Raw genomic sequence first — 53,594 nt, 5'->3', positions numbered from 1 at the left:
GCCACTGGGAGTGGCGCCGTGGCCAGCACGTGTGGGTGGCCGGCCACCAGGTGCGTGCGCGCCGCGGCCACCATTGGGAAGCCGACCGCTGGGTCGAGCGCAATGGCCGTTGGGAACTGCAGCGCGGCCGCTGGGCCCGCGGTGACCGCGACGGTGACGGCGTGCGCAACCGCGACGACGCGCGCCCGAACAATCCGAACAAGAGCTGACCTGGCGACCTGACCGCCCCGGCCTCGCCCCGGCCTTGCTTAGGTGAGGCCGAGTTCGTGGAACACGCGGACGGCGGCGTATGCGTCGTTGGCCGCGTAGACGAGTTGCGCTTCGGTCAGCCGTGGGTTGGCCCAGTTCGACGTCGTCGCCTTGCGCGATTTGATGAAGCGGCGGTTGAACAGCACGGCCACCGCGGCCTTGACGCCCATGTCCTTGCGCCAGCCGCGCTCGCGGAACACCGTGTTGAGCTCCAGCACGTCGGCGGGCTCCACACCCAGCTTGGAGACGATCCGCCTGCGGTCGTCGCCCAGGCCGAAGCCGGCCTTGATGACGCCCGCCTGCGCCAGCAGCCCGGCCACCACGGCGCGGCATTCGACGTCGTGGAGCTGAAAGACCCAGGCCTTTTCCAATGTGGCCAGCTGCACCACGTGCGGGCCTTCGGAAGCCTCGTTCTTCAGGAAGGTCGGCTTCGACTCGGTGTCGAAACCGAGCACGCGTGCCCCAGCCATTTCGGCCCGTGCCTCGTGTGCGTCCCCGGCGCTGGCCACCAGGCGAATCCGGTCGAGGCCCAGGCGGTCGAAGGGCTCGAGCAGCGCGATCTGGTCTTTGTCGGGGACGGTGTGCTGCGTGGTCATGGGTGGCGCGAGGATAACCGCGTTCCCCGGGGGGTCGCGTGCTGGACAATAATCCCCGGTTGTTCCTGCACCTGCCACGATGACTTATTCCATCACCCTGTACGAAGCCGATGTCTCGCCGGAAGAGCGCCGCCAGGCCGAGGCGCGCTTTCGCGGTGCGCTGGAAGAAGCATTGGGCGACGAGCAGTTGGTGGCGCCGGTCTATGCCGCGTACTTGCGCATCGTCGGCACTTATGGCGAAGCGCCCGCGCCCGACACGCTGACCGACGCCGAGCAGGCCATCTTCGATCAGTGGCGGGCGGCCGAGACTGCGGGCGTGGCGGCAGCGTTCGGCCCTAACCGCTACATGGGAGACGCGATGTACGAAATCCGGATCGAGGGGTGATGGTGGCTTTTCCGATCGACTCCGCTTCCGTCACGCACGGCATCCAGCTTGCCGTCGCGCCGGTGTTCCTGCTCACCGCCGTGTCCGGCATGATCGGCGCGGTGGCCGGGCGGCTCGCACGCATCATCGACCGGGCGCGCACGGTGGAAGACCGGGCCCGCACAAGCACCGACGAGGAGTTTCTGGCGCGTGCCCAGGTCGAGCTGGGCGAGCTGCGGATGCGCGGCCGGCTGGCCAATGGCTGCATCGCTTTGCTCACGACATGCGCTTTCCTGATCGGCGTCACGATCATCGTGCTGTTCCTGGGTGAGACGACAGCGTCCCAGATCAGCCGCTTCGCGATCGGGAGCTTTCTGCTCGGTGTGGCGTGCTTCCTGCTGGCGCTGCTGTGCTTCCTGGCCGAGACCGTGGTGGCGACGAGGCTGCTGAACTTCCACATGCTGAGGTAGGCGCGTCTGCGTCGTGACGGAATCGATGCGGCACCAGGGCTGTCACTCCGGGCTCGGCGTCATCGCACTTGCGATGCGATCTCGTAGGACCGGCGCCGATGGGTCGGGTCGAACATGTTGCACGCGATCATCAATTCGTCGGCCCCCGTGCGCGCGATGAAGGCGCGCAGGCTCTCACGCACGGTTTCGGCGGAACCGATGGCGGCGCACGACAACACGCTATCAAGTAACGCCCGCTCCGCGGGGCCGACCTTCTCGCGGTAGCCCGCCACCGGAGGCGGCAGCTTCGACGGCCGGCCGCTGCGCAGGTTGACGAACGCCTGCTGCATTGACGTGGCGCGCAATTGCGCTTCCTCGTCGGTGTCGGCGGCGAACACGTTGAAGCCCAGCATCACATACGGTTTGGCCAGTTGCGCGGAAGGCTTGAACGTTTCGCGGTAGATCTCGATTGCCTGCATCAATTGCTGCGGCGCGAAGTGCGACGCGAACGCGTAGGGCAACCCCAGCATCGCCGCAAGCTGCGCGCCGAAGGTGCTGGAACCGAGGATCCATACCGGCACGTTGGTGCCCATGCCCGGCACGGCGCGAATGGCCTGGCGGGGCTGGTCGGACATCAGATCCATGAGCTCGACCACGTCGCGCGGGAATTCATCGGCGTCGGACATCAGGTTGCGGCGCAAGGCGCGCGCGGTGGCTTGGTCCGAGCCGGGCGCGCGGCCCAGGCCCAGGTCGATGCGGCCCGGGTAGAGCGATTCGAGCGTGCCAAACTGCTCGGCGATGACCAGCGGCGAGTGGTTGGGCAGCATGATGCCGCCCGCGCCCACGCGGATGGTCTTCGTGCCGCCGGCCACATGCCCGATCAGCACCGACGTGGCGGCGCTGGCGATGCCCGGCATGCCGTGGTGTTCGGCCAGCCAGTAGCGGTTGTAGCCCCAGCGTTCGGCGTGCTGCGCCAGCGCGAGCGTGTTGCGAAACGACTCGCCAGCGTCGCTGCCTTCGGTGATGGGGGAAAGGTCGAGGACCGAAAAGGGGATCATCGGCCCATTGTGGCGGCGTCCGGAAAACCGCGGCGGGGCGGGGGCTTGTATGCTTTGCCCATGAGCACAGCCGTTCCGCGCCGCATCCTGCCGGTGATCGTGCTGTCGCAATTCGCCGGCACCTCCCTCTGGTTCGCAGTGAACGCCGTGATGCCTGACCTGCAGCAGGCTTGGGGCCTGCCGGCCGCGTCTGTGGGCACGCTGACGTCCGCGGTGCAGCTTGGCTTCGTCGCGGGGACGCTGGTGTTCGCGCTCTTGATGCTGGCCGACCGCTTCGAGCCGCACAAGGTGTTCCTGGTCTGTTCGGTGCTCGGCGCAGCGCTGAACGCCGCCACGTTGCTCGCCGACGGCCGGCTCCCCTTGCTCGTGGCCGCGCGTTTCGGTGTGGGCTTTTTGTTGGCGGGCATCTACCCGGTGGGTATGAAGATCGCGGCCAGCTGGTACCGTGAACGCCTCGGCGCCGTCATGGGCGTGCTCATCGGCGCGCTCGTTCTGGGGACGGCGCTGCCCCATGGATTGCGTGCCCTGGCGGGGGACGCCTCGGGCGGCGCGGTACTGCTGGCGGGCGACTGGCGGCCTTGGCAGGCCGTGGTGGTCGGGGTGTCGATCCTGGCGGCGCTCGGGGGCATCGCGACCGCGTTCTGGGTTCCCGTCAATCCCGAGGCGCCGCGCGGCTCGCGGATCACGCCCAAGGCGCTGGGTGCGATCTGGTCCGACCGAAGGCTGCGCGCATCGGTGTTCGGCTACTTCGGCCACATGTGGGAGCTGTACGCCTTCTACGTGCTGGTGCCGCTGGTGGTGGCCACGCGCGTCGCGGGGGCGGCTGTGAGCGCCGCGGCGTTCTGGACCATCGCCGCCGGGTTCGCAGGCTGCGTCGTGGGCGGCCTGCTGGCGCGGCGTTGGGGGAGCGCGCGGATTGCCCAGGTTCAGCTGGCGGCCAGCGCGGCCTGTTGCCTGGCGGCCCCGTGGATGCTGGCGGCGCCGCTGGGGCTGTTCCTCGCATGGCTGCTTTTTTGGGGCGCCACGGTGGTGGGCGACTCGCCGCAGTTCTCGACCTTGACCGCACGGAATGCGCCGCCCGCGGTGGTCGGCAGCGTGCTCACGTTCACCAATTGCATCGGGTTCGCGATCTCGGTCGTGAGCATCGAATTGTTTGTGCGCGCCTCGCAAGTTTGGCCGCTCGCGCTCGTGCTGCCGTGGCTGGCGCTGGGGCCCGTGCTGGGCCTGTGGATGCTGAGGCCGCTGCTGGTTCGGAGCGGCTCGGGCCCCTGAGCGTTGTCGTCGCGGTGGAGCCCGCGACGCCTATCGCTGCGTCACCAGTTGCGGCTTCTCGCGCCACACCTCGGGCATCACGGCCTTGAGGTTCGCGATCTTCGGCAAGTCGAACGTCGCGATGTAGGGCTGCGTGGGATGCAGCGTTGCGTAGTCCTGGTGGTAGTCCTCGGCCGGATAGAAAGCCGCGTACGGCGTGAGCTGCGTCACGATCTTCGAGGGAAAGGCGCGAGCCGCATCGAGCTGCGCGATGTAGCGCTCGGCGACTTGCTTCTGGCCGGCGTCGGTGTAGAAAACGGCGGATCGGTACTGCGTGCCGTAGTCTGGCCCCTGGCGATTGAGCTGGGTCGGGTTGTGTGCCACCGAGAAGTAGACCTGCAGAAGCTTGCCGTACGAAACGACCTTGGGATCGTAGGTGATCTGGACCGCCTCGGCGTGCCCGGTCGTACCGCTGCCGATCGCGCTGTAGTTCGCGGTCTCCTTCGATCCCCCGGAATAGCCGGACACCGCGTTGAGCACGCCCTGCGTGTGCTGGAACACGGCCTGCACGCCCCAGAAGCAGCCGCCGGCAAACACGGCGGTCTGCGGCGCCGCCGCCACTGCCGGGTCGAACGCCGGCGGCGGCAGCTTGACGGCACTCTCGGCCGCGGCATTTCGCGCCATGTAGAAGCCGATGGCGCACGCGATCAGCACGGCGATCACCAGCACCTTGTCGGAGAGGAACGCCATGGCCTTGGAGGGCAGGGAACGAGGTTGCGTGTCCATGATGGAAACAGTGATTTTGAACCTTGGCATCAGTCGCCGCACGCCACGGGTTCTTACACCCCGGCGCGGCCATAATCAGCGCTTTTGTACAGGAGGGATAGCGATGGACAAAAGAAGTTTCCTGGCGGCAGCCGCACTGGGTGGCATGGCATTGACGCAACCGGCGCGGGCCGCGGGTGGGGCAGGCGCCTCGCCGGTGCTGCTGACGGTGAGCGGCGCCATCGGCAAGGGCAACCGTGGGCCGGTCGATCCGTTGCTGGACCAGATGATGGTCAAGCAGAAGGTCGCTTTCACCAAAGCGCACACTTTCGACTTCGGCCAGCTCGCCGGGATGGCGCGCACCACCGTGAAGCCGACGCTGGAATACGACAACAAGCGCCACACGCTGGCCGGCCCGCTGCTGGCCGACGTCCTGAAGGCAGCGGGCGTCAAGGCCGACGCGCCGGTGCGCCTGGCCATGCGCGCGGTCGACGGCTATTCGCCGGTGATCGCCCTGGCCGAAGCGCGGCGGCTCGGGTTCATCGTGGCGACGCACATGGATGGCAAGCCATTGGCCCTGGGTGGCCTGGGCCCGTTGTGGGCGGTCTATGAACCCGACCGGTTCCCCGAGATCGTGGCCAAGCCGGTCAGCGACCGCTTCGCGCTGTGCCCCTGGGGCGTGTACCACATCGACGTGCAGGCGGCCTGACGGCGAAAGGGCGGCCGCGCGGGTCCGCCTGCTTGCCCGGCCGCGCGGCTGCGACTACCATGGGCCCGCGCCTTGTGCGCAGCCCGTGTCCAGGTTCTCCCGGAGGTTCCCATGCCGCAACTCATCGCATCGGTCGAAGGTGTCGAGATCAAGCACGTGTACCTGCAGAAGGACCGCACGACGCTGGGCCGCAGCGCCGACAACGACATCGTGTTCGACAACATGGTGGTCAGCGGCCACCACTGCGTGTTCGAGCTCCACGGCCTTGCGGACGTGTTCATCGAAGACCTGCACAGCACCAACGGCACGTACATCAACGGCGAGATGGTCAGGCGCCAGCGCCTGCACGACGGCGAAGTCATCGCCATCGGCAACTTCAAGATCCAGTTCCTCGCGGCGTCGGAACGCCCGAGTGCCTTCGGCGCGACCTCCGCGATGAAGCTGGACGCCGGCGGCCAGCCGCGGTTGCCGCACGCGGTGTTCCAGGTGCTGAACGGCTCGTCCGAGGGCCTCGAGATGCCGGTGATGAAAGCGGTGACCACTTTCGGCAAGCCCGGTGTGTCGGTCGTCGCTGTCTCGCACCGGCGCGACGGCTACTATGTGGCGTATCTGGACGGCACGGCCAAGCCATCGCTCAATGGCGATGCCATCGCCGACGTGCCGGTGATGCTCTCCAATCACGACGTGCTGGAACTGGCCGGCACGCGGATGCTCTTCATGCTCAAGGACTGATCGACGTATGGGAATGTTGAACGCATGGGAATGCTGAAAAAACTGTTTCGCAGGGCAGGCCCCGATGCCGAGCCCGCCGACGCGGACCTGGGCGATGCGGTGGTGCACCAGCCGGCCGCCTCGCAAGCCCGGCACCGCGAACTGATCCAGGTGGTGTTGCGCGACTCGATGGGCAAGCACGCCATCCCTTCGGACTGGATGGAGTGCCGGATTCTCTCCGTTGCCACGCCCCAGGGAAGGTCGGGCGTGCACGTGCAACTGATCGTCCGGCAGGGCGAAGAAAGCCTGCTCAAATTCGTGCTTCCGTTCCAGGAGACTTTCTGGCGGCAGCTCGAAAAGGTCGAGGCCAGGCCCCGCGAATGGCTGTTCAGCCTGGCTTGGCAGTTCGACGGCGACCACGGTGCCAACGGCGGCATCGTCGTCCCCGCCGCCGCAGCGGCAGCCGCCGAAGACTGGTGCGAAGACACGCAGCCGCCTGAACACGACACGCAGCCTCCCGACACAACCGACAACACCGACACCACCGTAACCTGGATCGACGATACCGAGGATCAGCTGGCAAGCGACCTGCAGGCGCTCTATGCCATCCGTGACGCGGCCTTGTCGGAACCGGCGCACCCCGCGGACACCCCCGCCGGCCGCCCGGCCGCCAATCCGGGACCCCGCTGAGGCGCGGCGGCACCCGGATGAGTCAGGATTGACTTGTCCACGGCAGCGTCGCCATACTGCTGTTGTCCCATGGACGGAGGCGGAACATGGCTAGTCTCAGCATCTCGAACGCCGTTGCGGGCCTGGACGGAATCGAATTCACGGGCACCGCGGGCGCCCTCCAGCAGAGGTTCGTTCTGTACCGCGACGGCCTCGAAGACCTGGAGTACCAGCTGTTCGAGACCGACGAGGCGCTGATGCAGGCGTTCCTGCGCCACAAGCTGCACATCGCCAAGGTGGCGGCCAAGGCGCTCGACGAAGGCAAGGCCGGACCCCGCATGATCGTGCTGCAGAGCCTGCTGCTGTAGCCGCCGATGCTGGATTCGACAGCCATCAGGATGCAGGCTGCGCCGGGGCGTGGGCTCTACGAATCCTTCTACTTTCGGGGCACCGGCGCGGACGGCAAGCACGCGTTCTGGCTCAAGCACAACATGCTGCGGCACAAGGGCAGCCGCGACGTCCGCCTCGAGGGCGCATTGGTGCTGTTCGACCGCAACGCGAACAAGACCAGCGCCGTCTACTCCTGCGAGGTGATCGACGCGCAGCGGTTCGAGCGCATGTCGCACCAGGCCATCGATTGGGAGCACGTGGCGCTGCAGCTGCACAACGGCTCGTCGGTGCAGATCGGCCGCAACTACCTTTCGGGGCACATCACGGGCGAAGGCGGCTCGGCGCGCTGGGACCTGCAAGTGCAGCGCAGCGGCATGAAGCTCATGCCGTTTCCCCACGAGAGCATGTACCGGCTGCCCTGGCCGTCCAACAAACTGCTCACGTGCGACTGCCACGTCGATTTCCACGGCAGCCTCTGGGCCGGCGAGCTGGCCTTCAGTGGCCGCTTTCACGGCATGAACGGCCACAACTGGGGAACAGGGCACCCGCATTGCTATGCCTATGCCAACTGCGCGCAGTTTCGCGGGCGGGACAGCGCGTACTTCGACGGCTTCAGCGCGCAGGTGCCTCTGGCGGGCGGCCTGGTGGTGACGCCGCGCCTGAGCGTTGGTGCCCTGCATGCGCGCGGCCAGTGGCATATCTTCAACAGCCTGCGCCGCGTCGCAGGCCACCCGGTGCGCCGCCTCGACGACTACGGCTGGCAGGTCGAGCTGTCCAACGACAGCCACCGGCTGGAGGTCGACGTCGATGGCGCGTCACCGCAGGAATTGCCGTGGGTGGCCCTGAACTACGAGCACCCCGACCGGCACCGGTCGCCCATCAAGAGCACCAAGTTCGCCTCGCTCAAGCTGCGCCTGCTGCGGCGCAACGGCGAGGTGGAGGACGAGCTGTTCAGCGACGCGTGCGAACTGGAAACGCTGCTGCCCGCAAACCGGCCGGCGACCGAGGGCTACGTCGGCGTGCCTTGACCCTTGCGGGCAGAGGCTGCTACAGCTTCGGGATGTGCAATGTCTTGCTGATCATCAGGCTGCCCGAGAGCACGAACATCAGGGCCAGTGGATGCAGTTCCCACGGGCCGGCGTTCCACACGCCGCCGTAGATGTTGTCGCCGATGCGGCCATACCAGGCGGCCAGCGCCAGCAGGCCCGTCAGCAGGACGCTGGTGGGGATGGGCGTCCCTTCGAAGTACTTCACCTTGCCGCTCGCGCCGGAGAGCTGTTCGGCTGTCACGTTGTAGCGCGCCAGCCGGCTCACGCCGCAGCACACGAAATACACCAGTGCCGCCGCATCCCAGCCCCCTTGCAAGCCGGCGGCAAAGCCCAGGGCGGCGGGCGCGACGCCAAACGAGATGATGTCGGACAGCGAGTCGAGTTCACGACCCAGGGCAGAGTGCTGGTGCCGCGCGCGGGCGATGCGCCCGTCGAGCACGTCGAAAATGAACGCCGCCGGCGCGAGGGCCGCCGCGGCATAGAAATGGAAGGCAAGGCCGCTTCGCATGTAGAGCATGGCGAAGAACACCGCGCCCACCCCGCAGGCTGCGTTTCCGAGCGTGAAAAAGTCGGCGAGGTGAAAGCCCCGCAACATGGAAAAGTGGCGGGGTGCGGCTTGCTGCTCCATAGGTCGTCCTTTGGCGTCGATGCCCTATTAGGCCCCATGTCTGCAGCCCATCGGTCGGACCGATGCCCCGCGGGGTGTCGGCGCTTTCCGACGGTTGACCCTCGGAGGGCGCCGGGGCGGGCAGGAATATAGTGAAGGCCCCACATTTTTTGCAGTCCGTGTCGAAACAGCGCTTGCGGGCGCGTCATTGTCATAGCGGCGCATGTTGCTCCGCGTCAACCCACCAGGAGTGAAAGATGCAATACATGCTGATGATCTACGGCAGCGAAGCGGCCGAAGGGTCCATGACCGAATCGCAGATGGGCGAAGTGATGGGCGCCTACAAGGCGTACAGCGAGGCGCTGGTGAAAGCCGGTGTGATGGCGGGCGGCGAGCGCCTCAAGCCCACAGCGGCGGCCACCACGGTGCGCGTTGTCAGCGGCAAGACCGAAGTGCTGAACGGCCCCTATGCCGACACCAAGGAGCAGCTGGGCGGCTACTACCTGATCAACGTGCCTGACCTCGACGCCGCGTTGTCGTGGGCGGCGCGCTGCCCGGGCGCCAGCCACGGCACCGTGGAAGTGCGTCCCGTCTGGGCGATGTAGCCGCAATGGGGGACACGGGCGAGCCCGCCCGCCGGGCCGCGCACGACGCAGCCCGGCGCAGCTACGGCAAGCTGGTGGCCTTCCTGGCGGCGCGCACGCGCGACGTGGCCGGCGCGGAAGATGCGTTGGCCGAAGCCTTCGCCACCGCATTGGCGAAATGGCCCGAGCGCGGCGTCCCCGACAATCCCGAGGCGTGGCTGTTGACGGTGGCCCGCCGCAAGATGATCGACGCGCACCGCGAGCGCAGGCTGGACGAAAGTGCTGCCGAGCACCTGGCGCTGCTGGCGGAACTGGCCGAGAAAGACCCGGACGACGCGCAGATCCCGGACGACCGGCTGGCGCTGATGTTTGCGTGCGCGCACCCGGCGATCGACCGGGGCATCCACGCTCCCCTGATGCTCCAGGCCGTCCTGGGGTTCGATGCCGCGGCCATCGGCTCCGCCTTCCTGGCATCGCCGGCCACCATGGGCCAGCGTCTGGTGCGCGCCAAGAGCCGGATCCGGCAGTCCGGCATTCCCTTTCGTGTGCCGGGCGAAGCCGACATGCGCGAACGCCTGGAGACCGTGCTCGATGCGATCTACGCGGCCTATGCCGAAGGATGGGACGACGCGGCAGGCACCGACGCGCGCCGGCGCAATCTTGCGGAAGAAGCGATCTGGCTCGGCGGACTGGTCGCGTCGCTGCTGCCGCAGGAGCCCGAGGCGCTGGGCCTGCTGGCGCTGATGCTGCACGCGCAGGCCCGTCGCGCAGCGCGGCGCGACGCGGCGGGTGCCTATGTGCCGCTGAACGAGCAGGACGTCTCGCTGTGGGACGCGGGCCTGATTCAAAGGGCCGAAGCCCTGCTCGAGCGTGCCGCCGCGATCGGCGCGCCCGGGCGATTCCAGCTGGAGGCGGCGGTGCAATCCGCGCACGTGATCCGCCGCCGCAGCGGGCGCGCCGACTGGGCCGCGATCGAGCAGCTCTATGCGGCGCTGCACGGGTTGACGGCGTCGCCCGTCGTGGCGATCAACCGTGCCATTGCGTTGGCGGAAACACAGGGGCCGCAAGCCGGGCTGGCGATGCTGGACAGCGTGGCCGGCGACGCCCGCCTGGCCGATTACCAGCCGTACTGGGCCGCGCGTGCCGGCTTGCTCGGGCGGTTGGGTAGCGTACGCGAAGCCGACGCCGCATACGAACGCGCGATCGGCCTGGAGCGCGACGCCGCCGTGCGCCAGTTCCTGCAAGGCCGCCGTGAAGCCTTGACGCGCTAGCATCCGCGCATGGCGCGCCGCCCGCACTATCACGTCTACGTCGTAGAACTCGCCGATCAGGTGTGGAACGCCGCGCGCTTTCGCCGCGCGAATCCGGATTACCAACTGGGCAAGCCGTTCGTCTACGTGGGCATGACGGGGCTCGACCCGGACGTGCGTTTCGACAAGCACAAGGCCGGCATCCAGTCCAACACATACGTGCGCAATCACGGCCTGCGGCTGCTGCCGGGGCTGTACGAGAAGTACAACCCGATGCCCTACGAGGCGGCGCGTGAGATGGAAGTGGAGTTGGGGATCGCGCTGCGCGCAGCTGGGTATGGGGTTTGGCAGGGTTAGGTGTCGCCCGGCAACGCGGCCAGCAAGCCGGCCGCCCGTTGGACTTCGATGCGGATCTCTTCCGTCAGCCGGGCCTTGAGTTCCACAAATACAGGGGTGGTCTTCACCGAGTAGTGGCGCGGATGCTCGATGGGCACCGCGAGGTCGCACTTGATGCGGCCGGGGCGTGCGCTCATCACCACCACACGGTTGCCCATGAAGATCGCCTCGTCGATGTCGTGGGTGACGAACATCACCGTCTTGCGCTCGGCTTCCCAGATGCCCTGCAGCAATTCCTGCATCAGCTCGCGCGTCTGGTGGTCCAGCGCGCCAAAGGGTTCGTCCATCAACAGGATGCGCGGCGCGTTGGCCAGTGCCCGGGCCAGCGCGGTGCGCTGCTGCATGCCCCCGGACAGCTGCTTGGGAAAGTGGCCCTCGAAACCCTTGAGCCCTACCTTGGCAATGAACTGCATCGCGATGGCATGCTGTTCGGCCAGCGGCAAGCCCTTTTCGCGCAGGCCGAAGCAGACGTTCTGCAGCACCGTGAGCCAGGGAAAGAGCGTGTAGCTCTGGAAGACCATGCCGCGGTCCGGCCCAGGGCCCACGACCGGGCGGCCGTCGAGCTCGATGCTGCCCGCGGTGGGCGTATCGAGACCGGCCACCATGCGCAGCAGGGTGCTCTTGCCGCAGCCCGACGGGCCCAGGATGGTGATGAAGTCGTTCTCTTCGACTGAGAGGTCGGTGGCTTGAAGCGCCACCGTGCCGCCGTTGGCTCCGGCGAACGTCTTGGACACGCGGGTGATTTCGAGAATGCTCATGGGACGATTACCGGCCAAGTTGCGCCCATGGGAAGAGCTTCCTGTTGAATGCCTTGAAGGCGAAGTCGCTGGCCAGGCCGATCAGTCCGATGACGATGATGCCGAAGATGATCTGGTCGGTGGCCAGCAATGCCTGGCTGTCGGTGATCATGTGGCCGATGCCGCTCGAGGCGCCGATCAGCTCGGCGACGATCACATAGGTCCATGCCCATCCCAGCACCATGCGCAGCGTCTCGGCGATCTCCGGCGCGCTGCTGGGCATCAGCACCCGCGTGACGATGCCGCGGTCGCCGGCGCCCAGTGTGTACGCCGCCTCGACCAGGTCGCGCCGGGTGTTGCCCACGCTCACGGCAATCATCAGCACCAGCTGGAAGAACGAGCCGATGAAGATCACGGCCAGCTTCTGCGCCTCGCCGATACCGGCCCACAAAATCAGCAATGGGATGAACGCGGAGGCGGGCAGGTAACGCGCGAAGCTCACGAACGGTTCGAAGAAGGCCTCGACCGGCTTGTACGCGCCCATCAGCACGCCCAGCGGCACGGCCAGCACGGCCGCGATCGCGAAGCCGCCCAGCACGCGCCATACGGTCATCCCGATGTCCTTGATGAACCCCTGGTTGGCCAGCAGGTCGTAGCCCGAGCGGACCATGGTGATCGGGTCCGCGAGGAACGTCTTGGAGACGAAGCCGCCCAATGTGGCGGCGGCCCAGACCAGGAAGAACAGGACGAAGAAAGAGATGCCCAGCGCGACGCGCGTGCCGGGAGCGACTTGGACGAGTGGGCGCACGTTACTTGAGGAAACGTGTGTCGGCCAGCTTGCCCATGTCGGGCATCGACTTGATGATGCCCGCCTCCATCAGCAGGTCAGCGGCTTCCTTGCTGAACGCCGCATGCTCGCCACTGAAGAACTTCATGTTGGCGGCACGGTCTTGCCAGCGCAGGAAGCCCGCGGATTTCGCGAACGCTTCGCCGCTTTGCTTGACGTCCGCGCCCATGATTTCGTAGCTTTTCGCCGGCTCCTTCTGGATCATCTCCAGGGCGTCGAAGTAGGCGTCGGCCAGGGCCTTGGCTGCGCGGGTGTTCTCGGCGAGGAACTTGGGTGTGCAGCCGAACGTGTCCATCACCATCGGGTAGTCCAGCGTCGTTGCGATGATCTTGCCGGCTTCGGGTTTGGCGCGCACAGCACCGAGATACGGCTCGTACGTCATGGCCGCATCGACGCCGTCGGTGCCCGCGATCATCGCGTTGGCCGCGGCCTGCGGCTCCAGGTTGACGACCTTCACGTCCTTGATCGACATGCCGTTCTTCTTCAGCATCCATGCCAATGCGAAGTAGGGCGACGTGCCCGGTGCGCTGGCGGCGACGGTCTTGCCTTTGAGGTCGCTGATCTTCGTGATGGCAGGCTTGACCACCATGCCGTCTGCGCCGTAGCTTTTGTCCAGCTGGAAGATCTGCGTGGTGGCGACGCCGTTGGCGTTCCAGACCACCCAGGTTTCCACCGTCGTCGCGGCGCATTGCACGTCGCCGGAGGCGATGGCCAGGTGGCGGTCTTTTTGCGGAATCTTCTTGATCGTGACGTCCAGGCCGTGCTTCTTGAAGATGCCCGCTTCCTTGGCCAACGTCAGCGGCGCGAAGCCCGTCCAGCCGGAAATGCCGATGGCGACCTTGGTTTCCTGCGCGTGCGCCGCGAGGCAGGCGAGGGCGGTGAGCGAGAGGGCAAGCAACTTCTTCATGGTGAGACTCCGTGGGTTGAAGGTGAAGGTGGTCAAGGCAGCATTCATGCCAATCTGAGGGCTTGTAGCGCGGGAATCTGTGCTTCGATGGCGTGCCCGATGTCGCCGGCCGCGACAAGGTGGTGCACCGCTTCGATGTCGCGCGCCAGGCTGCGGTCCTGCATCATGGCCGGCGAAACGCTGCGCACCAGGCGCAGCACGCCCTCCAGCCCCGGCGCGCTGGTGAGCGGACGGAGGAACTCGATGCCTTGGGCTGCGGCGAGCAACTCGATCGCGACGATGTGCGCCGTGTTCTTCAGCATCGGCTGCAGCCTGCGGGCGGCGAACGTCGCCATGCTCACATGGTCTTCCTGATTGGCGGAGGTGGGCAGGCTGTCGACGCTGGCCGGGTGGGCGAGCGACTTGTTCTCGGACGCCAGCGCCGCCGCCGTCACGTGAACGATCATGAAGCCCGAGTTCAGCCCGGGATCGGGCGTGAGGAAGGGCGGCAGGCGCGACACCACGGTGTCGACCAGCATCGCGATCCGCCGTTCGGTGATGGCGCCGATCTCCGCAATGGCGAGCGCAAGGCCATCAGCGGCGAGCGCCACCGGCTCGGCGTGAAAGTTGCCACCGGAGACAAGCTCCCCCCCGAAGTGGCCTTTGGCCACCTCCCCCTCAAGGGGGCGTCGCCAGTGGCCCGGCAGAGCCGGTTCCACGGCGCCCCCGCGAACTTCCGCCTGCTCCGGAAAGACCAGCGGGTTGTCGGTGACGGCGTTGGCTTCGCGCACCAGCACCAGCGCCGCGTGCCGCATCTGGTCGAGGCATGCGCCCATCACCTGCGGTTGGCAACGCAGGCAGTACGGGTCTTGCACCCGGTCATCGTCCTCGAGGTGCGACTTGCGGATCTCGCTGCCCACCGCCAGCGCACGATAGGCCGCCGCGCAAGCGATCTGGCCCGGTTGGCCGCGCACTGCATGGATGCGCGGATCGAACGGCCCGTCGCTGCCGCGCGCGGCGTCGAGCGTCAGCGCGCCGGAGATCACCGCCGCTTCGAAGAGGCGGTCGGTGGCCAGCAGTGCGTTGATGGCCAGCGCCGTCGACACCTGGGTGCCGTTGATCAGCGCCAGGCCCTCCTTGGCGGAGAGCTTGATGGGCTTGACCCCCGCGCGCTCCAGGCCGTGTGCCGCAGGCATGCGCTGGCCCTGATAGAACACCTCGCCTTCGCCGATCAAGGGCAGGCTCAGGTGGGCCAGAGGCGCGAGGTCGCCGGACGCGCCGACCGAACCCTGGCAAGGGATGACGGGCGTCAGGCCCTGGTTGTGCAATGCCAGCAGCGTGTCGACCACTTCTTCACGCACGCCCGAATAGCCGCGCGCCAGGCTTGTCGCCTTGAGCAGCAGGATCAATCGCACCACGCGCTCATCGAGCGGATCGCCCACGCCGACCGCATGCGAGCGCAGCAGCTTGAGCTGGAGGATCGCGAGATCTTCTTTCGCGATGCGTGTCGTGGCGAGCTTGCCGAAGCCGGTGTTGACGCCGTACACGGGCGCGTCGCCTTCGGTGGCCTTGCGCACCAGTTCCGCACTCGCGCGGATACCGGTGCGGCAGGCTGGGTCTAGCGCGACCTGCAGGCGTTCGGTCCCGCTCAGCCGGCGCAGTTGTGCGAGCGTGAGTTCGCCGGGGTGGAGTAATTCCGTCATGCGTTGTTCGTCTTGAGCTTGGCCACGGATCACCCGAGCATCGGCAGGTTGAGGCCGTTCTCGCGCGCACTGGCCTTGGCGATTTCATAGCCCGCGTCGGCGTGGCGCATCACGCCCGTAGCGGGGTCGTTGAAGAGAACGCGCCCGAGTTTTTCGGCCGCATCCTGCGTGCCGTCGCAGACGATCACCACACCGGAGTGCTGCGAGTAGCCCATGCCGACGCCGCCTCCGTGGTGCAGGCTGACCCAGGTGGCGCCGCTCGCGGTGTTGAGCAGCGCGTTGAGCAGCGGCCAGTCGCTCACGGCATCACTGCCGTCCTTCATGCTCTCCGTTTCGCGGTTCGGCGACGCGACGGATCCGCTGTCCAGATGATCGCGGCCGATCACGATGGGCGCCTTGAGTTCGCCGCTCTTCACCATTTCGTTGAAAGCCAATCCGGCGCGATGGCGCTCGCCGAGGCCGATCCAGCAGATGCGCGCAGGCAGGCCCTGGTAGCTGATGCGTTGCTCCGCCATGTCCAGCCACTGGTGCAGGTGCTTGTTGTCCGGGAACAGCTCTTTCATCTTGGCGTCTGTCTTGCGGATATCTTCCGGGTCGCCTGAGAGCGCCACCCAGCGGAACGGACCGACGCCGCGGCAGAAGAGCGGGCGGATGTAGGCCGGAACGAAGCCGGGATAGTCGAAGGCATTCGCCACGCCGAAATCCTTCGCGACCTGCCGCAGGTTGTTGCCGTAGTCCACCGTGGGAATGCCCATCTCGTGGAAATCGAGCATGGCCTTGACGTGCACCGCGCACGACTCGCCGGCGGCTTGCGTCAAGCGCGCGTGCTGCGCAGGGTCTTTCTGCGCGGCCTGCCATTGCTCTACGCTCCAGCCCGCGGGGAGGTAGCCGTTGATGATGTCGTGCGCGGAAGTCTGGTCGGTCACGATGTCGGGCCGGATGCTGCCTGCTTTCGCTCGGCGCACGAGCTCGGGCACGATCTCAGCCGCGTTGCCGCACAGGCCGATGGAGATCGCCTCCTTGCGCAACGTATGGTGCGCGATGAGTTGCAGCGCCTCGTCCAGGTCCTTGGCTTGCTTGTCCAGGTATTTGGTGCGCAGGCGGAAGTCGATGCGGCTCTGCTGGCACTCGATGTTGAGCGAGCAGGCGCCCGCGAACGACGCGGCCAGCGGCTGCGCGCCGCCCATGCCGCCCAGGCCGGCAGTTAGCACCCAGCGGCCGCGCAAGTCGCCGTTGAAATGCTGGCGTCCTGCCTCGACGAAGGTTTCGTACGTGCCTTGGACGATGCCCTGCGTGCCGATGTAGATCCAGCTGCCGGCCGTCATCTGGCCGAACATCATGAGGCCCGCGCGATCCAGTTCGTTGAAGTGTTCCCAGGTGGCCCACTTCGGGACGAGGTTGGAGTTGGCGATCAGCACGCGCGGCGCACCTTCATGCGTGCGAAACACACCCACCGGTTTTCCCGACTGCACCAGCAGGGTTTCGTCGGGCCGGAGCTTGCGCAGCGAGTCGAGGATGGCGTCGAAGCAGGGCCAGTTGCGCGCCGCCTTGCCGATGCCACCGTACACGACCAGCTCATCCGGGTTCTCCGCGACGGCGGGATCCAGGTTGTTCTGGATCATGCGGTAGGCGGCCTCGATCTGCCAGTTGGCGCAGCTGAGCTGCGTGCCCTGCGGCGCGCGCACGGGGCGGGCCTTGCTATCGAGGTAGGGAGTCTTCGAAAGATCTGACATTGCGTGCCTCCAGAGAGCTGTCATGCCGGGCTTGACGGCATCCAGGTGTTCAATGCGGCGAATCGTAGTTGTCTATACAACTTGTGTCAACTGGGGTATTCTTCGGCCCATGGGAAAAAACGACGTCCCCGCCTACGAACAGGTCAAGGCCTGGATCAGGCAGCACATCGCCAGCGGCCAGTGGAAGCCGGGCGACCCCGTGCCCAGCGAAGCGGCGCTGATGCAGCAATTCGGGATCAGCCGCATGACGGTGAACCGCGCCTTGCGCGAACTGGCCGCGGAAGGGCTGGTGACACGGGTGCAAGGGTCGGGCACGCGCGTCGCGCAGCTGCATCGCATTTCGTCCCGGCTCACCATTCGAGACATCCACGAAGAAGTGGTGGAGCGCGGCCACACGCACACCACCCGCGTGCTGAGCGCGGAGCGTGAGAAGGCGAATGGGGATCTGGCGGTGTCCCTGGGGCTGCGCCCGGGCGCGTCCGTCTTCCATACCGTGCTCGTCCACATGGAGAACGGCGTGCCCATCCAGTTCGAGGACCGCTACGTCAACCCCGCGGCAGCACCAGGCTACCTCGACACCGATTTCACGCAGACATCGCCCACGCTCCATCTGCTGGAGAACGCGCCGCTGACGGAGGCCAGCTATTCGATCGAAGCGTGCCTGCCGACGGCGCAGGAGGCGAAAGAGTTGGGGATCAAGCGCGCCGAACCTTGTCTGGTGATGATGCGGCGCACCGTGAGCGGCGCCCACGTGGCCAGCGTCGCGCGCCTCATCTACCCCGGGACGCGTTACAGTTTCGCAGGACAGTTCCAGGCATGACACCATGAGTTGGCACCGCATCGCTCTTCAAGACGTCCGCCCCGCGCCCTGGCGCAATGGCGGCGGAACGACCCGTGAACTGGTCGCCTTCCCCGTGCGCGACCCATGGCATTGGCGGTTGTCGGTGGCGGACATCGCGCAAGACGGGCCATTTTCTGCGTTCGAAGGCGTGCAGCGGTGGTTTGCCGTGCTGCAGGGCGCGGGTGTCCAGCTGTCCATCGATGCCGCGGATCACACGCTGACGACGGAGTCTCTGCCGCTGGCCTTCGACGGCGCGGCATCGACAATGTGCCAGATGATCGCCGGCCCGACGCAGGACTTCAACCTCATGGTGCGACTGGGCCGCGGGCTGATGGAGCGCGTGCGCGGTGACGCAGCCAAGGCCGTCTCGTCCGGTAGCGCGATCGGTTTGTGGTCCGGCGGATCACCGGCGAAGGCAACCTTCGAAGGCCAGACGATCGAGCTTACGCCCCACACCTTGGCCTGGCGGCATCTCGATCTCGGTGGACGGGTCGAAGTGAGCGCGCCGGACGGCTTGTGGGTGGAGATCGCCGAGTGAGCCTCGAACTCTGGACCGGATGCCGCGCAGCGACCATGCAGCGGGACGCCCCCGTTCCCTATGGCTTGATCGAGGATGCGGCCATCGCAGTCGAAGGTGACCGCATCGCATGGATCGGCCGCCGCCAGGATTTGCCGAAGAACGTCGAAGCGAACTGCAACCGGCACCACGACGCCCGCGGCGCGCTTGTGACCCCGGGCCTCATCGACTGCCATACGCACCTCGTCTACGGCGGCGACCGCGCGCATGAATTCGAATTGCGCCTGGGCGGTGCGAGCTACGAGGACATCGCACGCGCCGGCGGGGGCATCGCCTCGACGGTCAAGGCGACACGTGCCGCGAGCGAAGCGGAATTGTTGGCGCAGAGCCTGCCGCGCTTGAGGGCGCTGATGGGCGAAGGCGTCACCACGATAGAGATCAAGTCCGGCTACGGCCTCTCGCTGGAGCACGAAGCCAAGACCCTGCGCGTGGCCCGAACGCTGGCCGAACAAGAACCCGTCGACGTGCGCACAACCTTTCTCGGTGCGCACGCATTGCCGCCGGAATTTGCCGGCCGGGCCGACGACTACATCGATGAAGTCTTGGCGATGCTGCCCGCCTTGCATGAGCAGGGGCTGGTGGATGCCGTGGATGCGTTCTGCGAGCGCATTGCCTTCAGCACGGCGCAGACCGAGCGCGTGTTCGAGGCGGCGCGCAAGCTCGGCTTGCCGGTGAAGCTGCATGCCGAACAGTTGAGCGACAGCGGCGGCGCGCAACTGGCCGCCCGCTATGGCGCTTTGAGCTGCGACCACCTGGAGTGGCTGGGCGAGGAGGGCGCCGCCGCGATGGCGCGCGCCGGCTCGGTGGCGGTGCTGCTGCCGGGCGCTTTCTATTTCTTGCGCGACACGCGGGTGCCGCCGATCACAATGCTGCGCGAGCACGGTGTACCCATGGCCGTGTCGACCGACTGCAATCCCGGCAGCTCGCCTTGCACCTCGCTGCTGCTCATGCTCAACATGGCCTGCACGCTGTTCCGCCTCACGCCGCAGGAGGCGTTGGCGGGCGCCACGCGCAACGCGGCGCAAGCACTGGGCCTCAAAGACCGCGGCGTGCTGTCACCCGGATTGCGCGCGGACTTCGTCTTGTGGGACGTCGAGCAGCCCGCGCAATTGAGCTACGCGATGGGATCGAACCCCCGTCGCCAGACGGTGCACGGAGGCCGACCGGCATGAGCCTGATCTTGAACCGGGGCACCGCGCCGTTGCTGGTGAGCATGCCGCACATCGGGACCGACATCCCTGCGGAGTTGCGAGAGAACTATGTGCCGCGCGCCCTCGACGTCGAAGACACCGATTGGCACCTGGTGCGCCTGTACAACTGCCTGCCGGCACTGGGTGCATCCGTGCTGCGCCCGCGCTGTTCGCGCTACGTGATCGACCTGAACCGCCCGCCCGACGATGCGCCGATGTATCCCGGCGCATCGAACACCGAGCTGTGCCCCACGCACTTTTTCAACGGCGACCTGCTGTACCGTGAAGGGCACGAACCGCCCCCGCACGAGCGACAGCGGCGGCGCAGCTTGTACTGGCAGCCGTATCACGACACGTTGCGCACCGAGCTGGAGCGCATCAAGGCCGAGCACGGTTTTGTGCTGCTGTGGGACGCGCACAGCATCCGCTCGCGCATCCCCTGGCTGTTCGAGGGCGTGCTGCCGGACCTGAACATCGGTACCGCGAGCGGTGCCAGCGCGCACGAGTCGATCGCACGGGCAGTGGCCGCGGCCGCTGCGGCTTATGGCGACGTGAGCCAGGTCATCAACGGCCGCTTCAAGGGCGGCTACATCACGCGGCAATACGGCGACCCGGCATCGGACGTCCACGCCGTGCAACTCGAGATGTGCCAGAACCTCTACATGAGCGAAAAGCCGCCTTTCCGGTACAAGGACGACCGGGCCGCGCGTGTGCAGCCGGTACTGCGCGACATGATGTCGGCCGCGTTGGCGGCTTGCAGGAAGCTGTATGGCCGCTGAAGCAACTCGCTACTGGGCGCCGGCCGCCTGGGTGAACGGTGCGTGGGCGCAGGACGTGCTGCTCGCCGTTGGCGCACACGGCCGCTGGGCCGAAATCATTCCTGGTGCTGCACCCGAAGTGCGGCAAGGTGCGCGTCCGTTGAGTGGCCCGGTGCTGCCCGGCCTCGTCAACGGGCACAGCCACGCATTCCAACGGGCGATCGCCGGCTTGACCGAACGCAGCGCCAGCGGTGAAGACGATTTCTGGCGCTGGCGTGACCGCATGTACAGCGCGGCCAACCGTGTCTCGCCGCAGCAGCTGGAAGCCATCGCGGCGTTTCTCTATTCCGAATTGCTGCGCGCGGGCTACACACAGGTCTGCGAATTCCACTACCTGCACAACGGCCTGGACGGCAAGCCCTATGCCGATCCGCAGGAGATGTCGATGGCCCTGGTGCGGGCCGCGCAAAGATCCGGCATCGGTCTCACGCTGCTGCCCACGCTCTACATGCGCTCCGGTTTTGCCGCGAAGGGATTGCGAGAGGACCAACGGCGGTTTGCTTCGACACCGGAGTCGGTGCTGAGGATCGCGCAGTCGGTCGCGCACGAAGCCGGTGACGACGGCTTCGTCACCGCCGGCGTGGCGCTGCATTCTCTGCGCGCCGTGGATGAAGCGTCTATCCATGAGGTCGCGCAGGCCGCGGCCGGCATGCCGATCCATATCCACATCGCCGAACAGCAGCTGGAGGTAGACGACTGCATCGCCCGCCACGGCCGCCGGCCGATCGAGTGGCTGCTGGACAAGATCCCCCTGGACAGCCGTTGGAACCTGGTCCATGCGACGCAGACCACGCCTCAGGAGCTCGAAGGTTTGCGCGGCAAGCGCGCCTCCATCGTGTTGTGCCCGAGCACGGAAGCGAACCTTGGCGACGGCGTCTTCGACCTGCCAGGCTGGGCAGGGCAGAGCGGGAGCTGGTCCATCGGCTCCGACAGCCACGCGACGCGCAGCTGGCAGGAAGAGCTGCGCCTGCTGGAATATTCACAGCGCCTGACGCTGAAGCAACGCAACGTTGTTGCACGAGCCGCGTTGTGCGAGAGCAGCGCGGCCGCGCTGTTCCAAGGCGCGTTGGAAGGTGGCACGGCTGCTGCCGGCGCGCCGCTGGGCGGACTCGCAGTCGGCCAGCGGGCCGACTTCATGGTGGTCGATATGGATTCTCCCGCCCTGGTGGGCGTGCCGGCCGATCACCTGCTCGACGCCCTGGTGTTCTCCAGCCCGGAAGCGCGCTTCACTGAGGTCTACGTCGCGGGCCGTGAGCGGCGCCCGGCGGGGACCGGCGCGCAACTGGCCGATGAGATGCGCCGCGCGATGCGCGAACTTTGGAGTTGACCGCGCTCGCTGCCGCTCAGGTGCCGGCGGGCGAGCGGCCGGCCTGGAAATGGCTCGGCGGCTGCCCCATCGCGGCCTTGAACATCGCGGTGAAGGCGCTGTCGCTTGCATAGCCGCTGGCCGCGGCGACGTGGCTCACCGGCACGCCGCGCGCCAACATCGGCAAGGCGTGCGCGAGGATCGCTTGCTGGCGCCATTGCTGGTAGCTCGTGCCCAGTTCGTCGCGAAACAACCGCGCCATGGTGCGCTCGCTCGCACCCACCTCCGCCGCCCACTCCGCCAGCGTGGCGCGCTGCGAAGGCGCGCGCAACACGTTTTCGCACAGCACGCGCAACCGCTTGTCGCCGGCCTGCGCGTGGGGCAGGGGCACGCCCAGCGCCTGGATATCCGCATGCGTGATTTCGTCGAGTGCGAGGCCGGTGAGCTGTTCTTCGCGAGCGCGGGCTAACGGCTGTGGCGCGTCGAGCGCCTGCACCAATTCGCGCAGCAGCGGAGAAACGACGATGACACGGCAACGCGACCAGCCTGGGGGCGTGGCCGATGCGTCGATGTAGAGCGTGCGGAACTCGGCTTGCTCCAGCACGTGCACGGCGTGGCGCGCACCGGGCGCGATCCAAACCGCCCGCGATGGCGGCACGATGAAGGTGACTTCATCGCCCGTGCCGACGTGCTGCTCGGTCGTCACTTGCATGATGCCGGCGGCGCAGTAGGCCAGTTGCGACCACGCATGCTGGTGCGGCTCGAAGTGGCTGTCGGCGCGCAGGCTGCGCGCACGCACCCGCACCGGCCGCTGCCGGGTCGGCTCGAAGCCATCGGTGTCGCCGACCGGTGTGAGGTGATGAGTGTTCGTCCGAGCCATGGAAACGCTTTGGCGGATTTTCGCCGAAACCTGTCGTTCTGTCGCATTTCAGAAAAGGCAGCCGACACTACGATGGGGGCATGAGCACAACGACAGCAAATGCCGGCGCCGCGGCAGTCCCATGGCGCGACGACGCCGGCGTGATCGGCCTCGTCGGCCTGGCCCACATGATCAGCCACTTCAGCCAGCTCTTGCTGGCACCCCTGTTTCCGTGGCTGAAGGAGGCTTTCAACGCGAGCTACACCGAACTGGGCTTCCTGATGACGCTGTTCTTCGTCGTCTCGTGCGCGGTGCAGGCGGCCTCGGGTTTCCTGGTCGACCGCTACGGTCCCCGCCCCATCCTGTTCGGCGGGCTTGCGCTGCTCGGCCTGGCGGCATTCGGTTTTGCTTTCAGCCCCGACTACTGGACGATGGCGCTGTTCTCCATCGTCGCGGGGGTAGGCAACGGCGTGTTCCACCCGGTCGACTACACGCTCATCAACCGCAAGGTCAGCGCGCCGCGGCTGGGCCATGCGTACAGCTTTCACGGGATCACCGGCAGCCTCGGGTGGGCACTCGCGCCCGCGCTGCTGGTGCCGCTGGCCATCGCGTTCTCCTGGCGCGTGGCCTTGATGGCGGCGGGCGCACTGGCCTATGCCGTGCTGCTGGTGCTCTGGCTCAACCGGTACAAGCTGGACCTGGCGGCCACGGCCCCGCGGCATGCGGCGCAGACGGCCGGCGAAGGCAGCTTCAGCTTCTTGCGTATCCCAGCGGTGTGGATGTGCTTCGGGTTTTTCTTCTTCTATGCGGTGGTGCTGAGCGTCATCCAGGCATTCGCGCCGGAAGCTGCGCGCCAACTGCATGGCGTGCCCATGGCGCTGGCCGCGCTGTGCCTCACGGTGTACATGGTCTGCAGTGCCGGCGGCATGCTGGTGGGCGGCTTCCTGGCGTCCGATCCGGCGCGCTGCGAGCTGGTGGTGGGCGCGGGGTTCGGCATCGCCGCGCTCATTGCACTGATCATCGGCATCGCGCCGGTGCCGGCCCTGGCCGTGCCCGCGCTGTTCGGCGCCATGGGTTTCGCCAGCGGCATCGCCGGGCCGTCGCGGGACTTGCTGGTCAAGAAGTCCACGCCCGACAATGCCACGGGGCGCGTCTACGGCATCGTGTACTCGGGCCTCGACATCGGGCAGGCCGTGTCGCCTCTTATCTTCGGCGCGCTGATGGATCACCGCCAATACCAGGCTGTGTGGCTGGGACTTGTGTTCGTGCAGGCCGTGCTGATCACCAGCGCGTTCAACGTGCGCAAAGTGAGACGAACGGCTCTGGCCTCGGCTTGATCAGGAGCGGGTTGCCTTTGCGACTGCTCGCCTTTTGGCCGCCCGGTAGGGTGCCGGCGGCTCGTGCACCGCGGCCGGCACGAGAAAGGGATTGACAAGTTCGAGGTTACCGAACCGCATGCCGTGTTGCATGTCCTCGGTGTAGAGCGTGGTGCATCCTGCGTCGAGCGCGGCCTGGACGATCAAGGCATCCCACACCGACAGCTGGCTGCTTTGCTGAAGGGCAAATGCACGCAGGACCAACTCGGGTGTGCTGCTCACGACTTCATTTTCCGCCCACGCCTGAACCAGGGTCGAGGCCTGGGTGGGAGAGAGCAACTGCCGTCTCGCGGCGACGGCGTAGAACTCTTGCATGACCTGCGTGCTGATCGTGAATTCACTTGCGCCTATGGCTTCCTGGACCAGTTTGCGGGCAGTGGACTGTTTGGCTGGATCGAGAGCGTCCTGCGCATAGACCAGGACGTTGGTGTCGAAGAAACGCATCAGGAGGGTGCCTTCCGAGGACCTTTGCCTGGGCGGCGCAGCGTGGGGTGGCGTTCGTCCAAGACCTGCTCATACATCTCGTCCCGGCTTTTCCATACGGCGGGCAGGGGAGGACTGCTTCGCGGCGCGGCATCGATCGCGGCCTGCACGCGCAGGTAGCGCTCCAGCCGTTGCGAGCCGGACGCGCGCGCATAGGCTTCCAGTGCCTGGCGGCATATTTCGTTGACGCTGGTTCGCTCCTTGACGGCACGCACGCGCGCAGCCTGGAGCAGCTTATCGTCAATGGAAAGCGTGAGATTGGCCATGACCAAAGTCTACACGGGTTATGTGTAGCGCGGGATGTGTGCCGGACAGGATCGCGGCGGAAACGAGCGGCGCCCGCGTGCCAAAGGCAGGGCGTTATCCTTGCGCCCATGTATGCGCCCTATTTCGGACTGAAGAGCGAACCGTTCTCGATCGCGCCGGATCCGCGCTACCTGTTCATGAGCGACCGCCACCGGGAGGCGTTGGCGCACCTGCTGTACGGGCTGGGCGGGGGCGGCGGCTTCGTGCTGCTGTCGGGCGAGATCGGCACCGGCAAGACGACGGTGTGCCGCCTGTTCCTGGAGCAGATCCCGCAGGACTGCAACGTCGCCTACATCTTCAACCCCAAGCTCACCGTGATCGAGCTGCTGCAATCGGTGTGCGACGAATTCCACATTGCCGTGCCGCAGAGCCTTCGACAAGCTCAGGCCGATCGGGGCGGGCCCACGGTGAAGGACTACCTGGATCCGCTGAACGCCTTTCTGCTCGAAGCCCACGCTGCGGGGCGCAACAACGTCCTCATCATCGACGAGGCGCAAAACCTCTCTGCCGAGGTGCTGGAACAGCTGCGCCTGCTGACCAACCTGGAAACGCGCGAGCGCAAGTTGCTGCAGATCATCCTCATCGGGCAGCCCGAGCTGCGCACCATGCTGGCACGGCCCGAGCTGGAGCAATTGGCTCAGCGTGTCATCGCGCGCTATCACCTCGGTGCGCTGACGCCGGCGGAAACGGCGCAGTACGTGCAGCATCGCCTGGAAGTCGCCGGGCTTTCCCGGCCGCTGCCGTTCGACCGCAAGGCATTGCAGCGCGTGCACGAGCTGTCGCGCGGTGTGCCGCGCCGCGTCAACCTGCTGTGCGACCGGGCGCTGCTCGGCGCGTTCGCCAACAACCAGGCTTTGGTGGATAAGGCCACCGTCGACAAGGCCGCCGCCGAGGTGTTCGACAAGCCCATGCCCGCACCGTCGGCGGCGCGCCGCACGGCCGCGGTGCTGGGCCTTGGCGTGGTGGCGGGCGCGGGCCTGCTGGCGGCGGTGAATCAGGTGGTGCGAGAGCCCGCACGGGCGCCCACGCCGGTCGTCGCCAAGGCCGTGCCGGCCAGCGCACCCGCCAGCACAACCGTGATCACGCCTGCAGAAAAGGCGCCTGCCATCCAGGTTCCCGCAGCGGCCGCCAGCGTCGCCGCGCCCGTCTTGCTGCGCGATTCCAACGAGGCCTGGCGCGAACTGGCGCAGGCATGGAAAGCGGTGCCCGAAGGCAAGGACCCGTGCAGGGCACTGCAAAAAGAACAGCTGCAGTGTTTCAGCAAGAACCTCAACCTGTCGTTGATCCGCGAACTGGGGCGGCCGGGCATCCTGACGCTCGACGCGGAAACCGGCGCGCCCACCTACGCCGTGCTCACGGCCCTGGGCCGCGACAGCGCGACCCTGCGCGCCGGCGGCACCGAACAGACGGTGACGCTGGCGGCGCTGGCCGCGCGCTGGCGGGGTGAGTTCTCCACGCTTTGGCGGGCGCCGCCGGGATACAACAGCCGGGCCGCCGCCGCGCCGGGTGCTGAGACGGTGGACTGGGTGCTTGCACGGCTCGCCGCGACGAACGGCACCTCCCTCCCCAAAGACAGGCGCGAGGCGCACGCCGCGCTGAAGCCGCAACTGCGTGCTTTCCAACTGGCCCATGGATTGACGGCCGATGGCCATCCTGGCCCCTTGACGTACATGCAACTCAATCGCGCCGCGGGCGTCGAAGAACCGCGCCTGCGCACCGAGCCTTAGGCCCCAGCCATGTCATACATCCTCGACGCCCTGAAAAAAGCCGACGCGCAGCGCGAGCGCGATCCCGCGCGTGGCATCCACGCGCAGTCCGCGCGAACCGCGATGGGGGAAGGGCCGCGGCGCGCGGGCAGCACGCCATGGGTCTGGGCGGGCGCCGCGGCGGGCCTTGCCGTGATTGCGGTCGGTGGCTGGTACGTGCTGCGCGATGCGCCCACGCCTCGTCCAACATCCGTCGTAGCGGTGCAAGAGCCATCTTCCGTCGTGATCGCGCCTCCACTCGCAGCCCCGCCGGTCCCGCAGCCGGTGGTAGCGCGGGCCGTGATGCCGCCTCCTGTGGTTGTGGAGCCGCCGGTCGTCGCGCCGCCGATCAGCCCACCGCCAACCGGCTCGCCGCCGCAGTCTGCGCCTGTGCCCAATCGCGCGGATCGTATGCGGGGAAGGCCGTCGATGCCCGAAGGCACACCACCGGCTCCGCCGCCGGGCATGGCGCCACCTTCAGGCGCCGCACCCTCCGGTCCCGCACCGTCCGTTGCGCCCGCGCCCACAGCCCGGCCTGCGCCGCTGTCACCGGGTGCTGCGCCGTCTGCAGCTGCCCCGCTTGCCGCCCCCGTGGCCGGCTTGCCTCCGGACGCGCCCAAGCTCACGATCACAGGCGGCGTGTATTCCGCGAGCAAAGCCCAGCGCATGCTCATCGTGAACGGCAATGTGGTCGCGGAGGGCGCTGACCTGGGCTCGGGCGTAACGCTCGAAGAGATCAAACCCAAGACGGCGGTGCTCGGCTTCCGTGGCGCCCGCTACACCGTGGGGTATTGATGGCCCGCACGCGCACCGCGGCGTCACGTCCCTGGTGGGTGGCGGTGTTGCTCGTGTGCGCGTGGGCAGCACCCATTGCGGCGTTTGCCGACGAAGCGGTGTGGAAGCTGCTCAAGGGCGGCGGCCAGGTCGTGTTGATGCGGCACGCGGTCACCACGCCCGGAGTGGGCGACCCCGAAGGAATGGTGCTGGCCGATTGCAGCACCCAGCGAAACCTCAGCGACGAAGGCCGTGCCCACGCCAGGCAGATCGGCGAAGCGTTCCGCGCGCGGAGTGTCGCGGTCACGCAGCTCTATTCCAGCCCCTGGTGTCGCTGCCTGGAGACGGCGCGGCTCGCGTTTCGCAAGGACCCCGAAATCTCGCCCGCCCTGGCCAACCTGTTCGGCCGGAGCGATCCCGACGGCCGGCAAGTGGCGCAGCTGCGCGCGCTGGCCTCGCGCAAGCCCGCGTCAGGCAACGTCGTGATGGTGACGCACGGTTCAACTGTGCTTGCCTTGACGGGAGTTTCGCCGGCAACCGGTGAGATGGTCGTCTTGACGCCGCAAGGTGGCGGCAAGTTCACAGTGGCGGGGCGGCTCGAAGTCCCTGGGTCGCGGTAGTTTTTTCGATCTCGCAAGTTCTATGCGTCACTTCTCTCCGAAGTCGGTGCTCGTCGACCTCGCGGCAAAGCTGTGCGTGGGCGGGCTGCGGCGCGATGGCTACGGCGTTCGGCATCGCTCGCTTCGCGAGTCTCCAGCCGAATTCCTTGCGCCGGGAGACCCCGCGACCCGCGCGAAAAAACTCTCTCCGCTTTGCTCCGTTCAAACAATTTTCGCGAGCATGAGACGGTCGCACGGCTGAAGCCGTGCTGGGTCGCGGAGTCACCCGCCGCAAGCACCTGGGCTTTATTCGCGCCGCAGCCCGCCCACGCACAGCTTCGCAAATCATCGAGGCGCGCCACCGGTAGAGTGCCAACACTTCACGGGGCCGCCGACACGTCGGCGCACCACCGCTGGCACGCCACGCTGTCACTGCAACGCCGTGCATGGCCGGGCCGCGGCGCGAATAAAGCCCAGGCGCCCGCGGTGGACGGTCTTGCGGCCCAGCGTCGCTTGCGACGCGACCGTCTCATGCTCGCGGCACTTGTTTGAGTCGCAGCGTAGCGGAGGCGAGTTGTGCCGCGCGGGCCGCAAGACCGTTCAGCGCGGGGACTCCGGCAGGAGCTTGCGAAAGCAAGCGATGCCGGACGCCGTAGCCATCGCGCCGCGGCCCGGCCATGCACGGCGTTGCCGCGCGGTCCACGATCGCCGCTCTTGGGAAGCAGACGCCAAAAGGAGCGGGCAAGCTAGTTCGTATCGGCCTGCGCAATCGCCGGCTGGAACACCGACCAGCGCCCATCCTTGAACAGGTACAACGCGGACGACAGGCGCGCACCGGAGCCGCCGCCGGCATAGAGTGCCGCAGCACCGAATCGCAGATCGGCGACGGCGGCTTCGTCGGACACGGGCGCATAGACCAGGCCGCCACGGCGCGGCACGGCCACGACGAGGCCTTGGGGGTGCTGCGCCTGCAACTCGCGCCAGAACTCACGATCGAGAAAGTAGCTGCTGTTCAAGTCCGTCGACTCGCTCTGCACCTGCATCAGCGCGCCGCTCCAGGGCTGCGCGGCCGGCGCGCCGTAGAGGCGCTTGAGGTTGGACACAGCGACCTTCAGTGCTTCGTCGGGGCTGAGGCGCAGCCGAGCCAAATCCTGCGACGACGCGCTTTGCATGCTCTGGCCGCCGTCGAACACGAGCCGGATATGCATGTCGCCAAGATACTTGTACCAGCTCGTGTCCAGCTCGATCTCGCGGCCGTCAGCCAGCACCCCGCGAACCTTGCCGAAAGGCCGCAGCGTTTCGTCCTGCTTGTTGGCGCCCTTGGATTCGCGCAGTACGACGATCAGGTTTTCGGCGTTGGTGTTCACAGACGCCGAATCCTGCGCGATGCCAAGCGCAGCGGCGAACACGCTGCCGCAGACCAGGATTGACTTCAGGACGTTGCGGAGTCGGGGCGCCATCGAATTTCTCCTCTGCTCAGCAGCAATGGTGCTCCAGCAGGTTGCTCACGGCAACATCTGTTTACGCAGAGTGCGGAAAAAGTCGCAGACACATCTTTTGCACGTCTGAAGCGGGCAACGAACTTGGTTACCGAACTTGCTCGGCGGCGTGAACATGTAATGCCGCCCATCCGTAGCATCGGCAGCTCATTCAACGCCACTCAGAGGAAGTACAAACCATGGCAATGCAATCCCCCTTCTTCAACAAGCGCGAGCCCGACGCGTACAGCCAGCGCAACCCCGGCAACCCGAATGCCGCGGCTGCGTCCGGCGCGGCGGCTGCCGCCGCGGCGCCCACCACGCCTGCGGCCAACACCGCGCCGGCCAAAGAGGGTGAAAGCAAGCTCACCGTGGGCCCGAACATCAAGCTGAAGGGCGTCGAGATCACCGATTGCGACACACTGGTGGTCGAAGGCTCGGTGGAAGCCACGATGGATTCGCGCGTCATCCAGATTTCCGAGCGCGGCTCGTTCAAGGGTTCGGCGGACATCGACATCGCCGAAATTCGTGGCCAGTTCGAAGGCAACCTGACGGTGCGCCAGAAGCTCACCATCTACGCGACCGGCAAGGTGACGGGCCGTGTGCGCTACGGCAAGGTGGTGATCGAAGAGGGCGGCCAGCTGTCCGGCGAGATCGACTCGGGCACGGCGGCCAGCCGCAGCACCAGCAACACGACCAGCGGCGGCGGCCGCACCGGCCTGCAAGTCGCGGGCTGACGAATCAGACCGCGGCGCGGTGCCGCTGGACGCAAGTGTCCAGCACCTCGCCGTGGTCCTTTTGCCACCAGTTTCCGGTGGAAAAGATCTCCACCTCGCTGTAGCCGGCGAACCCCTGTTCCTCCACCCACCCGCGGATGCGCGGGATGTCGATGACGCCGTCGCCCATCATGCCGCGGTCGTTGAGAAGGTCGGTGGTCGGGGTCATCCAGTCGCAGACATGGAACGCCAGCAGGCGGTCCTTGCCGGCGCGCATGATCTGCGCTTGCAGCTTCGGGTCCCACCACACGTGATAGACATCGACGGCGACGCCCAGCGCGCCCGTCCGTCCGGGGTCGAGCTCGTCGCACACATCCAGCGCCTGTTCCATCGTGTTGATGCACGCGCGATCCGCCGCATACATCGGGTGCAGCGGCTCGATGGCGAGCGGCATGCGCAGCGACCGCGAATAGTCCAGCAGTTCGGCGATGCCGTCGCGCACCTGGCTGCGTGACAGGGCGATGTCCTTGTGCGCGGCCTTGCCGGCCAGTGCGCCGGGCAATCCTCCCACCACCAGCACCAGGCACGCTGCGTTCAGCTCACACGCTTCGTCGACCGCACGCCGGTTGTCGTCTCTTGCAGCGCGAAGGCCTTGTGCATCGGCCGCCGGGAACATCCCGCCTCTGCAGTAGCCCGAGAGTTCCAGGCCGTGGGTCTTCACAAGGCTTGAAATTGTGTCCAGCCCGGCAACCGCGACCTGGTCGCGCCAGGGCGAGATGGCGCGAATGCCTCGGCGCGCACAGGCTTCGATGATGTCCGGCAATGGCAGGTCCGCGCCGCGGCTCTTGCGCACCGTTGCGGTGTTGATGGAAAGCCAACGATGGTCTTGTGAGAAGTCTCGCATGGGTTCAGTGAGAGTCGGTTCGGTCGCGCCACCACTGGCGGATGATCGCTGCATTGTCCAGGTCGCCGTCTCCGGCTGCGATGGCCCGGCGCATCAACTCGGCGTGGGTCGTGGAGAGCGGCAGTGGTTGGCCGGCAGCGCGTGCGCTTTCCAGCATCAGGTTCACGTCCTTCAGGTGCTGGCGGATGCGCGACTGGGGTTCGAAATTGCCGCTGGCCATCAGGGGACCTTTGATTTCGGCCGCCGCGGAGCGGGCCGGTGTCGCCAGCACCAGAGCCAGAAAGGCTTCGGGCGCGATGCCCAGGCTCTCCGCGAAGGCCATGCCTTCGGCGAGCGCGGCGCGGTTCAGGCCCAGCACGAGGTTGGTGGCCAGCTTGGCTTTGGCCGCCATGCCGGCTTCGCCCACATGGATTCGCTTGTTTGCAATGGCTTCCAGAACGTCGAGGCTGGCAGTAATCGCGTGCGCCTTGCCGCCCAGCAATTGGGTCGCTTCGCCAGCGGCGATCTGCTGGCTGGAGCCCGAGAGCGGGCCTTCGATCAAGGAGATGTCCAACGCTTCGAGCCGTGCGGCCAGCGCTTGCAGCGCATCAGGTGTGCCTGTGGAGCAATCGATCACCGTGTCGACGACATGGCCGGGCGCAAGCAAAGCTTCGGGTCCTTCCAGGACGCCGATCACATCTTTCGTGTCGAACACGGCGAGGACGACGCACCCGCAATGGGCACCAACGTCACGCACGCCGGGCTCCGCCACACCGCCCATTGAGCGCAGCGTGTCTCGCGCTTCTTCCCGCAGGTCAAAGCCGCGGACGGTGAAGCCTGCTGCCAGCAGCCGCTGCGCGAGCGCAGTGCCCACCAGGCCGAGGCCGACGAGTCCGACAATTCGAGAGGGTTCGTTGGAAAGCATAGCTAGGCACCCAGCGAAGCACCGCCGCAGATCTGGATGTCCTGGCCGGTGATGGCCGCGGCGGCCGGGGAGAGCAGATACGCGGCGAGCGAGGCGACTTCTTCGGGCTGGATCAACCGGCCGATGGGCGGCATGCGCGGCGGCGTCTGTTCGCGCGCCGGGTCGCGCAGCATCGGCGTCTGCGTCGCGGCTGGCGACACGATGTTCACCATCACGCCGCGGGTCACCACCTCGGCCGCCCAGCTGCGCGCCAGGGATGCGAGTGCAGCCTTCGTGGCGGCATACTGGCTGCGGCCAGCGATTCCGCGAGCGACACGGCTGCCCACCAGGACCACACGGCCTCGGCCGGCCTGTGCCATAGCGGGCAACACGTGATTGGCCAGGCGTGTGATCGCCTGCACGTGCAGGCCCCACATCATTTCGCCGTCAGTGGGTTGAAGGGTGCCAAGCGCGCCGGTCCGTAACACCCCTGCGGCGTGCACCAGTGCGTCAGGCGCGCCCGCAGCGCGCGCTGCAGCGTCGACTGCGGCGCCGTCGAGCATGTCGATCTTCACAGGCTCAAAACATGGATGTTCGATGGCGGGCGGGGCGACGTCCCATCCGCTCACCTGCCAGCCCTCGGCGAGCAGGCGCTGCGCGACAGCCAGGCCGATGCCCGAGCTGCTGCCCGTCACCAGCGCCCGACGGCCTTCATTCGACACGAATATTGCCTTCGGTGATGATTTTCTGCGAGCGCACCATGTCGGATTGTTGGAACTTGGCGAAGTCGTCCACCGAGCCGGGCGTGAGCAGCAGACCTTGCTGCACGAGCTTGTCCTTCATGTCGGTCGCCAGGGCCTTGTTGACCTCCGTGTTCAAGCGCTGCGTCACTTCGGCGGGGAGCTTCGCGGGGCCCCACAGGCCGTACCAGCTGTAGAACTCGTAGCCCGGAATGGTCTCACCGACGGTGGGCACGTCCGGCAGGTTGGGCGCGCGCGTGGCGGATGTGACCGCGACGACGCGCAGCAGGCCCGCCTTGTGATACTGCAGCGAGCCGAGGATGGGGTCGATGAACCCGTGGATCTGGCCGCCGATCAAGTCCTGGAAAGCCGGGGCCGTGCCCTTGTACGGCACGATCAGGTAGTCGAGGTTGCCGCTGCGCTTGAGCAGTTCGGTGGAGAGGTGACCGGCGGATCCGATGGAGCCGACGGCGAAGGTCATCTTGCCCGGGTTCGCCTGAGCGTACGCGAGCAGCGACTTGATGTCCGTCACCGGCAGGTTCTTGTTGACGGCCACCGAGAGTGGCGCCTTCGCCACCAGGGCCACGGGCTGGAAATCCTTGGTCACCGAGTACGGAACCGACTTCATGGTCATCGGGGCCGTCACGAACGTCGATGCGTTGAACAGCAGCGTGTAGCCGTCGGCCGGAGCCTTGGCCACCAGATCGGCGCCGATGGTGCCATTGCCGCCGGGCTTGTTCTCCACGACGAAGGTCTGCCCCAGCTGCTCGCCCAGCTTCAGTGCCAGTTGGCGGCCAACCGTGTCGAGCGTGCCGCCCGGCGGGAAGGGGATGATGACCTTGACCGGCCGCGTGGGCCAAGCCTGCGCCGACGCGGCGATGGCGGCGGCCGCGAGGACGGCGCCGAGTGCGAGTTTGAAGAACGGTTTGAGCATGGTGTTGTCTCCTGGTTGCTGTTATTCGATGCCGTGGAGGGCGAGAAGTGTTTTCATCCTGCGGGTGGCCACGTCCGGCTGTTCGAGGAGGTTGGCCGCGTCGGCCAACCGGAACAGTTCGGCGAAGTGCGGCAGGGACCGCGTGCTTTGCTGGCCGCCGACCATCGTGAAGTGGCTTTGGTGGCCGTTCAGCCAGGCCATGAAGACGACGCCTGTCTTGTAGAAGCGCGTGGGCGCCGCGAAGATGTGGCGCGACAGCGGCACGGTGGGGCCGAGGATGGCGTGGAACTTGTCGAGGTTGCCCTGCGCCAGTTCGCCCAGTGCCGCGCTCGCGGCCGGCGCGATGGCGTCGAAGATGCCGAGCAGCGCGTCGCTCTTGCCGTGCGTCGGCTCCTTGCCGAAGCCGTCACCGGCGATCAGCTCCGCGTAGTTGAAATCGTCGCCCGTGTACATGCGCACGCCCGCGGGCAGGCGTCGCCGCATCGCGATTTCCTTGTCCTTGTCCAGCAGCGAGATCTTGATGCCATCGACCTTGGAAGGGTTGGCGGCGATGATGCCGAGCGCCGTGTCCATGGCCGCATCAACGTCCTTCGTGCCCCAGTACCCCGCCAATGCCGGGTCGAACATGTCACCCAGCCAATGCAGGACGACGGGCTGCTTGGCCTGCCGCAGGATGCGGTCGTACACGCGCTCGTAATCGGCCGGGCTCTTGGCGACGCGCGCCAATGCGCGGCTGGCCATGACGATCAGTTTGCCGTCGAGCTTCTCGATCGCCGTCATCTGTTCTTCGTAGGCGGCGATGACCTCATCGACGGTCTTGACGTTCTCCAGCACCAGGTGGTCGGTACCACAGCCCGAAGCGACCAGTGCACCGGGCGTGTCTTTGGCCGCATCGAGCGACCGGCGGATCAGCTCCAGTGACGTCGGCCAGTCCAGGCCCATGCCGCGCTGGGCCGTGTCCATCGCTTCAGCCACGCCCAGCCCGAGCGACCACAGGCGCTGCCGGTAGGCGATGGTCGCGTCCCAGTCGACGGCGCATTGCAGCCACGGATCGATGGCGGCGCGCGGGTCGGCGACCACGTGCGCCGCCGAATAGGCGATGCGGTCGAACTTGACGCCGGCGGCCGGTTTGACGGGGGCCGTGCCACGCAGTGTGTAGGTGGCGAGGTCGCCGCCCGACGAGGGAAGTTGCAGCGAGAGCGCCATCTCAGACCTCGAGCTTCGGCACGTCGATCCAGCGCCGCTCTTGCCACGACTGCAGTGCGGCCTCGACCAACTGCACGCCCTTGGCGCCTTCGGGTAGCGTCCAGCGATAGGGTTCGTTCTCCACCACGTGGCGGATGAAATGCTCCCACTGGATCTTGAAGCCGTTGTCGTAGAACTGCGAGTCGGGCACTTCCTGCCACTGGTCGAAGAAGTTCATCATCTGCTTCTCGTCGGGGTTCCACACCGGGCGCGGCGTGGTCACGCGGCTTTGCGCGCGGCACGACGACAGGCCAGCGACAGCCGACCCATGCGTGCCGTCGACGTGGAAGGTGACGAGGTCGTCACGGCGCACGCGCGTGGCCCACGACATGTTCATCTGCGCGATCACCGGCTCGCCGTTGTGACCCACCAATTCAGCCGTGGCGTAAGCGGCGTCGTCAGCCGTGGCCTTGTAGGGTTTGCCGTTTTCGTCCCAGCGCTCAGGAATGTGCGTGGCGCCGATGCACGAAACGGACTTGACCTCACCGAAGAGGTTGTCCAGCACATAGCGCCAGTGGCACATCATGTCCAGGATCATCCCGCCGCCGTCTTCCGTGCGGTAGTTCCAGCTCGGGCGCTGGATCGGCTGCAGGTCGCCTTCGAACACCCAGTAGCCGAACTCAAGGCGAACCGAGAGCATCTTGCCGAAAAAGCCGGCGCGGCGCAGCATGTCGAGCTTGCGCAGGCCCGGCAGGAACAGCTTGTCCTGCACGGCGCCGTGCTTCAGGCCCGACTTCTTGGCCAGCCGTGCGATCTCCACCGCTTCGTTCAGGTTGGTCGCAATCGGCTTTTCGCAATAGACATGCTTGCCGGCACGGATCGCCTTGGCCAGCAAGGTGGGGCGCATCTGCGTGGTGCCCGCATCGAAGAAGATCGTGTCTTCCTTGTTCTCCAGCGCCTTGTCGAGGTCCGTGCCCCAGCGCTCGATCTTCCACGTCTTGGCCAGCGCTTCCATCTTCTCGGCGTTGCGGCCGATGAGGATCGGGTCAGGCATGACCTTGTCGCCGTTGGAAAGCGTCACGCCGCCCTGGTTGCGGATGGCGACGATCGAGCGGATCAAGTGCTGGTTCATGCCCATGCGTCCGGTGACGCCGTGCATGATGATTCCGAGTCTTTGGGTGGGCATGTTTCGCTCCTTCAGTTCTTTTGCACTTCGAGGCCGGCGGCTTTCACCAGCACGGCGTTCGACTTGATCTCACCTGCGATGTACGCGTCGAATTGCTCGGGCTTGAGCGTCCAGGCATCGGCACCCAGCGCGGCGAAACGCTCTTTCACCTCGGGCGTGGCCAGGGCCTTCAACACCTCTTCGTTCAGGCGATTGACGATTTCCTTCGGCGTCTTGGCGGGCGCCATCATGCCGATCCAGAAATTGAATTCCGAACCGGGCACCCCGGCTTCAGCCGTGGTCGGCACATCGGGCAGGGCGCTGGCACGCTTCGGCGAGCCGACAGCGAGGGCCAGCAGCTGGCCGTTCTTGATCTGGCCGATCACGGGTGCGATGGGCGAGAAGTAGTAGTCCACCCGGCCAGACATCACTTCCGTCACGGCCTCAGCGGAGCCCTTGAACGGGATATTGGTGGCGTCGATCTTCGCCGCATGCTTGAACTTCTCGGCGTTCAGGTGCGTGGCGCTGCCCTGGCCGGCCGAGGCGAAGTTCATGCTGCCCGGTTTGGCGTGAGCGGCGGCCAGCAGGTCCTTGAGCGACTTGATGTTCTTCGACGGCGAAATGACCAGCACGTTCGGCGTGCTGGAAATCGGCGTGATGCCGACGAAATCCTTCTCGGTGTCGAACGGCAGCTTGGCGAACGTCGACGGGCTCACCGTGTGCGACGAGCTGTGGACCATGATCGTGTAGCCGTCCGGCGCGGCCTGCGCCACAGCGGCTTGGCCGATGGTGCCGCTGGCGCCGCCGCGATTGTCGATCACGAGCGTCTGACCCATGCTCTGGCCCATCTTGTCGGCGATGGCGCGGGCAATGATGTCGGTGGTGCTGCCGGCCGCGAAGGGGACGATCACACGGATCGGCTTGTTGGGGTAGGCGCCTTGTGCAAGGGCGCCGATGGGGGCCAGTGCGGCGAGGCCGGCGAGCGAGAGCGCGAGGATGCGGCGAGTGGGATTCACGGGAGAGTCTCCTTGTGGGTCAAAAACTAATTAACCGTTCGGTGAATTATAGGGAAAAAAAGACCGGGCGCAAGCCCGGGGTCGCGGCGTGGCTAGCTCCTCAGCACATAGCCCAGGATCACGTCGCACATGTGGGCCAGCCGCTCGTTCTTCGCTTTGGCGGACAGCAGGTCGCGCCCGAAGATCGCTGACAGCGTGTGGCTGTTGGACAGGTAGAAATAAGAAAGGCCGGCAATGGAGACGTAGAGCTGCAACGGGTCCACGCCGCCGCGGAACGTGCCGTCCTTGCGGCCCCGCTCCAGGATTTCCGCCAGCATCTCGATCAGCGGCGAATTCATTTCGCGCGCGCGCTTGGATTCCTGCAGGTGGCGGGCGCGGTGCAGGTTGGCGCTGTTGAGCAGCGTCAGGAATTCGGGGTGGGCGAGGTAATAGTCCCAGGTGAACTCCACCAGCTTGCGCAAGGCTTCTGCCGGCTTGAGCTCCAGCAGGTTGAGCTTGCGCTCTTCCTCGCGGATGTCGCGGTAGGTCTGCTCCAGCACGGCGCGGAACAGCTGTTCCTTGTCCTCGAAGTAGTAGTAGATCAGGCGCTTGTTGAGGCCCGCGCGCTCGGCGATGCGGTCCATCCGTGCGCCGCCCAATCCGTGGTCGGCGAATTCATCGCGCGCCGCCGCTAAGATGGTGGCTTGCGAGCGGTCGGCGTCGCGCAGCCGCTCTTCGGCGGCTATGGCAGGTACTCGTGGCATAGCGGCATAATTCACCAAAACGTTAATCAAGTCAAGCTTATGAGCACAGTTGAAGGCGGGCAGATCGCGGGCCACCTGATCGTGGAATGCCTGGTGGCGCAAGGGGCGACGCATGTCTTCGGCGTGCCGGGCGAAAGCTACCTCGCGGTGCTCGACGGCTTTCATGCGTACCGTGAGCAGATCCGCTTCATCATCAATCGGCAGGAGGGTGGCGCGGCCTATATGGCGGAGGCCCACGGCAAGCTCACCGGCCGGCCAGGCGTGTGCTTCGTCACGCGTGGCCCAGGCGCCACCAACGCGTCGATTGGCGTCCACACCGCATTCCAGGACTCGACCCCGATGGTGCTGTTCGTCGGCGACGTCGCGAGCGACCAACGTGACCGCGAGGCCTTCCAGGAAGTGGACTACTGCAGCTTCTTCGGCCCCAGCACCAAGGGCATGGCCAAGCGGGTGGAGCGGATCGACGAAGCGGACCGCATTCCCGAATACATCGCGCGTGCGTTCGCGACGGCGATGAACGGCCGTCCCGGCCCCGTGGTGCTGGTGCTGCCGGAGGACATGCTGATCAAGATGACGAGCGCGCGGCCGATGCCGCGTGTGGAGCCGGTGCAGGCGTGGAGCGATCCGGGGTCATTGCGCGATTTGCGCGAGATGCTGCTGCAGGCGAAGAAGCCGTTCGTCATCGCGGGCGGGGGCGGTTGGACGCCGCAGGCGGCTCAGGCGCTGCAGCGCTTTGCAGAGAACTGGAAACTGCCGGTGGGCAACGCCTTCCGCTTTCAGGACACTTTCGACAACCACCATCCGCTCTACGCCGGCGACGTGGGCATCGGCCTGAACCCGAAGCTCGCGGCGCGCATCAAGGAGGCCGACCTGATCCTGGCGATCGGCCCGCGCCTGGGTGAGATGACGACGGGCGGCTACACATTGCTGCAGCCACCCAAGCCGAAGCAGAAGCTCATTCACATCCACGCGAGCGCCGAAGAGCTGAACCGTGTTTACCAGGCGGATCTGGCCATCAACGCCACCATGAATGCCGCTGCGCGATCGCTCGAGGTGCTGACGGCGCCCCCCGAAGTGCCGTGGGCCGGGTGGGCCGAAGCCGCGAATGCCGACTACGAAGGCAACATGGTGCCGCAGGCGCTGCCCGGCGACATCGACATGCCCGCGATCGTCGGCATGCTCAAGAAACATCTGCCTGAAGACGCGGTGCTGACCAACGGCGCGGGCAATTTCGCGAGCTGGGTGCATCGCTTCTTCAAGCACCACGGCCTGGTCAAGGGGCACAAGACGCAGCTCGCGCCCACGGTCGGCGCGATGGGCTACGGCGTGCCGGCCGGCATCGCCGCCAACATCGTGAGCGGGCGCATCGCCCTCACGATGGCGGGCGACGGCGACTTCCTTATGAACGGGCAGGAACTGGCCACAGCCGCGCAGTACGGCGCCAAGAGCATCATCGTGCTGCTCAACAACGGCATGTACGGCACGATCCGCATGCACCAGGAGCGCGACTACCCGCAGCACGTGAGCGGCACCGAATTGCGCAACCCCGATTTTGTGGGGTTGGCTCGCGCGTATGGCTATGCCGGCGTGCGCATCACCCGCACGGCAGAGTTCGAGCCGGAATTGCTGGCGGCGCTCGAGCGCAACCAGGGGACGCTGATCGAGGTGATGCTGGATCCAGAGGTGATCACGACCCGTGGGACGCTGAGCGGAATCACGAAGGCGGCGCTGCAGAAGAAGCAGTAGCTGCTAGAGCGTGAAGCGGAAGCCCTCCACCAACGCCCCCGGCGCCGTCACGCTGCGCAAGTGCCTCTCCTCGTAGGTCGCCGAATCCGGCACCAGCTCGGGCGCCTCGGTCAGGCCGATCAACCCGCTGCCGAACATGCGCAGCAGCGAGTCGTCGAAACGCATCACCGGGATCGGCGCCACCAAATGGCCGTTCTCGACCCAGAAACAGGCGAAGCGCGTCATGCCGGTCATCCGGCAAGCCTGGCGGTCGCTGTAGTTGAGGTAGTGCAGGTCGCTGATGTAGACGCCCGTTCCCAGTGCCCGCAGCACGTCCGCTTGCGCCAGCAAGCCGCCCGCCATCGCGAGCGATTCCGGCCACTCCTCGCTGTTGGCGCCGTTGGCCTGGGTGCCGTACTCGGTCGCCGTGCGTGGCGACACCAGCGTCCCGGCGATGGCGCCGGCTCCAACGAGTGCAACGGAATCAGGCTTGACGAAGCCGTCGGCCTGGAAGCGCGGCGCGATGCCTTGCGCCGTGTCTTCGACCAGCGTGACGGACGGATGAAATGCGGCTTCTCCGCGGTGAGCCTTGATGAGCGTGCTCACGCCCGTCTGCACATCCTTGTGGCCAAACCCGCCCCAACTGAGCGTGCCGAGCAGGTCGGCCACGGCGACGGGGCTGAAATAGACGCGGTACTCGCCGGGTTCGAGCGTCTTGCGGGGGCGCGCCAGCAATTCGACCTGTTCGCGCGCGGCCGCGACCTTGGCCGCGAAGGCGGTCTCATCCCAATGCGTCCCTGCATAGGCTGACTTCACCGCCTGGTCGCCGGAGCGGTACAGACACCACTCGAAGTGGAAGCTTTCCACCCGGTGCCAGTTGCGCTGGCCGCGGCTATCGGCAAAGCCGCGCGAAACCGGCCCGCCCGCGTAAAACCCGACGAGATCGGTTCCTGCCGCGTGCACGGTGACCGCATCGATGACTTGTTGTGCAGACGGCAGTTCTCCTTCGGCATCGCGCTCGGTCGGCGCGATCGCCGTCGGAAGCTGCAGAAACGCGTCTTCGGGGACCAGCGGCAACTGCTCGATCAGCAGGTCGCGCTCCGCGAGCAGGGACTGCACGTCCGCTGCCGCGTCGCCGCTGAGCGAGATGCGACCCGTGGCCTGCCGGGCGCCGGCGACCACGGACACGCTGCCGTAGCGCTGCGAGACATGCGTGGCCTGCCGTACGGCAGCGCGGTTGAAGCGGATGAAATCCGAGACCTCTGCGCTGTAGTAGAGAGTGACCCGGTCGATGCCGGCAACAGGCTGGCAGATTGCGTCGGCGAGGTGTTCGAAGTAGGGGCGCATCAGCGTGCTCCTCCAAAAACCGACACGCCGGTGAACTTGCAGGCAGGCGCGGCATGGCCGACTCGGATCACCTGGTTCGGCTCGCCTTTGCCACAGTACGGCGTGCCCATCACCTGGAAGGTGCTGCGGTCGCCCACCATGGCCAGCGAGCGCCAGAAGCGCGAAGAGATGCCGCGGTAGTTGGGCCGTTTCACCACCTCGGCCAGCTTGCCGCCGCGGATCATCTGGCCGTATTCGCACCCGAACTGGAACTTGTTGCGGGAGTCGTCGATGCTCCAGGAGGAATTGGTGCGCATCATCACACCGAGCTCGATGCTGGAGATCATCTGTTCGAGCGTCGAATCGCCCGCCTCGACGTTGAGGTTGCTCATGCGGTCAATGGGTGCGCGGTTCCAGCTCGCGGCGCGCGTGGTCGAGACACCGCCGATACCGGGGCGCAACTGCTGCGCACGCGCTTGCGAAACGGTGCCGCCGAGCGGGCGCTGCAGGATGCCGCGCTGGATGATCCATTCGCGCTGCGCCGGCGCGCCGTCGTCGTCGTAGGCGAAGCCGGCGAATTCGGCCGGCGTGTCCGGCGCGAAGCTCACGTTGAGCAGCTCGCTGCCGTATTGGTAGTGGCCGAACATATCCAGCGTGACGAAGCTCGTACCGGCGAAGTTGCGCTCATCGCCCAGGATACGGTCGAGCTCGAGGGGATGGCCGATGCTCTCGTGGATCTGCAGCATCATCTGGTCGGGCATCAGCAGCACGTCCATCTCGCCCTCGGGGCAGTTGGGGGCGCGCACCAGCTCCAGCGCTTCGCGGGCGACGCGCGGCCCGTCTTGTGCGAACCGGGCACGTTCCAGAACCTCGAGCCCGCCCTGCTGGCAAAAGCCGTTGTACTGGCCGGCGGCCGAGCGGATCTGCGTGTCGCCGTTGGCGCTGGCCACCGCCGTGATGCCGGGCACGATGAAGTCCCACACCTGCTCGATGCGGCCACCGTCCGGCGTGATGTGCAGCTGTTCCGTGTGCGTGGTCCACAACGATGCGGTGCGGTCGACGATGGCGTCACCGATGTTGGCGCTCACGCAGACTTCGCGCAGAAGATCGAACTTCTCCGCGAGCGAAAGACCGGCGGCGGGCCGCTCGTTGGGCGACCGGTAGCTGCCCGACGCCTTGGGAAGGCCCGCTTCGCGGTAGTCGAACACAGTGCGGCCGATGCTGGCCTGGGCCAGTTCCGTGGCGCGAGCGAAGGCGTTGCGCACGCCCCATTCAGACATGTCGCTGGTGGCCGCATAGCCCAACGCGCCGTCGCGCACCACGCACAACATCACGCCCGCATCGCGCTGCTGCTCCGGCGCTTGCGGAACGTCGCGCCGCACGGCGAGTTTTTCGGACGTTTCCGTCACGGCGCGCGCAGACCAGTAATCTGCCGCGGGGGCGTTCCTACGGACGAGTTGTTCGAATGAGTGCATGGAACGATTGTGAAATGAAAAAGGCCGGTTTGCACCGGCCTTTCAAGTACCCGAGAAGTACCCGGGAGAGGGGACGTCTTACTTGACGTGCTTGCCGATCAGGCCGGCCATCTCGAACATGGAGACCTGGGCCTTGCCGAAGATTTCCTTCAGCTTGGCGTCGGCGTTGACCATGCGCTTGTTGACGCTGTCTTGCAGCTTGTTCTTCTTGATGTAGGCCCACAGCTTGCTGACCACTTCGGTGCGGGGCAGCGGGGCGCTGCCGACCACAGCCGCGAGTTGCGCGCTGGGGGTCAGGGCCTTCATGAACGCGGCGTTGGGCGTGCGCTTCTTGGCCGGAGCCTTCTTCGCAGGAGCAGCCTTCTTCGCGGGTGCGGCCTTCTTTGCAGGAGCAGCCTTCTTCGCCGGTGCGGCCTTCTTTGCAGGAGCAGCCTTCTTCGCCGGTGCGGCCTTCTTCGCCGGTGCAGCCTTCTTTGCGGGGGCCTTCTTTGCAGGCGCCTTCTTCGCAGCTTTTTTCGCAGTTGCCATGATTATTTCCTTCTAGAAGTTGAGTAATCACCATCGGGGACCTTGCATTCCAGCATTCGTCTCCTACGGCACTGCGGATGCTACTGGAGAAAAAACGCGTTTCCAAGCGAAAAATGGCTTTTTTCACTCTGGCGTGTCGTTTTTTTCACTTGGGCGAGGACTGCGTTTTCCCTCTGAAGATCAGAAAAACGCCGGCAAGCACCACGCCGCAGGCGATCCACTCGCCTCCAGTGACGCTCTCCGAGGCGACTGCAACGCCCAGCAAGAGCGCGATCAGCGGGTTCACGAAGGCGTAGCTCGTGGCCATCGCGGGCGACGCATGAGCCAGCAGGTAGAGGTACGCGCTGAACGCGATCAGCGATCCGAAGACGACGAGATAGAGCCACGCGGCCGCGGCCAACGGCGTCGGCGGCCAATGCGGCTGCTCACCCAACGCGAGAGAAATCACCATCAACACCGCGCCACCACACAACATTTCGCTGGAAAAGCCGGCAGCGCCCGGCGCCAGCGGCAGCTTGGTAGTGAGCACCGATCCCAGCGACCAGGCCATCGTCGCGGCCGCGATGCTCACGATGCCGATCGGCGCGGCTGAGAAACTGGCGCCGCGCACCAGCAGCACGACGCCCACCATGCCGACGGCCATGCCCGCCAGCTCGAGCCGGCTCGGCCGCTGCCCGAAGAGAAGGCCCCAGCCGCAGACCAGCATGGGTACGACGGCGATGAACGCGGCGATCAACCCCGAGCCGATGTGCTGCTCCGCGCTTGCGGTGAGCCCCATGCCGCCGCCGAGCATCAGCGTGCCGATCACGAGCGCGTTGCGCCATTGCCGCGGTGTCGGCAGCGGTTGTGGCGTGCCTGCGGTGCGAGAACGCCGCCACAGGACCCATCCCATGAGCAGCGCACCCGCCACGAGAAAGCGAGTTCCCATCTGGAAGAACGGCGGGAAGCTCACGAGCGCGAGGCGGATTGCCAGGTAAGTGGAGCCCCAGACCAGGTAGCAGGCGAGCAGGGCGGGGAGCAATAGGGACGCTTTGCGCGAGGTGGCTGAGGACATGACGGCGGTGTTCATGGATCCATCGTATGTTGCCGATGGCGCGCGATCCATGGATGATTCAAGGTCATCGCAGACCGCCGCCTTAACTTTCAAAGATAAACACGATGCCCACCGAAGTTTCCGAAATGGACGCCTATGACGGCCGCATCCTGGCCGAGCTGCAGCGAGACGCACGCATCACCATGGCCGAACTCGGCCGCCGGGTGCACCTGAGCCAGCCGGCCGTGACGGAGCGGGTCCGCAAGCTGGAGCTCAACGGCGTCATCAAGGGCTATCGAGCCGTCGTCGATTTCCAGCGGCTGGGCTACGGCATCCGCGCCATCGTGCGGGTCGGCCGGGTCGAATACGCCCGGGTGGTCAAGCTGATCGAGCAGACGCCCGAGGTGGTGAACGCCTGGAACGTGACGGGCGAGGACAGCTGGATCATGGAGATCGCTGTGATCGACGTCGAGCACCTGGATGCGGTGGTGACGAAGTTTTGTATCCTTACCGAAACTTCGACCTCCATCGTGCTCAACGCGCCCCGCGAGAATGCCGTGGTGCTGCCGGCGCGCCGCGAGAACATCAAACCCGCCATCAGGAAAGTCACCGGAAAATGACAGCCAAGCCCTTCGCCACCTGCGACCTGTGCGACGCCCATGAAGAAGACACGTCAGGCGCTTTCCGCGTCCTCGCGCCCATGTTCCGAGACTTCGGACTCGCCGCACGGTTCAGCGGGCCGGTAGCCACCGTGCGCGCGATCGAGGACAACTCGCGCGTTCGCGAGGCCGTGAACTCGCCAGGTTTTGTGGACACGCCTTCCGGCCGAGTCGGCCGCGTTCTGGTGGTGGAAGGCGGCGGTTCGCTGCGCCGCGCGCTGGTCGGCGGAAATCTCGCGGCTGCTGCGGCGAAGAACGGCTGGGCCGGGATCGTCGTCGATGGCGCGGTGCGCGACCTCGCTGAACTTCAAGCTGCGGGCATTCCCGTGAAGGCACTGGCGCTCATGCCGCTGCGTTCGGTCAAACGCGGCGAGGGCCAGCGCGACATCGCCATCGAAATTCAAGGGGTTCCGGTGCGGCCGGGCGACTGGCTCTACGCCGACGAGGACGGCATCGTCGTGAGCGCTACGCCGCTGCTCTGACGGGCAGTGTCGCCAGCACGACGCCCACCAAGGCCAAGCCGAAGGCCAGGAGCTGCAAGCCGCTCAGGCTTTCGCCCAACGCGAAAACGGCTACCAGCGCCGCCGATACCGGGAGCATCACGGTGAAGACACCGCCCTGGGCGGCCGGTACGACCTTCAGCCCCGTCATCCAGAGCCACACCGTCCAGACGCTTGCGGCCAGTGAATAGAAGACGAGCAGCACCCAGATGCCGGGCTGGACGCTGCCGAAGTCGAAGCTCAACGCAGCCCAGGCGCCGAATGGCGTCACGAGCAGGAAGCCCCAGAGGTTGATCATCGACGTGATGCGCTTAGGGCCGAGCACGCCGGTGAGCTTCTTGCCGATCACCGCGTATGACGCCTCGCACACGACGGCGCCGAACACCAGCAGATTGCCCAGCCATGCGCGGGCGGCGTCTGCGGCCGCCGCGGAGCCGTCGGTGCCATGGGCGGATGAACCGGGCTTTGCCAGGGCGAGCAGGCCGATGCCCAGGCCGGCACATGCGATAGCCGCCCAGGTTCGCGGGGCGATGCGTTCATGCAGGAATACCCGGCTCAGCAGCGCGACGACGGCGGGGATGGCCGCCATGATCACGCCGGCAGACACGGCGCTGGTCATGCTCACGCCGAACAGCATGCAGATGGAAAAGAGGAAGTTGCCCAGGAACGATTCGAGGAAGACGAGCCGGCGCGTGTGGCCGGACATCGGCAATTCGTTCGCGGGCTTGCGCAGCCAATGCACCATGGCCAGGCCGCCGATGCCGAAGCGCAGCCAGGCGAGCAGGAACACGGGGATGGCTGCGACCATGGGCTTGGACAGCGCGACATAGCTGCCGACCAGTGACATGCTCAGGGCGAGGCACGCGTACGCGGCCAGGCGGTTCGCGCCAAGGCTCATTCAGAATGGCTTCTATTTTTCAAAACCCCCGGATCATGCCCGAAGCCTCTCCCCGCCACGTCTTCGTCTACGGTACGCTGCGCCGGGGCGGGCGTAACGACATCAACCGCTTGCGGCCGGCACCGCGATACGTGGGCATGGGCGAAGTGAAGGGCAGGCTCTACCGCATCGACTGGTATCCCGGCCTCACGCTCGGCGGTGAAGAGGCGGTGACGGTGGTGGGCGAGGTCTACGAAATCGGTGCGGAGCTCGAAGCGGTGCTCGACGAAATCGAGCAGATCATGCCGGGCGAGGCCAGCGAGTATTTCAAGCGCGAACTGGCGATCGAGGTGCTGGGCCGCCCGTTGCAGTGCCTGGTCTACGAAATCAACCCCGAACGGGTGCGCGGCAAGCAGGTCATCGGCCACGGCGACTGGATCCTTTTTCACCCGGCGTAAATCGCGTTCCACATCGTGGAATAGACAAATGCTGCGCCGCGCCAAAATTTCTCAATACGAGAAACTATTTTTCGCATTGAGAAATCACGAGGATAGATCGTTGATTTTATTGAAGATAAAAATATCTCTTGTATAAGACATAAGAGCTTCCAAAAGTCTTGTAGAAGACTTAAAGTTCATCCATCGGCATCGCACTTGCATCGAGCAAGAGCCCGACAAGTTCTCAAGCAACCTTTGGAGTGAACCCATGACATCCTGGACCCACCTGACCCGCGAACAGCAAATTGCCCAGATCGAAAAAGACTGGGCCGAAAATCCCCGTTGGAAGGGCATCAAGCGCGGCTACTCCGCCGCTGACGTGGTCAAGCTGCGCGGCTCGCTGCAGATCGACCACACGCTGGCCAAGCGCGGTGCCGAGAAGCTGTGGAACTCCATCAACACGGAACCCTTCGTGAACACGCTGGGCGCGCTGACCGGCAACCAGGCCATGCAGCAAGTCAAGGCCGGCCTGAAGGGCATCTACCTGTCCGGCTGGCAGGTGGCGGGCGACGCCAACAGCAATGGCGAGATGTACCCCGACCAGTCGCTGTACTCGGTGGATTCGGTGCCGAAGTGCGTGAAGAAGATCAACGCCACCTTCCAGCGCGCCGACCAGATCCAGTGGAGCGAAGGCAAAGGCCCGGGCGACGAGGGCTATGTCGACTACTTCCAGCCGATCGTTGCAGATGCCGAAGCCGGCTTCGGCGGCGTGCTGAACGCCTTCGAGCTGATGAAGGCCATGATCGAGGCCGGCGCCGCCGGCGTTCACTTCGAAGACCAGCTGGCATCCGTGAAGAAATGCGGCCACATGGGCGGCAAGGTGCTGGTTCCCACCCGCGAAGCCGTTGCCAAGCTGGTGGCCGCTCGTCTGGCCGCCGACGTGATGGGCACGCCCACCGTCCTGCTGGCTCGCACCGATGCAGAAGCCGCGGACCTGGTGACCAGTGACGTCGACCCGATCGATCTGCCCTTCTGCACCGGCGAACGCACGGTGGAAGGCTTCTATCGCACGAACAAGGGCTTCGACCAGGCCGTGAGCCGCGGCCTGGCTTATGCCGAATACGCCGACCTGATCTGGTGCGAAACCGGCACGCCGGACCTGAAGTTCGCCAAGGACTTCGCCGACGCGATCCACGCCAAGTTCCCGGGCAAGCTGCTGGCCTACAACTGCTCGCCTTCCTTCAACTGGAAGAAGAACCTGGACGATTCCACCATTGCCAAGTTCCAGAAGGAACTGGGCGCCATGGGCTACAAGTTCCAGTTCATCACGCTGGCCGGCTTCCACAGCCTGAACTACGGCATGTTCGAGCTGGCATACGGCTACGCGCGCAACAACATGACGGCGTTCGTCGAGCTTCAGCAGAAGGAATTCGCTGCTGCCGATCGGGGCTTTACCGCGGTGAAGCACCAGCGCGAAGTGGGCACGGGTTACTTCGACGCGGTCACCACCACGATCGAAGCCCTGTCGTCCACGGCAGCCCTCAAGGGATCGACGGAAGACGAGCAGTTCTTCGAAGAGAAAAAAGCAGCTTAATCGCTACGCTCCAACACGAAACAAGGCCCCGTCGGGGCCTTGTCCTTTTTTGGGGATGTGAGGTTGCCTTATAGGGGTTCGCAGGTGTTGGTCGATTGCCCTTTTCGCCTTAGAGTACAGGTGTAACAAAGAGGACGGCCCATGAGCGCAACCGACGACAAGACCGGCGTTTTCGACGCGAGCAAGCTCAGCGGGGTCAAATGCCCGGACTGCAGCGGCTCGGGCGAGTTGCGGTTCGACAGCGAAAACATCAACGAGCATTTCGAGGTCGAAAAGCAGACCGTGATCACGCCTTGCCCGCGCTGCAGCGCGACTGGTTTCGTGGCCGCGGGTTAGAATTTGGGCAATTCCCCCTTGCAAACAAGAGCGAGAAAGGCAACCTGGTTATGACACCGCGAACTACACCGGAAGGTTTTACGGCCCTTTAGAGGCCGGGTAGTCGCGTGCACTGAGTTCCTCTCGAGCATCATCAAAGCGCGGCTCTCGTCCGCGCTTTTTTCATGCGCTAACAAGCGCTTCGCGCAGCTGTAAGTGCATGAGCAACCGCCAAGGCGGTTGTTGTTTAAGTAACGATTCAATCATGATCCAAGTCACGCTCCCCGACGGTTCCAAGCGCGAATATCCCGGCCCGGTCACGGTCGCAGAAGTGGCCGCGTCCATCGGCGCCGGCCTGGCCAAGGCCGCCCTGGCCGGCAAGGTCGACGGCAAGGTGGTCGACACCAGCTACACCATCGACAAGGACAGCCCGGTGTCCATCGTCACGGCCAAGGACGCCGACGGCCTGGAGGTGATCCGCCATTCCACGGCCCACCTGCTGGCTTACGCCGTGAAGGAGCTGTTCCCCGAGGCGCAAGTCACGATCGGCCCGGTGATCGAGAACGGCTTCTTCTACGACTTCTCGTACAAGCGGCCGTTCACGCCGGAGGATCTGGTCGCGATCGAAAAGCGAATGTCGGAACTGGCGGCCAACGACGAGCCGGTGACGCGCCGCGTTCTTCCGCGTGACGAGGCGGTGGCGTACTTCAAGAGCCTCGGCGAGCACTACAAGGCCGAGATCATCGCCAGCATCCCGGCGGGCGAGGACGTCTCGCTGTACCGCGAAGGCAAATTTGAGGATTTGTGCCGCGGCCCCCACGTGCCGAGCACCGGCAAGCTGAAGTTCTTCAAGCTGATGAAGGTGGCCGGCGCCTATTGGCGCGGCGACCACCGCAACGAGATGCTCCAGCGCGTTTACGGCACGGCCTGGGCCAGCAAGGAGGAGCTGCAGCAGTACCTCACGATGCTGGAAGAGGCCGAAAAGCGCGACCACCGCAAGCTCGGCCGCGAGCTCGACCTGTTCCACATCGACGACCACGCGCCGGGGGTTGTGTTCTGGCACCCGAAGGGCTGGACGGTCTGGCAGGAAGTGGAGCAGTACATGCGCCGCGTCTACCGCGACAACGGCTACCAGGAGGTCAAGGGTCCGCAGCTGCTGGACCAGTCGCTGTGGGAAAAGACGGGCCATTGGGACAAGTACCGCGAGAACATGTTCACGACAGAGTCGGAAAAGCGCGACTACGCCCTGAAGCCGATGAACTGCCCGGGCCACATCCTGATCTTCAAGCAGGGCATCAAGAGCTACCGCGACTTGCCGCTGCGCTACGGCGAGTTCGGCCAGTGCCACCGCAACGAGCCCACGGGCGGCCTGCACGGCATCATGCGGGTGCGTGGGTTCACGCAGGATGACGGCCATATTTTCTGCACGGAAGACCACATCCTTCCCGAATGCACGGCCTACACCACGCTGTTGCAAAAGGTCTACAAGGACTTCGGCTTCGGCAAGATCATCTACAAGGTCGCCACCCGGCCGGCGCAGCGCATAGGTTCGGAGGAGAGCTGGGACAAGGCCGAGCATGCGCTGATGGAGAGCCTGCGCGCCTCGGGCTGCGAGTTCGAAATTTCCCCGGGCGACGGCGCGTTCTACGGCCCCAAGATCGAATACACGCTCAAGGACGCCATCGGCCGCCAGTGGCAATGCGGCACGATGCAGGTGGATTTCTCGATGCCGGAGCGGCTGGATGCCGAATTCGTGGGCGAGGACGGCGCCCGGCACCGGCCGGTCATGCTGCACCGGGCCATCGTCGGCAGCCTCGAGCGTTTCATCGGAATTCTGATCGAAGAGCATGCCGGCGCGCTGCCCGCGTGGCTGGCTCCGGTGCAGGTCGTCGTGCTCAATATCACGGATTCGCAGGCCGATTACGCCCGGGAAGTGGCCAAAACGCTGCAGAATCAAGGGCTTAGGGTTGAGGTTGATCTGCGCAACGAGAAAATAACGTATAAAATACGCGAGCATTCGATGCAAAAGCTGCCCTATATCCTGGTCGTGGGTGACAAGGAGAGGGCTGCAGGCGCTGTCGCAGTGCGCGCACGGGGCAACCAGGACCTCGGCGTGATGTCCGTTCAGGCCTTCTCCGAAAAGATCGCCCAAGACATCGCCAACAAGCTCTAGTTTGCACGTGGTGCAAAGGCTGATTTTGAATCGGTTACCAGCTTGCCCGCGCGCACAGTGGCAGTTTCGCTATCTTTCCGATAGCAATGTTTAAAGGATTCGAACCATCGCTACTGAATTTCGCGACCGTCGCCACCGCGAGGAACGCAAGCACCGCCTGAACCGGGAAATCATGGCCCCGGAAGTACGCCTCTCGGGGCCCGAGAACGAACCGCTGGGTATCGTCAGTCTGTCCGAAGCGCTGCGCATGGCGGGCGAGGCGGACGTGGACCTGGTTGAAATTGCCGCCACCGCGAACCCCCCGGTTTGCCGATTGATGGACTACGGCAAGTTCAAGTACCAGGAACAGAAGAAGGCGGCGGAAGCGAAAGCCAAGCAGACGGTTATCGAAATCAAGGAAGTCAAGTTCCGGCCAGGCACCGACGACGGTGACTACAACATCAAGATGCGCAATATCAGGCGCTTCCTGGCCGAAGGCGACAAGTGCAAGATCACGCTGCGCTTCCGGGGCCGCGAGATCACGCACCAGGAAATCGGCATGGCGTTGTTGAACAAGATCCGCGACGAACTGGCGGACATCATCATCGTCGAGCAGTTTCCCAAGCTGGAAGGCCGGCAGATGATCATGATGATCGCGCCGGGCAAGAAAAAGGTGGCTGCAAAGCCCGCCGCCGAAGCCGCTGCTCCCCAGCCGGCTTCAGCGTAAAGAATCTGAGCCCCCGCAAGGGGGTGATGACAGCGAGTTGAGAGACTCGCACAAGAAGTGTCTCGGGGCCTACAAGGCGCGGAATCGATCCGCGACGCCTCACGAGCACAAATTAACGGAGCATTCAATGCCCAAGATGAAGACCAAGAGCGGCGCGAAAAAGCGTTTCCGCGTTCGTCCCGGTGGTACCGTCAAGCGCGGCCAAGCCTTCAAGCGTCACATCCTGACCAAGAAGACCACCAAGAACAAGCGTCACCTGCGTGGTGCGGTTGGCGTGCACGAGACCAACATGGTTTCGATGGCCGCCATGCTGCCCGGCCGTGGCATCTAACCCGACGAACAAGGAGTAATCACATGCCTCGCGTCAAACGTGGTGTAACGGCTCGCGCCCGCCACAAGAAAGTTCTCGCCCTCGCCAAGGGCTTCCGCGGCCGCCGCGGCAACGTATTCCGCATCGCCAAAGAAGCGGTGATGAAGGCTGGGCAATATGCCTACCGTGACCGCCGCACCAAGAAGCGCGTTTTCCGTCAACTCTGGATCGCCCGTATCAACGCGGCCGCCCGTGAATGTGGCCTGACGTACAGCCAGTTCGCCAACGGCATCCGCAAGGCCGGCATCGAGATCGACCGCAAGGTGCTGGCCGACATCGCCGTGCACGACAAGGCTGCTTTTGCCGGCATCGTGGAGCAAGTCAAGGCCAAGCTGGCTGCTTGAGTTCACGGTGGGGGCTGGGACGCTCGCGTCCCTTCCGAATGCGGCAGTCCCCGGTGCAACCAACCAAGAACAGGGCTAGGGCTTGAGGCGCTAGCCCTGTTTTTTCATTTATGACCACAAACGATCTGGATTCCATCGTCGAGAGCGCCCGCCAGGCATTCGCCGGCGCGCCCACGCCAGCCGAGCTGGAAAACGCCAAGGCGCTGTTCATCGGCAAGGCCGGCCGCATCACCGAGCTGATGAAGGGCATGGCCGTGCTTAGCGTCGAAGAGAAGAAGACGCGCGGCGCCGCGATCAACACCGCCAAGCAGGCGATCGAAGCAGCGCTGAACGATCGGCGCCAGGCGTTGGCCGATGCCGAGCTCGACATCCAGCTCAAAGCCGAAGCGCTCGACGTCTCGCTGCCCGGCCGGCTGCGCGAGCCCGGCGGTCTGCACCCAGTCAGCCTGACGATGGAGCGGATCGAGCTGATCTTCGCGAGCATGGGTTTCGACGTGGCCGACGGCCCGGAGATCGAAAGCGACTGGCACAGCTTCACGTCGCTCAACAACCCGCCCAACCATCCCGCGCGTTCGATGCAGGACACGTTCTACGTGGACATCAAGGGCGACGACGGCATCCCGTACAACCTGCGGCCGCACACCAGCCCGATGCAGGTGCGCTATGCGCACGCGCACATCAAGAAGTTCGCTGACGCCGTGAAGCGCGGCGAACCCATGCCCGAGATTCGCGTCATCGCGCCGGGCCGCACGTACCGCGTCGACAGTGATGCCACTCATTCGCCGATGTTCCACCAATGCGAAGGCCTCTGGTTGGGCGAGAACGTGAGCTTCAAGGACCTGAAGGTCGTGTTCACGGACTTCTGCCGCACGTTCTTCGAGAGCGACGACCTGGCGCTTCGCTTCCGCCCCAGTTTCTTCCCGTTCACGGAACCCAGTGCCGAAATCGACATTCAGTTCCAGAGCGGTCCGTTGTCCGGCAAATGGCTGGAAGTGGCGGGGTCGGGACAAGTCCATCCGGCGGTTGTGCGCAACATGGGCCTGGACCCGGAGAAATATATCGGCTTCGCTTTTGGCATGGGCCCCGACCGGCTCACGATGCTGCGCTACGGTGTCAACGACTTGCGCCTGTACTTCGACGGCGACGTCCGTTTCCTTCGCCAGTTCCGCTAACCGAACTCACAAAAGCACATGCAATTCCCCGAGTCCTGGCTGCGCGAATTCTGCAACCCGCCGCTGTCCACGCAACAACTGGCCGACACGCTCACCATGGGCGGGCTGGAGGTCGAAGAGCTGCGGCCCGCCGCGCCGCCATTCACCAAGATCGTCGTCGGCGAGATCAAGGAAGCTGCCCAGCATCCGGACGCCGACCGCCTGCGTGTCTGCAAGGTCGACGCGGGGCAGGGCGCCTTGCTCAACATCGTTTGTGGCGCGCCCAACGCCCGCGTGGGCATCAAGGTGCCTTGCGCATTGGTGGGCGCTGAGTTGCCGCCGGGTGACGACGGCAAGCCGTTTCTCATCAAACTGGGCAAGCTGCGCGGCGTCGAAAGCCAGGGCATGCTGTGCTCGGCGCGCGAACTCAAGTTGAGCGAAGACCACGGCGGCCTGCTGGAGCTGGCTGCCGACGCGCCGGTCGGCGCGAACGTGCGCGAAGTGCTCAAGCTCGACGACACGCTGTTCACGCTCAAGCTCACGCCCAACCTGGCCCATGCGTTGAGCGTTTACGGTGTAGCGCGCGAGCTTTCCGCGCTGACCGGCGCGCCGCTGAAGCAACCGACCTTCACGCCCGTGAAGCCGGCCCATGATGCGAAGCTCAAGATCAAGGTGGCAGCCCCCGACCTGTGCGGGCGCTTTTCCGGGCGCATCGTGCGCAATGTCGACACGAAAGCCAA

Annotated in this window: 60 protein-coding genes (2 of these 60 running past the window's edge); 34 read left to right on the top strand and 26 right to left on the bottom strand. The window is 65.9% G+C overall.

Features of this window, described 5'->3' with window-relative positions:
- Window positions 1-209: the 3' portion of a YXWGXW repeat-containing protein gene (locus EEB15_RS19710; RefSeq protein WP_141511586.1), read on the top strand. Its footprint begins 163 nt before the window's first position; only the last 209 of its 372 coding nucleotides appear in the window; the start codon falls outside the window, past its left edge; it ends in the stop codon at window positions 207-209.
- 39 nt (window positions 210-248) lie between these two features.
- Here EEB15_RS19710 and EEB15_RS19705 read toward each other — a convergent pair whose 3' ends face one another.
- Window positions 249-845 carry a 3'-5' exonuclease gene (locus tag EEB15_RS19705; protein ID WP_141511585.1) on the bottom strand — a complete coding sequence of 199 codons (597 nt, stop codon included), beginning with the start codon at window positions 843-845 and terminating at the stop codon, window positions 249-251.
- A gap of 79 nt (window positions 846-924) precedes the next feature.
- On the opposite strand from EEB15_RS19705, the gene EEB15_RS19700 reads away from it, so the two are divergent.
- Window positions 925-1,230: a hypothetical protein gene (locus tag EEB15_RS19700; protein WP_141511584.1), complete on the top strand. Its 306-nt coding sequence runs from the start codon at window positions 925-927 to the stop codon at window positions 1,228-1,230.
- Window positions 1,230-1,679, top strand: coding sequence for a DUF2721 domain-containing protein (locus tag EEB15_RS19695; RefSeq protein ID WP_370283734.1), 450 nt, complete (start codon window positions 1,230-1,232; stop codon window positions 1,677-1,679). Before EEB15_RS19700 ends, EEB15_RS19695 begins: the two co-directional genes overlap by 1 nt.
- 59 nt (window positions 1,680-1,738) lie before the next feature.
- On the opposite strand, the gene EEB15_RS19690 is transcribed toward EEB15_RS19695, so the two are convergent.
- A complete protein-coding gene (locus EEB15_RS19690) occupies window positions 1,739-2,716 on the bottom strand; it encodes an LLM class flavin-dependent oxidoreductase (RefSeq protein WP_141511583.1) in 978 nt (325 codons plus the stop codon).
- Window positions 2,717-2,776: 60 nt separating this feature from the next.
- Between EEB15_RS19690 and EEB15_RS19685 the strand changes: the two genes are divergently transcribed.
- Window positions 2,777-3,988, top strand: coding sequence for an MFS transporter (locus EEB15_RS19685; RefSeq protein ID WP_141511582.1), 1,212 nt, complete (start codon window positions 2,777-2,779; stop codon window positions 3,986-3,988).
- 30 nt (window positions 3,989-4,018) lie between these two features.
- Here EEB15_RS19685 and msrA read toward each other — a convergent pair whose 3' ends face one another.
- On the bottom strand, window positions 4,019-4,753 hold the full coding sequence (msrA, locus tag EEB15_RS19680) for a peptide-methionine (S)-S-oxide reductase MsrA (RefSeq protein WP_370283732.1): 735 nt from the start codon (window positions 4,751-4,753) through the stop codon (window positions 4,019-4,021).
- Window positions 4,754-4,856: 103 nt separating this feature from the next.
- Between msrA and EEB15_RS19675 the strand changes: the two genes are divergently transcribed.
- The 5 genes from EEB15_RS19675 (at window position 4,857) to EEB15_RS19655 (ending at window position 8,239) form a co-directional block, all read left to right on the top strand.
- Complete coding sequence (locus EEB15_RS19675) at window positions 4,857-5,441, top strand: molybdopterin-dependent oxidoreductase (RefSeq protein WP_141511581.1); 585 nt, start codon at window positions 4,857-4,859, stop codon at window positions 5,439-5,441.
- Between the two features lie 111 nt (window positions 5,442-5,552).
- Window positions 5,553-6,173 (top strand): FHA domain-containing protein, encoded by a 621-nt coding sequence (locus tag EEB15_RS19670; protein ID WP_141511580.1) that lies wholly within the window; start codon window positions 5,553-5,555, stop codon window positions 6,171-6,173.
- 24 nt (window positions 6,174-6,197) lie between these two features.
- Entirely contained in the window at window positions 6,198-6,842 is a 645-nt protein-coding gene (locus EEB15_RS19665; RefSeq protein ID WP_158290170.1) for a hypothetical protein, read from the top strand.
- An 86-nt stretch (window positions 6,843-6,928) separates the two neighbouring features.
- Complete coding sequence (locus EEB15_RS19660; protein ID WP_141511578.1) at window positions 6,929-7,189, top strand: hypothetical protein; 261 nt, start codon at window positions 6,929-6,931, stop codon at window positions 7,187-7,189.
- 6 nt (window positions 7,190-7,195) lie between these two features.
- Window positions 7,196-8,239, top strand: a complete 1,044-nt coding sequence (locus EEB15_RS19655) for a hypothetical protein (protein WP_141511577.1) — start codon at window positions 7,196-7,198, stop codon at window positions 8,237-8,239.
- A 19-nt stretch (window positions 8,240-8,258) separates the two neighbouring features.
- Here EEB15_RS19655 and EEB15_RS19650 read toward each other — a convergent pair whose 3' ends face one another.
- The gene (locus tag EEB15_RS19650) at window positions 8,259-8,888 is read right to left on the bottom strand and encodes a phosphatidylcholine/phosphatidylserine synthase (RefSeq protein ID WP_141511576.1); all 630 of its coding nucleotides are present in this window, start codon (window positions 8,886-8,888) and stop codon (window positions 8,259-8,261) included.
- A gap of 236 nt (window positions 8,889-9,124) precedes the next feature.
- On the opposite strand from EEB15_RS19650, the gene EEB15_RS19645 reads away from it, so the two are divergent.
- The 3 genes from EEB15_RS19645 to EEB15_RS19635 are packed head-to-tail and all read left to right on the top strand — an operon-like array spanning window position 9,125 to window position 11,058.
- Window positions 9,125-9,472 carry a YciI family protein gene (locus EEB15_RS19645; RefSeq protein ID WP_141511575.1) on the top strand — a complete coding sequence of 116 codons (348 nt, stop codon included), beginning with the start codon at window positions 9,125-9,127 and terminating at the stop codon, window positions 9,470-9,472.
- A gap of 5 nt (window positions 9,473-9,477) precedes the next feature.
- Window positions 9,478-10,722: an RNA polymerase sigma factor gene (locus tag EEB15_RS19640; protein ID WP_141511574.1), complete on the top strand. Its 1,245-nt coding sequence runs from the start codon at window positions 9,478-9,480 to the stop codon at window positions 10,720-10,722.
- Between the two features lie 9 nt (window positions 10,723-10,731).
- Window positions 10,732-11,058 carry a hypothetical protein gene (locus EEB15_RS19635; RefSeq protein WP_141511573.1) on the top strand — a complete coding sequence of 109 codons (327 nt, stop codon included), beginning with the start codon at window positions 10,732-10,734 and terminating at the stop codon, window positions 11,056-11,058.
- On the opposite strand, the gene EEB15_RS19630 is transcribed toward EEB15_RS19635, so the two are convergent.
- Genes EEB15_RS19630 through hutU form a run of 5 tightly spaced genes read right to left on the bottom strand, consistent with a single transcriptional unit; the run spans window position 11,055 to window position 17,003 of the window.
- The gene (locus EEB15_RS19630) at window positions 11,055-11,855 is read right to left on the bottom strand and encodes an ABC transporter ATP-binding protein (RefSeq protein ID WP_141511572.1); all 801 of its coding nucleotides are present in this window, start codon (window positions 11,853-11,855) and stop codon (window positions 11,055-11,057) included. The two genes, EEB15_RS19635 and EEB15_RS19630, sit on opposite strands and share 4 nt — an antisense overlap.
- A gap of 7 nt (window positions 11,856-11,862) precedes the next feature.
- Window positions 11,863-12,642: an ABC transporter permease gene (locus EEB15_RS19625; protein WP_141511571.1), complete on the bottom strand. Its 780-nt coding sequence runs from the start codon at window positions 12,640-12,642 to the stop codon at window positions 11,863-11,865.
- A gap of 1 nt (window position 12,643) precedes the next feature.
- Window positions 12,644-13,588 (bottom strand): ABC transporter substrate-binding protein, encoded by a 945-nt coding sequence (locus EEB15_RS19620; protein WP_141511570.1) that lies wholly within the window; start codon window positions 13,586-13,588, stop codon window positions 12,644-12,646.
- Between the two features lie 44 nt (window positions 13,589-13,632).
- A complete protein-coding gene (gene hutH / locus EEB15_RS19615) occupies window positions 13,633-15,270 on the bottom strand; it encodes a histidine ammonia-lyase (protein WP_141511569.1) in 1,638 nt (545 codons plus the stop codon).
- A gap of 29 nt (window positions 15,271-15,299) precedes the next feature.
- Window positions 15,300-17,003, bottom strand: a complete 1,704-nt coding sequence (hutU, locus tag EEB15_RS19610; RefSeq protein WP_141511568.1) for a urocanate hydratase — start codon at window positions 17,001-17,003, stop codon at window positions 15,300-15,302.
- A gap of 109 nt (window positions 17,004-17,112) precedes the next feature.
- Here hutU and hutC point away from each other — a divergent pair, with 109 nt between their 5' ends.
- Genes hutC through EEB15_RS19585 form a run of 5 tightly spaced genes read left to right on the top strand, consistent with a single transcriptional unit; the run spans window position 17,113 to window position 21,756 of the window.
- Window positions 17,113-17,823: a histidine utilization repressor gene (gene hutC, locus EEB15_RS19605; protein ID WP_141511567.1), complete on the top strand. Its 711-nt coding sequence runs from the start codon at window positions 17,113-17,115 to the stop codon at window positions 17,821-17,823.
- Window positions 17,824-17,827: 4 nt separating this feature from the next.
- A complete protein-coding gene (locus tag EEB15_RS19600; RefSeq protein WP_141511566.1) occupies window positions 17,828-18,382 on the top strand; it encodes a HutD family protein in 555 nt (184 codons plus the stop codon).
- Window positions 18,383-18,417: 35 nt separating this feature from the next.
- The gene (hutI, locus tag EEB15_RS19595; RefSeq protein WP_233259551.1) at window positions 18,418-19,593 is read left to right on the top strand and encodes an imidazolonepropionase; all 1,176 of its coding nucleotides are present in this window, start codon (window positions 18,418-18,420) and stop codon (window positions 19,591-19,593) included.
- Window positions 19,590-20,390: an N-formylglutamate deformylase gene (hutG, locus tag EEB15_RS19590; RefSeq protein ID WP_141511564.1), complete on the top strand. Its 801-nt coding sequence runs from the start codon at window positions 19,590-19,592 to the stop codon at window positions 20,388-20,390. The genes hutI and hutG overlap by 4 nt, the downstream gene beginning before the upstream one ends.
- Window positions 20,380-21,756 (top strand): formimidoylglutamate deiminase, encoded by a 1,377-nt coding sequence (locus EEB15_RS19585; protein WP_141511563.1) that lies wholly within the window; start codon window positions 20,380-20,382, stop codon window positions 21,754-21,756. Before hutG ends, EEB15_RS19585 begins: the two co-directional genes overlap by 11 nt.
- A 16-nt stretch (window positions 21,757-21,772) precedes the next feature.
- On the opposite strand, the gene EEB15_RS19580 is transcribed toward EEB15_RS19585, so the two are convergent.
- A complete protein-coding gene (locus EEB15_RS19580; RefSeq protein ID WP_141511562.1) occupies window positions 21,773-22,615 on the bottom strand; it encodes a helix-turn-helix domain-containing protein in 843 nt (280 codons plus the stop codon).
- A gap of 80 nt (window positions 22,616-22,695) precedes the next feature.
- Here EEB15_RS19580 and EEB15_RS19575 point away from each other — a divergent pair, with 80 nt between their 5' ends.
- Window positions 22,696-23,931: an MFS transporter gene (locus EEB15_RS19575; RefSeq protein WP_141511561.1), complete on the top strand. Its 1,236-nt coding sequence runs from the start codon at window positions 22,696-22,698 to the stop codon at window positions 23,929-23,931.
- On the opposite strand, the gene EEB15_RS19570 is transcribed toward EEB15_RS19575, so the two are convergent.
- The gene (locus tag EEB15_RS19570; protein ID WP_141511560.1) at window positions 23,932-24,414 is read right to left on the bottom strand and encodes a PIN domain-containing protein; all 483 of its coding nucleotides are present in this window, start codon (window positions 24,412-24,414) and stop codon (window positions 23,932-23,934) included.
- Window positions 24,414-24,719, bottom strand: a complete 306-nt coding sequence (locus EEB15_RS19565) for a hypothetical protein (protein ID WP_141511559.1) — start codon at window positions 24,717-24,719, stop codon at window positions 24,414-24,416. The genes EEB15_RS19570 and EEB15_RS19565 overlap by 1 nt, the downstream gene beginning before the upstream one ends.
- A gap of 108 nt (window positions 24,720-24,827) precedes the next feature.
- On the opposite strand from EEB15_RS19565, the gene EEB15_RS19560 reads away from it, so the two are divergent.
- From EEB15_RS19560 to EEB15_RS19550, 3 genes are read left to right on the top strand one after another with little or no spacing between them, the layout of a single operon-like run.
- A complete protein-coding gene (locus EEB15_RS19560) occupies window positions 24,828-26,486 on the top strand; it encodes an AAA family ATPase (RefSeq protein WP_141511558.1) in 1,659 nt (552 codons plus the stop codon).
- Window positions 26,487-26,495: 9 nt separating this feature from the next.
- Window positions 26,496-27,299 carry a general secretion pathway protein GspB gene (locus EEB15_RS19555; RefSeq protein WP_141511557.1) on the top strand — a complete coding sequence of 268 codons (804 nt, stop codon included), beginning with the start codon at window positions 26,496-26,498 and terminating at the stop codon, window positions 27,297-27,299.
- Window positions 27,299-27,898, top strand: a complete 600-nt coding sequence (locus tag EEB15_RS19550; RefSeq protein WP_141511556.1) for a histidine phosphatase family protein — start codon at window positions 27,299-27,301, stop codon at window positions 27,896-27,898. The genes EEB15_RS19555 and EEB15_RS19550 overlap by 1 nt, the downstream gene beginning before the upstream one ends.
- Window positions 27,899-28,623: 725 nt before the next feature.
- Here the strand turns inward: EEB15_RS19550 and EEB15_RS19545 are convergent.
- Window positions 28,624-29,337, bottom strand: a complete 714-nt coding sequence (locus EEB15_RS19545; protein WP_141511555.1) for a hypothetical protein — start codon at window positions 29,335-29,337, stop codon at window positions 28,624-28,626.
- A 218-nt stretch (window positions 29,338-29,555) separates the two neighbouring features.
- Between EEB15_RS19545 and EEB15_RS19540 the strand changes: the two genes are divergently transcribed.
- Complete coding sequence (locus EEB15_RS19540; protein ID WP_141511554.1) at window positions 29,556-30,092, top strand: polymer-forming cytoskeletal protein; 537 nt, start codon at window positions 29,556-29,558, stop codon at window positions 30,090-30,092.
- Between the two features lie 4 nt (window positions 30,093-30,096).
- Here EEB15_RS19540 and EEB15_RS19535 read toward each other — a convergent pair whose 3' ends face one another.
- The 8 genes from EEB15_RS19535 to EEB15_RS19500 all read right to left on the bottom strand — a co-directional run bounded on the left by EEB15_RS19535 (window position 30,097) and on the right by EEB15_RS19500 (window position 37,641).
- The gene (locus tag EEB15_RS19535) at window positions 30,097-30,975 is read right to left on the bottom strand and encodes a sugar phosphate isomerase/epimerase (protein WP_141511553.1); all 879 of its coding nucleotides are present in this window, start codon (window positions 30,973-30,975) and stop codon (window positions 30,097-30,099) included.
- A 4-nt stretch (window positions 30,976-30,979) separates the two neighbouring features.
- Window positions 30,980-31,879 (bottom strand): NAD(P)-dependent oxidoreductase, encoded by a 900-nt coding sequence (locus EEB15_RS19530; protein WP_141511552.1) that lies wholly within the window; start codon window positions 31,877-31,879, stop codon window positions 30,980-30,982.
- Between the two features lie 2 nt (window positions 31,880-31,881).
- Window positions 31,882-32,580: an SDR family NAD(P)-dependent oxidoreductase gene (locus tag EEB15_RS19525; RefSeq protein ID WP_141511551.1), complete on the bottom strand. Its 699-nt coding sequence runs from the start codon at window positions 32,578-32,580 to the stop codon at window positions 31,882-31,884.
- Complete coding sequence (locus EEB15_RS19520; protein WP_141511550.1) at window positions 32,570-33,532, bottom strand: tripartite tricarboxylate transporter substrate binding protein; 963 nt, start codon at window positions 33,530-33,532, stop codon at window positions 32,570-32,572. The genes EEB15_RS19525 and EEB15_RS19520 overlap by 11 nt, the downstream gene beginning before the upstream one ends.
- Window positions 33,533-33,553: 21 nt before the next feature.
- The gene (locus EEB15_RS19515) at window positions 33,554-34,738 is read right to left on the bottom strand and encodes a dihydrodipicolinate synthase family protein (protein ID WP_141511549.1); all 1,185 of its coding nucleotides are present in this window, start codon (window positions 34,736-34,738) and stop codon (window positions 33,554-33,556) included.
- A 1-nt stretch (window position 34,739) separates the two neighbouring features.
- Complete coding sequence (locus tag EEB15_RS19510) at window positions 34,740-35,903, bottom strand: Gfo/Idh/MocA family protein (protein ID WP_141511548.1); 1,164 nt, start codon at window positions 35,901-35,903, stop codon at window positions 34,740-34,742.
- Between the two features lie 11 nt (window positions 35,904-35,914).
- Window positions 35,915-36,898: a tripartite tricarboxylate transporter substrate binding protein gene (locus EEB15_RS19505; protein ID WP_141511547.1), complete on the bottom strand. Its 984-nt coding sequence runs from the start codon at window positions 36,896-36,898 to the stop codon at window positions 35,915-35,917.
- Between the two features lie 92 nt (window positions 36,899-36,990).
- Window positions 36,991-37,641, bottom strand: a complete 651-nt coding sequence (locus EEB15_RS19500; RefSeq protein ID WP_141511546.1) for a TetR/AcrR family transcriptional regulator — start codon at window positions 37,639-37,641, stop codon at window positions 36,991-36,993.
- 39 nt (window positions 37,642-37,680) lie between these two features.
- Here EEB15_RS19500 and EEB15_RS19495 point away from each other — a divergent pair, with 39 nt between their 5' ends.
- Window positions 37,681-39,387 (top strand): thiamine pyrophosphate-binding protein, encoded by a 1,707-nt coding sequence (locus EEB15_RS19495; RefSeq protein ID WP_141511545.1) that lies wholly within the window; start codon window positions 37,681-37,683, stop codon window positions 39,385-39,387.
- 3 nt (window positions 39,388-39,390) lie between these two features.
- Here the strand turns inward: EEB15_RS19495 and EEB15_RS19490 are convergent, their stop codons facing one another.
- From EEB15_RS19490 to yedA, 4 genes are all read right to left on the bottom strand, one after another.
- Window positions 39,391-40,713 (bottom strand): metallopeptidase TldD-related protein, encoded by a 1,323-nt coding sequence (locus EEB15_RS19490; protein WP_141511544.1) that lies wholly within the window; start codon window positions 40,711-40,713, stop codon window positions 39,391-39,393.
- On the bottom strand, window positions 40,713-42,167 hold the full coding sequence (locus EEB15_RS19485; protein ID WP_141511543.1) for a TldD/PmbA family protein: 1,455 nt from the start codon (window positions 42,165-42,167) through the stop codon (window positions 40,713-40,715). Before EEB15_RS19485 ends, EEB15_RS19490 begins: the two co-directional genes overlap by 1 nt.
- 78 nt (window positions 42,168-42,245) lie before the next feature.
- Window positions 42,246-42,695 (bottom strand): SWIB/MDM2 domain-containing protein, encoded by a 450-nt coding sequence (locus EEB15_RS19480; RefSeq protein ID WP_141511542.1) that lies wholly within the window; start codon window positions 42,693-42,695, stop codon window positions 42,246-42,248.
- Between the two features lie 145 nt (window positions 42,696-42,840).
- Window positions 42,841-43,764 carry a drug/metabolite exporter YedA gene (gene yedA / locus EEB15_RS19475; protein ID WP_141511541.1) on the bottom strand — a complete coding sequence of 308 codons (924 nt, stop codon included), beginning with the start codon at window positions 43,762-43,764 and terminating at the stop codon, window positions 42,841-42,843.
- Window positions 43,765-43,853: 89 nt separating this feature from the next.
- On the opposite strand from yedA, the gene EEB15_RS19470 reads away from it, so the two are divergent.
- Together EEB15_RS19470 and rraA are read left to right on the top strand one after the other, a co-directional pair.
- Window positions 43,854-44,348, top strand: coding sequence for an Lrp/AsnC family transcriptional regulator (locus EEB15_RS19470; RefSeq protein WP_141511540.1), 495 nt, complete (start codon window positions 43,854-43,856; stop codon window positions 44,346-44,348).
- Window positions 44,345-44,869: a ribonuclease E activity regulator RraA gene (gene rraA / locus EEB15_RS19465; protein WP_141511539.1), complete on the top strand. Its 525-nt coding sequence runs from the start codon at window positions 44,345-44,347 to the stop codon at window positions 44,867-44,869. Before EEB15_RS19470 ends, rraA begins: the two co-directional genes overlap by 4 nt.
- On the opposite strand, the gene EEB15_RS19460 is transcribed toward rraA, so the two are convergent.
- Entirely contained in the window at window positions 44,853-45,785 is a 933-nt protein-coding gene (locus tag EEB15_RS19460; RefSeq protein WP_141511538.1) for a DMT family transporter, read from the bottom strand. The two genes, rraA and EEB15_RS19460, sit on opposite strands and share 17 nt — an antisense overlap.
- A 35-nt stretch (window positions 45,786-45,820) precedes the next feature.
- On the opposite strand from EEB15_RS19460, the gene EEB15_RS19455 reads away from it, so the two are divergent.
- From EEB15_RS19455 to pheT, 9 genes are all read left to right on the top strand, one after another.
- A complete protein-coding gene (locus EEB15_RS19455; RefSeq protein WP_141511537.1) occupies window positions 45,821-46,222 on the top strand; it encodes a gamma-glutamylcyclotransferase in 402 nt (133 codons plus the stop codon).
- A 247-nt stretch (window positions 46,223-46,469) separates the two neighbouring features.
- Entirely contained in the window at window positions 46,470-47,795 is a 1,326-nt protein-coding gene (gene aceA, locus EEB15_RS19450; RefSeq protein ID WP_370283726.1) for an isocitrate lyase, read from the top strand.
- A gap of 141 nt (window positions 47,796-47,936) precedes the next feature.
- Window positions 47,937-48,131: a hypothetical protein gene (locus tag EEB15_RS19445; protein WP_141511536.1), complete on the top strand. Its 195-nt coding sequence runs from the start codon at window positions 47,937-47,939 to the stop codon at window positions 48,129-48,131.
- Between the two features lie 244 nt (window positions 48,132-48,375).
- Window positions 48,376-50,283 (top strand): threonine--tRNA ligase, encoded by a 1,908-nt coding sequence (thrS, locus tag EEB15_RS19440; RefSeq protein ID WP_141511535.1) that lies wholly within the window; start codon window positions 48,376-48,378, stop codon window positions 50,281-50,283.
- Between the two features lie 97 nt (window positions 50,284-50,380).
- Window positions 50,381-50,989, top strand: a complete 609-nt coding sequence (infC, locus tag EEB15_RS19435; protein WP_141511534.1) for a translation initiation factor IF-3 — start codon at window positions 50,381-50,383, stop codon at window positions 50,987-50,989.
- Window positions 50,990-51,116: 127 nt separating this feature from the next.
- The gene (rpmI, locus tag EEB15_RS19430; protein WP_141511533.1) at window positions 51,117-51,320 is read left to right on the top strand and encodes a 50S ribosomal protein L35; all 204 of its coding nucleotides are present in this window, start codon (window positions 51,117-51,119) and stop codon (window positions 51,318-51,320) included.
- Between the two features lie 23 nt (window positions 51,321-51,343).
- Complete coding sequence (rplT, locus tag EEB15_RS19425; protein WP_141511532.1) at window positions 51,344-51,703, top strand: 50S ribosomal protein L20; 360 nt, start codon at window positions 51,344-51,346, stop codon at window positions 51,701-51,703.
- Window positions 51,704-51,813: 110 nt separating this feature from the next.
- Window positions 51,814-52,875 carry a phenylalanine--tRNA ligase subunit alpha gene (pheS, locus tag EEB15_RS19420; protein WP_141511531.1) on the top strand — a complete coding sequence of 354 codons (1,062 nt, stop codon included), beginning with the start codon at window positions 51,814-51,816 and terminating at the stop codon, window positions 52,873-52,875.
- A gap of 18 nt (window positions 52,876-52,893) precedes the next feature.
- A protein-coding gene (gene pheT / locus EEB15_RS19415) for a phenylalanine--tRNA ligase subunit beta (protein WP_141511530.1) crosses the window boundary here: on the top strand, window positions 52,894-53,594 show its 5' end (the start). 1,717 nt of this gene lie beyond the right edge of the window; only the first 701 of its 2,418 coding nucleotides appear in the window; the start codon lies at window positions 52,894-52,896; its stop codon lies beyond the right edge, outside the window.

Source organism: Ramlibacter sp. WS9 (assembly GCF_003797765.1).
GTDB lineage: Bacteria > Pseudomonadota > Gammaproteobacteria > Burkholderiales > Burkholderiaceae_C > Ramlibacter.
Note: the sequence above shows the minus strand (reverse complement) of the source record. Positions and strands in the feature narration are given on the sequence as shown.

Excerpts from the sequence above, each read along its gene's own strand:
- EEB15_RS19535 (WP_141511553.1), bottom strand. The coding sequence starts at position 30,975 with ATGCGAGACTTCTCACAAGACCATCGTTGGCTTTCCATCAACACCGCA.
- hutG (WP_141511564.1), top strand. The coding sequence starts at position 19,590 with ATGAGCCTGATCTTGAACCGGGGCACCGCGCCGTTGCTGGTGAGCATG.
- EEB15_RS19470 (WP_141511540.1), top strand. The coding sequence starts at position 43,854 with ATGCCCACCGAAGTTTCCGAAATGGACGCCTATGACGGCCGCATCCTG.
- EEB15_RS19665 (WP_158290170.1), top strand. The coding sequence starts at position 6,198 with ATGGGAATGCTGAAAAAACTGTTTCGCAGGGCAGGCCCCGATGCCGAG.
- EEB15_RS19645 (WP_141511575.1), top strand. The coding sequence starts at position 9,125 with ATGCAATACATGCTGATGATCTACGGCAGCGAAGCGGCCGAAGGGTCC.
- EEB15_RS19500 (WP_141511546.1), bottom strand. The coding sequence starts at position 37,641 with ATGCCACGAGTACCTGCCATAGCCGCCGAAGAGCGGCTGCGCGACGCC.
- EEB15_RS19545 (WP_141511555.1), bottom strand. The coding sequence starts at position 29,337 with ATGGCGCCCCGACTCCGCAACGTCCTGAAGTCAATCCTGGTCTGCGGC.
- EEB15_RS19490 (WP_141511544.1), bottom strand. The coding sequence starts at position 40,713 with ATGCGCCCCTACTTCGAACACCTCGCCGACGCAATCTGCCAGCCTGTT.
- hutC (WP_141511567.1), top strand. The coding sequence starts at position 17,113 with ATGGGAAAAAACGACGTCCCCGCCTACGAACAGGTCAAGGCCTGGATC.
- EEB15_RS19670 (WP_141511580.1), top strand. The coding sequence starts at position 5,553 with ATGCCGCAACTCATCGCATCGGTCGAAGGTGTCGAGATCAAGCACGTG.
- EEB15_RS19455 (WP_141511537.1), top strand. The coding sequence starts at position 45,821 with ATGCCCGAAGCCTCTCCCCGCCACGTCTTCGTCTACGGTACGCTGCGC.
- msrA (WP_370283732.1), bottom strand. The coding sequence starts at position 4,753 with ATGGACACGCAACCTCGTTCCCTGCCCTCCAAGGCCATGGCGTTCCTC.
- rpmI (WP_141511533.1), top strand. The coding sequence starts at position 51,117 with ATGCCCAAGATGAAGACCAAGAGCGGCGCGAAAAAGCGTTTCCGCGTT.
- EEB15_RS19510 (WP_141511548.1), bottom strand. The coding sequence starts at position 35,903 with ATGCCCACCCAAAGACTCGGAATCATCATGCACGGCGTCACCGGACGC.
- EEB15_RS19565 (WP_141511559.1), bottom strand. The coding sequence starts at position 24,719 with ATGGCCAATCTCACGCTTTCCATTGACGATAAGCTGCTCCAGGCTGCG.
- EEB15_RS19555 (WP_141511557.1), top strand. The coding sequence starts at position 26,496 with ATGTCATACATCCTCGACGCCCTGAAAAAAGCCGACGCGCAGCGCGAG.
- EEB15_RS19480 (WP_141511542.1), bottom strand. The coding sequence starts at position 42,695 with ATGGCAACTGCGAAAAAAGCTGCGAAGAAGGCGCCTGCAAAGAAGGCC.
- EEB15_RS19630 (WP_141511572.1), bottom strand. The coding sequence starts at position 11,855 with ATGAGCATTCTCGAAATCACCCGCGTGTCCAAGACGTTCGCCGGAGCC.
- EEB15_RS19575 (WP_141511561.1), top strand. The coding sequence starts at position 22,696 with ATGAGCACAACGACAGCAAATGCCGGCGCCGCGGCAGTCCCATGGCGC.
- EEB15_RS19600 (WP_141511566.1), top strand. The coding sequence starts at position 17,828 with ATGAGTTGGCACCGCATCGCTCTTCAAGACGTCCGCCCCGCGCCCTGG.
- hutH (WP_141511569.1), bottom strand. The coding sequence starts at position 15,270 with ATGACGGAATTACTCCACCCCGGCGAACTCACGCTCGCACAACTGCGC.
- pheS (WP_141511531.1), top strand. The coding sequence starts at position 51,814 with ATGACCACAAACGATCTGGATTCCATCGTCGAGAGCGCCCGCCAGGCA.
- EEB15_RS19530 (WP_141511552.1), bottom strand. The coding sequence starts at position 31,879 with ATGCTTTCCAACGAACCCTCTCGAATTGTCGGACTCGTCGGCCTCGGC.
- EEB15_RS19540 (WP_141511554.1), top strand. The coding sequence starts at position 29,556 with ATGGCAATGCAATCCCCCTTCTTCAACAAGCGCGAGCCCGACGCGTAC.
- EEB15_RS19445 (WP_141511536.1), top strand. The coding sequence starts at position 47,937 with ATGAGCGCAACCGACGACAAGACCGGCGTTTTCGACGCGAGCAAGCTC.
- EEB15_RS19690 (WP_141511583.1), bottom strand. The coding sequence starts at position 2,716 with ATGATCCCCTTTTCGGTCCTCGACCTTTCCCCCATCACCGAAGGCAGC.
- EEB15_RS19695 (WP_370283734.1), top strand. The coding sequence starts at position 1,230 with ATGGTGGCTTTTCCGATCGACTCCGCTTCCGTCACGCACGGCATCCAG.
- EEB15_RS19700 (WP_141511584.1), top strand. The coding sequence starts at position 925 with ATGACTTATTCCATCACCCTGTACGAAGCCGATGTCTCGCCGGAAGAG.
- hutU (WP_141511568.1), bottom strand. The coding sequence starts at position 17,003 with ATGTCAGATCTTTCGAAGACTCCCTACCTCGATAGCAAGGCCCGCCCC.
- rraA (WP_141511539.1), top strand. The coding sequence starts at position 44,345 with ATGACAGCCAAGCCCTTCGCCACCTGCGACCTGTGCGACGCCCATGAA.
- EEB15_RS19485 (WP_141511543.1), bottom strand. The coding sequence starts at position 42,167 with ATGCACTCATTCGAACAACTCGTCCGTAGGAACGCCCCCGCGGCAGAT.
- EEB15_RS19655 (WP_141511577.1), top strand. The coding sequence starts at position 7,196 with ATGCTGGATTCGACAGCCATCAGGATGCAGGCTGCGCCGGGGCGTGGG.
- EEB15_RS19660 (WP_141511578.1), top strand. The coding sequence starts at position 6,929 with ATGGCTAGTCTCAGCATCTCGAACGCCGTTGCGGGCCTGGACGGAATC.
- EEB15_RS19635 (WP_141511573.1), top strand. The coding sequence starts at position 10,732 with ATGGCGCGCCGCCCGCACTATCACGTCTACGTCGTAGAACTCGCCGAT.
- EEB15_RS19620 (WP_141511570.1), bottom strand. The coding sequence starts at position 13,588 with ATGAAGAAGTTGCTTGCCCTCTCGCTCACCGCCCTCGCCTGCCTCGCG.
- aceA (WP_370283726.1), top strand. The coding sequence starts at position 46,470 with ATGACATCCTGGACCCACCTGACCCGCGAACAGCAAATTGCCCAGATC.
- EEB15_RS19705 (WP_141511585.1), bottom strand. The coding sequence starts at position 845 with ATGACCACGCAGCACACCGTCCCCGACAAAGACCAGATCGCGCTGCTC.
- rplT (WP_141511532.1), top strand. The coding sequence starts at position 51,344 with ATGCCTCGCGTCAAACGTGGTGTAACGGCTCGCGCCCGCCACAAGAAA.
- EEB15_RS19495 (WP_141511545.1), top strand. The coding sequence starts at position 37,681 with ATGAGCACAGTTGAAGGCGGGCAGATCGCGGGCCACCTGATCGTGGAA.
- EEB15_RS19460 (WP_141511538.1), bottom strand. The coding sequence starts at position 45,785 with ATGAGCCTTGGCGCGAACCGCCTGGCCGCGTACGCGTGCCTCGCCCTG.
- EEB15_RS19570 (WP_141511560.1), bottom strand. The coding sequence starts at position 24,414 with ATGCGTTTCTTCGACACCAACGTCCTGGTCTATGCGCAGGACGCTCTC.
- hutI (WP_233259551.1), top strand. The coding sequence starts at position 18,418 with ATGCAGCGGGACGCCCCCGTTCCCTATGGCTTGATCGAGGATGCGGCC.
- EEB15_RS19515 (WP_141511549.1), bottom strand. The coding sequence starts at position 34,738 with ATGGCGCTCTCGCTGCAACTTCCCTCGTCGGGCGGCGACCTCGCCACC.
- EEB15_RS19520 (WP_141511550.1), bottom strand. The coding sequence starts at position 33,532 with ATGCTCAAACCGTTCTTCAAACTCGCACTCGGCGCCGTCCTCGCGGCC.
- EEB15_RS19685 (WP_141511582.1), top strand. The coding sequence starts at position 2,777 with ATGAGCACAGCCGTTCCGCGCCGCATCCTGCCGGTGATCGTGCTGTCG.
- EEB15_RS19550 (WP_141511556.1), top strand. The coding sequence starts at position 27,299 with ATGGCCCGCACGCGCACCGCGGCGTCACGTCCCTGGTGGGTGGCGGTG.
- yedA (WP_141511541.1), bottom strand. The coding sequence starts at position 43,764 with ATGAACACCGCCGTCATGTCCTCAGCCACCTCGCGCAAAGCGTCCCTA.
- thrS (WP_141511535.1), top strand. The coding sequence starts at position 48,376 with ATGATCCAAGTCACGCTCCCCGACGGTTCCAAGCGCGAATATCCCGGC.
- EEB15_RS19650 (WP_141511576.1), bottom strand. The coding sequence starts at position 8,888 with ATGGAGCAGCAAGCCGCACCCCGCCACTTTTCCATGTTGCGGGGCTTT.
- EEB15_RS19675 (WP_141511581.1), top strand. The coding sequence starts at position 4,857 with ATGGACAAAAGAAGTTTCCTGGCGGCAGCCGCACTGGGTGGCATGGCA.
- EEB15_RS19640 (WP_141511574.1), top strand. The coding sequence starts at position 9,478 with ATGGGGGACACGGGCGAGCCCGCCCGCCGGGCCGCGCACGACGCAGCC.
- EEB15_RS19580 (WP_141511562.1), bottom strand. The coding sequence starts at position 22,615 with ATGGCTCGGACGAACACTCATCACCTCACACCGGTCGGCGACACCGAT.
- EEB15_RS19560 (WP_141511558.1), top strand. The coding sequence starts at position 24,828 with ATGTATGCGCCCTATTTCGGACTGAAGAGCGAACCGTTCTCGATCGCG.
- EEB15_RS19585 (WP_141511563.1), top strand. The coding sequence starts at position 20,380 with ATGGCCGCTGAAGCAACTCGCTACTGGGCGCCGGCCGCCTGGGTGAAC.